Here is a 57,379-nt window from a genome sequence, read left to right on the forward strand (position 1 = left end):
CCTTGTTCTGCTGCGAAGACCCTGCTCGTCCTTTCCAATTAGGCCAAGACTGTAGATGCCCTGGTACACATCCTTGCAGGGTTCGAATTCACTTTTGAACGCATCTTGCAATCGAGCGCGGAATCCTTTGTCGTTCTTGATAATCTCAGCATGAGCAAGGCATTTTTCGATATCCAGGGCGCTTCTTTGCACCAGATCCTGCCGACCGTTCAGAACGCTAAGCTCAGAAATCATGGGTTGCTTGTTCATCGTGATGTCACGAATGCAGCTAATTGATTGACCCTCTGGCAAATCGCTGATGGATGTGAACAGGCGGCGCCTGATCTCATCTGAAGAAAGTTCCAGTATTTCTGATGGATCACTGCGAAGGTCAACGCAAAGCATTTTGCTTGGGGTTTTCGCATCATAGATGATCGGCAAAACAACCGACATGTGGCCTTGCTCTCGGGGCAGATAGCGATCAACCAAGACCAGGGGTTTGAGCTGTTCTGCCAGACGCTTGCTGAAATCTTTGGTGGTGAGCTTAAGGTAGTAGTCCCACAATCGCGGGCTCTTGTCCTTAACGAGGCGCATCAGCTCGATGGTGGCAATGACATCAAAGCGCGCATCGTGCGCGTGCTTGAGCTCAATGCCATTTGCAGCGCAAAGGTCTCCAAGCTTGAGAGAAATTTTACCCTCGGCATTTACGGGCCAGCGCATGAGCTCTGGGCGAAGGGCGTAGACCATTTGAATCAGGCGAAAAACGTCCATTCGGCCATTGCTGTTTTTCCACTCATGCTCATAGGGGTCGAGCATTGTGCGGTAGAACATGTTGCGAATGACTTCATCGTCAAAGCTTAGGCTATTGAAGCCAGTAATCATCGCATTCGGTGTTGACATGAACCAATTGCGGATATGCGAAGCCGCCTCGAACTCGGTAATCCCGCTGTCCATAAGCCTGTTGATGGAAATCCCATGGACAGCAAACGCATACGGGGAGGGCACTACATCAGGGCGTAAAGTGATATCCAGGTGAATCTCATCCCCTGGGATGTATTGCAGATCTGCATCCACTCCGATTCCAGCAAACTGGATGACTTGATCATGAAATGCCGACAGGCCGGTGGTTTCGGTGTCGTATACGCGGAAGGAGCTTGGCTTGTCTGACATGTTGCCCTCGTTTTCTTTGAAATAGTAGATGTAAGGTATGGTCAATAAACGTAATACATATAGAATACTAGGTGCGCATCATTTTTGGGGAGAGTAAAATGCAAGTAATTCCATTAAAAAACAAATATCAGCTCCAAGAGCAAGACATCGATGATCTCAGCAGACTATTGGCTGAAGGTTCATCGCTTGCACATATGGCCTTTTTCTTCAAGGACAGGCTGACCGCAGAGCAGATCTACATTGCCTCCGGGATCCTCGCCAGAGAAATGTATGACATGCCATTGGCAGAATTGTGTCCTCATCTGATTGAGGAGCGCAAGGCCATGAACGAAGGAAAAGGCTCTGTCTGGCAAAAGCAGAAGCAGGAAACAAATGTACTTTCCTTGCTCAAGGAGATCATTGAAGACTTGAGCCTTTATGAGTTTGAATTGCTGACTCGTGGAAAATAGGGCCTCCTAGGAGGCCATTACTTTCGATGCATCGATCCAGTCACCCATCTCTGGGTGATTGACTAGCCACTGCACGTAATCACGAGCGCCAAAGCAATCGTCTCCAGCGCGATTCTCTTTCCAGAATTCCATGATGCAGTGATCTTTGTGCTCACAGGAAAGGCATTCGCTGTTCATGTTGCCAGTGTACTGACGACGAATGTACCTTCTTCGCTCAGGTGATGTCAGAACCTCTTGAAAGGTTTGGTTTAAAATATTACCAAATGGCTGCATGTATTCGAGCCAGCCATCGCGGTAATCGGGTAGAACGAAATCACCGTTTGGCAGTAAGAACAAGGTTTGGCCTGCAATGTTGGCCTCTTTCTCCATTTTCAGCCGTGAAAGAATAAAACATGCCTGCCCAATCATGGGTGGCTCTTTTCCGGCCTTCTTCAATTCAAGCCATCTTTCAGTCAGCTTGATCATAAATTGAGAATACTCCCGCATTGGCGGGGCGAACTTCTCGTACTTATCGCCCTTATTCTGCTCATTAAGCATGAACGGAAGAAATGATGCCTCCTGGATGCCGAGATCTGTCAAATAATCTATTACCGCCTCTGGGCCGTCCTTGAATAGCTCGTGGTTAACTACACTTATGGTTGAAACCCGGAGGTCTTTAGAAAGGGCTTCCTTTACCCGCTTATCCCATCGCTTAACATATCCGCGTCCGCGCATAAGACCATCAAAACTCGTCTGAAACTGGCCGCGACCATAGGTCTTGAACACGTCATACCAGTGATCTTCGATTGCTACCAGACTCGTTAAAATATCATGACGAACAAAAAATCCTTTATCCTCTGGAAAGTATTGATCAATTAGTCTGAAAGCTGACAGAAAGTAGGGGAGTCCCATTTCAGTCGGCTCTCCACCATACCAGTAGAAAATAATAATTTTTGGTTTATCGGCCAAATGCTCATTAAAGTAGGTGCTCACCTTAGAGAAAGCTATCTCCATGTCAGCCATGCTCATAATGGTGCTGTTTCTGCGCTGATCAAGTGTCAGGTAACAGTGAGGGCAATTGAGCGAGCAGCGAAGCGAGGGCATCATGGTAAAAACAAAGTATCCCTGTTCAATACTGTTCTGCTCAATATGCTGTATCCCCTCAATACTTCTGCTCCAGCTCTCGCGCTCGGGAAATCGATGTATGCCGGGATTGGGGGTAAACATTAAATTACTATTCATTTAAGAACCTTCGCCTCCAGGCGCTCCTCAATTCCAATCTTTGTATCTACGGGCTCTACCTTCTGCTCCAGGCTTGCAAGCCTGCTTAGCGACCAGTTTTTAGGCCCTAGCGTGGCGATAAAGCGCAATGCAAGCTTGATCATAAGCCAGATACCTTTCCAAAACCCCGAGTTCTTCTTGAGGTGCTCATCAATAAGCTCTCTTGAATGAATTGCCATTAGCACGCTCTCCAGAATGGCCTCTCGAAATTCATCTCGGATTTAGGAGTAACGCCATGGTTCTCAACCTGGTCGCGGATGAACTTAATAAACCCTTTAAAGCCTGGGCACTCACCCTTGCCATTCCAGAATCCATGCAGAACGCCACAGGCGCTCTGGCAATTCACGAGCTCATCGCATCCCATGCAGTGCTTCTTTGGCACAATTGCCCTGGTTCGCTCGCGACGATAAGCGCGACCATTTAAAATGTTGGTGATCCCTTCATTAAATACATTGCCAAGCGAAGTCATGTCTACTTCGCCGCCCGCTTCAATACAAGTAACGGTTTCACCATCATGGTCGATATCCAGTGAGCCTGGAATGATCGGACAGACAATGTCATCCATAGGCTCTTTTCGGAAAATAGATTCGATCATGGATTCAACTGGGTTGACATACAAATCAGGTATATCAATTCGTCGCTCCAAATACCACTTGGCAGCCTCAATCATGAAGTCAGATGTGCTTTTAAAGGGAGGGAAAACGCTCTCCATGTTGACTAGCCCATCGCCAGATGGAATGAAAAAGCCTAAATGAACGTTTCTAAAGCCGTTGTCGAGAAATCGATTTAGCAAATTTTCTGCACCAAAAGCGATAACCTGCTTTGTAACTGCCGTAGTCACATTTACCTGCACACCTTCAGCCTGTAACTTTCGGACATTGTCGGCCCATAGCTTTTCAAGCCTTGGTAGCGGCCTGCCTTTGGCTGAAACAAAGCGCGTGTCAATCTCATAAGAGGTTGAAACAAAATCAAAAAGCTTGCAAATCTCCAGGGCTTCATGAGTTACGAGATTGGTCACGATAGACAGCTTTATTTGCTGCTGAGCAGACGAAAGAGCTTGTCTCGCCAAGGGAATGAGTCGATTGTAAAAATCAAACCCAAGCATCGTAGGCTCGCCGCCGATAATATGGATATCGGCAAGGGAGTATTCTTCCTTTGCAAATGGAGTGTTCAAGAACTCGGCAAATTGAGTAAACACCGATGTGAAATGAGCTTCATCCATGAATCTGGAGAGCTCTTTCTTCTCTGTCGAAATGTAGCAGTGAGTGCATCGAAGGTTGCAGTCACGCGTTGTGTTGATTTGCAGTAGAAAAGTCTTGCTCATGAATGATCGCCCTAATCGCCTCAAGAAGCTCCCGCAAACGATCACTGCCCCGATAGTACTCAAAATCTGAGAGGGGGGTTTTCGCGTCACCTAGCGCAACAGTCGGGATATCGATGCCAGTGAGCCTAGAGTATTGGCAGTAAGACGTCAATATAATCCTTTTGAAAACGGCGCGGTATTGAGGGCACTTGCCGACCTCAGTCCCGAAAATCGCCAGTTTCTCCGTATCCCAGAAGCGGAATCGGTCAACTTCCAGATCGAAAGACACCTGATCAGTCGGCTCAGCCCAAAAACCATGCAGCGACGAATCGCCTTGCTCATGCATCAGCGTCGAGCGATCAAGCTGGTGCACCAACGGATTGCCATCAGCATCAAGGCACGCTCTGATTTTTTGCGCGAGTGTATTTATCAGGGGGAGTCGTTCATCGTGCTCAATTCCTAGCGAGGCACATAGCAATGCATCCATCCCAGGATATATCATGCCAAATCTCAACTCTAGCACTGGATCCGGCGATGTATATTCATCAATTATGAGAGCGGAAAAACCTCTAGTGGCCACCAAATAAGCAGCCAAAATATTCATAAGGTGATCATTTCCCATGATGATTACATCTTTTTCCAACACCCCATACTTATCCTGCCAGCACGCATGGAATGCTGCATCAAGATAGCTAAGTAGTTTTCCCGGCACTCCGCATTTGCTGCCTTTGTTCTCTAGGTATCTCTGCTTATGTCTCAGGGCCTCGCGTACATTGAAACGATGAGCCAAATGCAAGCCGCTGTAGACTTTTCGAGTCGATCCGGTCTGGCTCATTTGTGAATAATTCCACGGTCTCGGAGGAGGCTTTCAAAGGTTACAAACTCTTTCAATTTATTCATGTAAATCATCGACTGCTGGCTTATTGCCTGCAACCCATTTCGATTAGCAATTGCCCTGATGCTGCTTGGCACACTATTGAGCAGAACGAATCGAAACAATTCATCATTTCTGTCATCGATAACAAGTCCGGAAGATGAAACAGTAGCACCAGACCCATGGTTAATATCAATAAGCTCACTGGCTGTGGTGGCTGAAATTGCATCAATGATACGTAATGAAAATATATGATCAGCATGCTGCTCAACAAAGTCCCATACAACCTCAGGCTCTAATCCTAAACAGGCATAGTTTTCACATGCTGCATTTCTAGCAATCATGAATTGATGCTTAACGCTTAACGAGCGGAGCAGGGCGTCTTCAATTTCAACACTGGCGCCTATGGAGTCATAGAACCACAAACGCTGTACGATATTGAGACCAAACGCCTTCTTTTGGTCTATGACTAGGTGATTAATACTAAAATCAATCTCAGAGATCTTTTCAAAATAAGCTTGATAGTCCAGACCAAGACTTGATTCACTAATGCCTATAGTAATTTGGTTGTAATTGGACGATTTGTTTTTACGCAGACTCTCCCGAACCCTCTGGTGGTTCAGATCAGCAACTGGGATCTTACAGTCCTTCACTCTTTCGTCCACATACTTCCAGTACTTTTTGTAACCCGGACAGTCGCCTGACGAATATTTTTCCAATTGCTCTGAAGTTAGATATTTGTAATGGTAGTAACCACCATTGCAATATCGAATATACTCACACTGATCACAGCCTTCCTGCTCAATGTCAAACTTTACATGCATCTGCGAAGCGTTTTCGAATAAGAGCTTCAGGCCCCACAATGGGTCGCTGACATGAAGGGTTCTGCTTGGCAACGGCGCCTCAGTTCCAGTCATGCTTGAGTTGAGTACAACCGTGCCGTCTGGCTCAACGGTAACATCAAAAACGTCATTACCGTTCAAGTTGAATGCGCTACCCTGTTGTAAGCAACCTCTCACCTCATCCCATGGTGATATTGTAAGATTCTCAATGGTTGAAAATGATTCTGTCATTCTTATATAGAAATCAGAAACTTCTTCGAATGTCGGCTGATGCTCATCGAAGAATGCCTTGCCTGATCCATATGGGTATAGCATGTCACAACTGATATCATTAAACTGACCATCAATAACAAACTTTCTTAGCTCATCAATTGGCATGTTTACCAATGTATTTGTAGGAATAAGATTAAGCGTTTTAGGCGCATGAACTGCTTTTACATTTTGCATATAGCGAGGGAAAAGCTTATTTCTCGATCCAAATCTTTTGGTTTCTGGCTCCCATGGAATGAATACTCCCCAATCCTTTCCGCGCGGCTGGCTGTTAAGCAGGTCAACATATCTCTCATCCTGAAAAATCATGTTGGTGCACCATGCCATGCTGTTCGGCTTACCAAGCATTTGAGCAATGTCTTCGTGCTGCCTGATGGCAAATGGAAGCATCTTTTCCCAAAACTCATACGGCATCGTGGAGATTTCGCCGCCTAGAATTTCAACATTAAGATACGTCAAGTGTTTTGACAAAGCAAACACTTCTGCCATACGTTTATACGTGAGCATAAACGTTTCTTCACTCATTCCATAAGTGCTTCGTAAAAGTTCTGGTTCTATATAGCAGTGCGTGCAGCGCAAATTACAGCCACGATTAGTGACTAGGCACATATTAAGAAAATCAACCAGACGTTTCATTTACACCTCAGAATGGAGAGCATTCAGCCTTGCAAGCAGCCTAGATTGCCCCGTAGTTTCTATAAGATCATCCATGACCCTGAATAGCATTTTCCATGCTTTGCACCACTGTGTTTTACCGTACATCCCCGTGCCGGCTTCGACGCTTTGTTGCATGCAGCCACCCTGGCAGCTGCTGAAATAAGGACACTCGAAACAACCTTTTTCGAGCATGGACTCGCGGCTTGCCAATTGGTTGTGAAGCGCATGGTCAAATTCTTTACGAATCAAATTTCCTAGCCGGTAGGATGACATATCAGCCAATTCCTGGCAAACATAAAGGTCGCCATTGGGCTCTATTGACAGCGACCTAACCGCACAGTCTCTTTGCCAAGCGCAAAAGGGGGATGGCGATTCCGAATTCAGGCGCCTCCTTAGCAGGCTTACAAAGGGCTCCACTCTTGTTCTCATGCCACGACCATTCCAGTGAGCAAAACCCTTCACGAGCGCCTCACCGAGCGCCTCAGGGGTAATCCCGCCGATTACACTCCCACCCTGGAAGACGGGCCTGATCGTAAGATCTCGACCTTCCTCGATGGCAATAGTGATCTCATCGTTGAGATACTCAAGTGTTTGGTTGTCTAGTGTTAAAACAGCAGGATGAGTCTTTCCAGCTTTACTTCGCTCATTGTTTGATGAAGTCATAAAAAAGGTTCGATACCTTCCAGCCTTCTGTGCAGGACTACCTTTGCTTCCAAGCTGGCGCTGATTTGTGAAATGGTCAACAGAAGTCCCAATCCTGCCATCGAACAATTGGCTTAAGGCATCTATTTTCCTCTGACTTCCAATAAGATTTGATTGGGCGCCGTCTCTGACAGTCATGGTCTTGCCAAAACGCTCTCTGGCCATCATGACCATGGAGCGCAATTCCGATTCTGGAACCAGGAGTATCTCGCCGCCAACGTACTCTATATTAAGAAAGCTCGGATTTATATTTGCGAGTTTCCAGAAATCTTCTACCCCATCTAGACATGCCGAGAAACTGTCAGGCTTCATTCGCTCATCTGGATCTTTTTGCCATGATGAACAATAAGTACAGCTGGCATTGCAGGCGTGTGTAAGTCTAATGTGCAGAGTGAAATGATAAGGAGCTGAATTAAGTTGGCTCATATTTTCCGATCCAGCATGGCTTCCAACTTTAGATTGTCCTCAAGGATCTCAAGATATGATTCAACATCCATGGCTGTATTTATGCCAGGTATGTGATTAAAGCCGGTGCGAGATATCCAGGCAATAAGTGAGCGGAAAACCTCTTCATTGCGGCCATCCACAATCAGCCCAGACTCAATATTGCGGACTGGCGCGATTTGCCCTTTGTGCACAAGGTACAGTCCACAAAACTCACGGCATCGATCTGCGAATAAGCCCCTATGACCAGTTATAAATCGATGCAGCTGATCATCCGTCAAGTGTATATATCGCATGTTGTGAGATAAAACGTGTTCCACAATCAGATCAATAGCCTGATCTGAAAACAGGACTTCATCTTCAATCGAAACAGCGATAGACAAATCATCATAGAACCAGAGTCTCTCAAGCAGTTTTTTGCCGAATGATATCTTTTTGTCGATAATTACCGATTTCACACATTTTATGCGTGAAAAAAAATCCTTATAGCGCAGACCTATCGCAGACTCACTTACAGTGTTAGATATATTTTCATATTTGTCGCTGTTTCGCATTAAGCGCATAACAGCTTGGCGATGCAAATGTCCGCTTCTATTGGAAACCTGAGTGCCTAGTATTTCTTTATTAAACTCCCAAAATTTCTTATACCCAGAGCAATCATGTTTCCGATATTTATCAATTACTTTGGCATCATGAATTTTGTAGTGATACCAGCCAGCATTGCAATGCATCATGAATTCGCACTGGTCGCACTCTGGATGACTAATAGATAGCTTATTGTTTTCCTCGACTTTGTTTTCAAAACAAATCTTGTAAGCCCAATCAGGATCTTCAATAACTATTCGCCTAAACCCAAGCGCGGCCTCATCTGCTGTCTGATTGGCATTGAAATGACAAACCCCATCGGGCTCAATGGACAAATCGTATTTGAAGTTACCATTGCATTGAAAACTTGTCTCTTTCATTAAGCTCGATAGCATCTCCTCTTGAGGAGTAAAGGTGACGCCCGCTGGCTTCATGCGATGCATGTCCATGAAAAACTGCGTCATTTCGTGAAATTCCGCCATATTGGGGTCAAAAAAAGCCTTCCCCGATCCATAGGGACTAATCATTTTCATGGAGAAGTCAGTTATCCCTGCGGGAATAAACATGTCTAGAATTTTCTCGGCACCCATGGCAATGACTTCTTTAGTCAAAATGATGTCAAGGATTTTCTGCTTGCTGTCGATTGACTTAAGTGTTTGGTAAAATCGGTTGAACAATTGGTTGCGCTTTCCAAATCTCTCGGTATCTGGCTCCCAGCTTGTATATAAACAAAAAGCCGGGTGGTGGCCATATTGATTCAATAGATCTGTATAGCGCTTGTCAGAATAGATTAGGTTGGTCAGGAAGTTGAGTGAGCCAGGAGTCTTTAATGTCTTGTTGAATTGTTCAATTCGTTCAAGTGTCCATGGCAATTGGCGCTCCCACCATTCAAAAGGCATCATGGTGGTTTCACCACCAATAACCTCCCACTCAATTTCATGCAAATTCCTATCTATGGACTTGAGACTCTCAACTTTGTCGAAAATTGACCTATAGACCTCTTCGGTCATTTGCGTTTTGTCTTTAAATAAGTGGGGAGCAATATAACAGTGAGTACACTGCAATGTGCATGTTCTGTTCGTAGTAATTGAGACATTTATTTGATTTATCACACGCTTCATTTGCTTGTACCTTGAAGATCGATGCGCAACTGCTTCATACCTGCACACTCACCACTTCCGTCGAAAGTGGCGGCATGCGATGGGCCTCCAGCGCATAGATCGAAAAATTGGCAATCCATGCAGCCCAGTGTTTTCCGAATTTCATGCCTGACAAACCTTGAGCGCTTTTGGCAGCTCAGAATGGCCTCAATATCTTCGTGCTTGACATTCCCAAGATAGGTTGGCCTCAAGTCTGAAAAAAGAGGATTGGTGGTTATGTTCCCGTCCGGATTAATTGTTAAGAAATCTGAACTTCTTTGGATGCCAAACATGCTACTTTTCAACCCATCTCGCATTTCTTCTATAATTGAAGATGTGATCTGAAGACCCAGTTCGCGCTTAACGATCTCCTGATCAAAATTCCTTACAAAGCTGGAAAAATTAGCATAACTTGTAGTTAACGGAAGTATTGGGTAACTGTGTAACGTATATGCGGGTTCCGCAAGAAATTGCTCGAAGTCAACAGATACGTCGAACTCCACTCGACAGTCGCCGAGTGGTGTTAAAAAGTCAACTAAAGCGGAAGCGCCAAGCTTAACAGTGTGATCATTAAGCTCAAGATTGATCGGGCAAAATAAATTAGCTTTCCTGGCCTTTATGAAGTTGTCTTTGAATTTCTTAAGAAAATTATCTCGATTCTTTGAAAGATCATATTTTCCATCTAATGATAATGTTGTTTCGATTTTGCCATTGAAATATTCATGCGACAGTTTAATGAGCCAATTCGGCAGACTAAATAAATTGCTTACCATTGTCTGTTTTGCGCCAGGGCAAATTACGCTGGCCTTTTTAACCATCTCCCGGAAATGTTCGCGCCCAGCTAATGAAGCTTCGCCACCTTCCCATATCAATGTAAGGTTGCAATCACGCGCCCAGGAAGAGGTAAGAATCGTTTCAAGGGTGGTGAATTCAAGAATTTCACCATTTTTTCGACTGGATTCAGTCAGATAGCAGCGATCACAATGCATATTGCATTGTTTGATGATGTTGATAAATAAAACGCGCTCGGTGATCATCGCTGAACCCTGTCAATAAACGACATACATAATATGAGGTTTGACAGGGTGAGGCAAGCAGGCTGTTACCCGATGAGAGCTTTTACTACCCGAAGTACTGCCGACAAGGCTTCAAGTTCACGCTCGCTGAGCTCTGCTGATTCGCTAAGCAGCTTTTTCTCGATTACCACATAATCCTTGTGCTCAATAAGCACTTCTGCTATTCCATCTGCTATGCCGTCTTGCTCGGATTCATAACCTAGATCGCATAGCAGCGCCTTCACGAAATCAGTGAGTTCCTGGGTGTTATTGCCATTGATTGCGTTACGCAGGTATTCCATACGCTCCTTCCCTTCATTCAGGACGACATCCGACAGGGCATCTGCGGTACTTTGAACCAATGATTCAAACGCTTCGTGTCCGCCGCTGCCTTCTATGATGATGACGTCAAGATCCTTTTTAAGGAGATCCATGGTCATCTCATCCATGTCTTTTTCGAAGTAATGATGCATCATTTCATCGTCTGTCAGCCCCTTTGGAGTAAAGCCAATGACTCGCATCGCCATGTACTGGACATAGGATGTAACCGGCAGAATTTCTTTTGAAAATGCTTGCACCCCAAACATCGCACGGGCGTACTGCTTTACCTGCTCTGCCCATGCAGCCCAGTTTTCTGCTGTTTTTTCCGCAGGCGGTGCAAGCAGTACGCCTGCGCCAATACTGTTACATAGGATGAGCACGTCAGAAGCCGGAAGGGGGAAGTTGAACGGAACCTCAAGGATTACGTCTGCCTTAGCCTGGCGGTACTGGATGAGCGTATCCATGACATCAAAAGAGAATTCGCCTGATTCATCCACATCCGCGATGATCGATATTCTTGTGACATCCTTTATGCGGTTAGCACAAAATTTATCCAGCACTACCCCGTAATAAGCACAAGAACCTTGCCCTTCAGCTGCAACCGCATCAGATAGGTTCTGTGGGCCAAATTTAATACCGTCTAGCATCGAATGCTCTCCTGAGTTAAAAATTTACCGCCACCCGCGAGATCCGTGGCAGTTTGAATAGCAGTTGCTGTAGCACTGCCAGGTGGTGCCTGTCCTACTTGAGCGAACCCGTATTCCGGTGGAGTCGCTGGCGCTGGCAATGAGACTTCTCACGTCCAGTGGAATTTCTGCGTAATCCTGATCCACAGAAGAAATCATTGAGTTGAACAATTCATCTGCCAGTTTTTCATCGTATTGATCAATGAACTGCTTGGCAGCGGATTTGGCCTCCGGTGTTACCTTGGACTTGTCCACGGAAATGGGATGGCTTGCATGGGCTGCCGTCGTAACGGCTGAAGCGATAGCGGCGGTGATCGCTAGTATTGTTTTCATGGTAATCACCCTAATTTAATTTAATTGATGTCATTACAATACAATTGCCGCTGTTCTGTCAATAAAAACTATCAGACTATTTCCTCAATGCCCTTGAACAGTATTGATCCACCCGAACACTCCCCAGACTCGTCCCATTTGTCCGTTGCCATGCACCCAGATGAGCAAATACTTAAATAAGGGCAACCTACACACGTATGCTGCCTTAGTTTTCTTGCAAACCGAAGATCCGCAATTTGTATTACTTGCTCTCCAGCATTTTTATTATCGACCTCACTGGTAAGAGCTGTGCAGCCTTTCTTATAACCACTGGCATCAAATGTGTGAAATCTCGTATCGCAAACGCCTGATAGGCATCCAGAGCCGCCAGAGCCTCCGAGACGCATACGCTCAATGGAGGATACAAGACCATCGAACGGGGAGAGGTGAATTGGCTTACTGTCAGGCATTCTGGGCTTGCTCAAGTAATCAATATAGCTCCTTGCAAATCTAAGCATATAACGACTATGTTCTTTATTACTAAGACCAATTTCATCCCAATATTGGCGCGCTACACCTGTTTTTGTTAGTCGCTCAATATGCCCATTCGGAATGCCCCTGGACTCCATCATTTCAAAGAAATCGTGCGGGTTTTGAAATTTTTCAAAAAACTTTCGTGTACCCGTCACAACCAAGTACGGTTCAATGCCGTCAGAAACAAGCTGCTCAACCTTGGCCCAAAACTGATTTTCAAATTCCGCGTTGGTTTCAGGCCTTCCTTTGCGAGTCAGTCTTATCTCGGGATCCCATGATATTCCGACCTGTCCATCAAAGTGTTCTTTGTATACTCTTTCCCACTCTGAGTTATATGTCAGAAGATTGGTTTGTATTCCAAATTTGAATTTATAATCTGTGTACTCCGACTTCCAGTGTTCAATCGCTTTTTCAATTACATCATGTCCAAGCATAGTGGGCTCACCGCCGTGCCATTGTACAAGTATAGTTTGGCCTGGTTGTGCAAATTTCGAAAAATCAGAAGGAAGCTTCTTAAGCTGTTCTTCTGTCATTTTCTTTGGGTTAGCCGGGATAAAGCAGTGTTGGCACGCGAGATTGCAGCCTTCAAATAGTCTTACGTAGACGAGATGGTCAAAGCCTTCAGCCCCTAAAGCGCGAGGATCGTTAGTACTCATTTACTAATACTCATATCAATGTTGCTGGCTTGCATGATCGTGTAGTCAAGCAGCAATTTTTTCTGTTCGGGATTGCGTTCTACATAGTCTGCGACATGGAGAAGGTAGCTCTTATAGCCGGAGCACTCAGCCTGACCGTTTCGGGGCCCATTGGGGGTTACAGGGCAGCCAGACTTGCAGAAGTGCCTGAATTCGCACGTGTGGCAATGGCTTTCTTTGTGCGTTACATCGTTAACTCTAATCCATTTGCGACGCTCTGGTGATTCTATGAACGCTTCCACTCCATCATTGGTGTTGGAGTAAGCAGCTTCATGTCTTGCCCTATCGGGACAGGTATTCATCGAACCATCAGGCTCTACTACAACAAACTCACCTTGGCAGCGAGTACCCCACCTATCGCCCGGAAGTCCAAGAATGACACCACGAATAGCGCCAATAACCACGTTGATTGCAGGAGCATGCCCCTGCTTTTCCAAGTCCGATACAACTTCATTAAAAAGCCCAATGAGGAATTGGCTATGCTCTTTATTGCTTGGCCAATCTATTAGTTTGCCACCAAATTTTGAATATCTTTCGACATTGAAAGCTTTAAAGCCGTTATCAACAAACCATTGATAGATTTCTTTTGATCTGGGTATCTCGAATCGAGTTGGCACCATTCCGGGGTGGACGAAGTGGCCATGGCTACGCGCAAGATTCACCTTGTCCATCCATAGATCAAGATACGCAGTACTTGAGCTTTTTACTTTACGCTGACTGAAATCAACTGAAGAGCCAATGTGATAATTAAAAACCTCGGCAACCAATCGACTCCACTCCTCACGGTAGGGGATTAGGGAGGTCTGAAGTGATTGGCTGTATTTAAAGTCGCCAAGAGCATCCTTCAATACGCTCTGGGCCTTGAAGTAATATTCAGGAGACAATACAAGTGGCTCTCCACCATGCCAAATGAAATGAACCTCATCATGGCCCTCGCGCACGGCAAGCTCCTTTGCAAGCCTTGCAGTGGCGTGTAGTGTCTGTGCAGACATTGTGTGCTTGTCGGCCCTGGTTTCTTCAGGCAGGTAGCAATGATCACAACCAACATTGCAATAGTTCGTGGGTTTAAGGTAGATACTTAGCATATTCCTGATCCCATCGAGCTAGATCAACATTGGCATGACTTGATCTTAGGCGAATACGTGTTTCGTCAGGATCGACGCCCATTGACCTCAGCATTCTGTCAGCCTCTTTGCTGAAAATACTTTCTTTCATGCGGTCAAATACCATTTTCCAGCTTCTGCAATACATGAATTTGCCCCCAATGCCTTGCTCATAAAGCACAACATCGCGAGCGCACCCGCCCTGGCACTCAGCAAAATGACGACAGCTTTGGCAGTCAAGCGGCTGAAGCACGGCGCGGCGCTTAATGGTTGTCGCAGCGTTTGACGCCAGCATTCCTGTGATCAACCCTTCGCGATCCGATTTACGATATATGTTTACGGCGCCACGATGCGGTAGATAGCTGCCATCGAATATATTGCCATATTTCCATTTCTCGGAAACATCTGAAAATTCACCGCAATTGTAGACATCGCCATTTGGCATGATGCCAAGGAAAGCCCCGCCGCATTTGCGCGTCCAAGGGCATCGCTCCCCTTCGATGCCAGCGATTTTGCCAAGCATTTGGTTGAGTGGTGTAACCATGAATCCAGGAACTTCCTTGATCCATCGGTCGTAAACCTCGATAAGTGTTCGACCATAGGTTTCTGGCTCGATTAGCAATCCACCGCCACGCTCACGCCCTACCGGTGAGCAATAGTTCAGCCTTATGTTGTATGCCCTGTCTCCTCGTGCTAACGATTTTTCGTACATGGCATGCATCAGGTTGGCTGTTGATTCAGTAAAGGTGCCTATGACTAGCGGGCTAAAACCATCTTCCATGACCTCATTGAGCTTCTGAAAGAACACCCTGGAGTACTTGACCGGATCTCCTTTGATTGTCCGCTCTTTTTCATCTGGCTCATAGCTTGTGGAGCAAGACCCTCGAAAAATATCCTTAAAAACGGATTTCCAGCGACTGCTTTTGTACAGAAGGAGGTTTGATTGAACTGAAAACCCAATTTCAGGGGTTAACTCCTTGGCAATAGAGGAGGCCATGCGATAGAAATCAGGCCCCATCAGCAAGGGCTCGCCACCGTGCCATAGGAATGTCGAGTGCGGTTCAAGGTTTCCCTTGAGCGCTGAAAAAATCTTCCTTAGCTCGTCTTCAGACCAGGACGCCTCCCCATCGGGAGGCGATGAACAGTAGCTGCAATCTGCGTTGCAGGCTTTTGTCGGTTTCGCGATGACGACGCCTATCATGGGAATTCCTTAATGATTAGGTCGTCAATTTATACCTATTGCATTGATAAATCAATACAAGCAGTACGTCATCGCTATCGCGGTTCCGCCGCCCTCAACTGACTCAACACGGACTGTCCAATAGGTGCCGTTGTCCGTTGCGTAGGCAACTATGTTCGAGTGAAGCACGACGAACTGAGAATCACTGAATGAACTGTATACGTTATCTGGCATATCCTGAGGCGTTACGATTATCTTAGGCGTTCCATTCGGGCATGATGGTTTAGGCACGCGATTTCCGTTCGCCGCGATCCATCCCCCTTTTGCAACGAAATTTGGCAGGAGTTCTGACATGGGGACGTATTTACCATTTTTCCATACGTTCCAGTTATCCACGCCAACATTGCCAACCAGGTCTGTTCTGCTGGTGCTGTTCGACCAGTAGTTTATTCTATTGGTTCGGAGATTTAGCTCTGTATTGCCTCCTACATTTCCCTGGGTATCCATGGACTCAATGGTGTTAGTTGCAACCCTGTTTTGTTTCGAGGTCTTGTCTGGGTCAAGATAAAAAGATCCATTGTCACCATCGTAATATATTTGAGCGAAGGCATTACGCTTTGCTGTAACGTCCTGGCCTGCAACAACAAATCTACCAGCATTTACATCCGCTCCAGCGTTTACATCCTCTCCGGCACGCACATTCCTGCTTGCGATTACATCTCCATTCGCGGCACGAATATCACCACTAAGCGATGTAATTGCGCCTGATGTTCTGAGTGAGCCAAGAATGCGCGCATTGGCATCAATGACAACTTTTTCGTTTGCGGCGATAAGTGAAGAACTCGGATATGTATCAGTTCCCGCGCTCGCGTTACCAATGTAAAGCGCCTGGGATGCTATATTTTGTATTCGGCTCACGCCCTTGACCTGGCGTAAGGCGGCAGTATTGTCCTCATTGAAGCGGATGTTGTTATCCATGGTGTTTCCACCATCGGTTCTTAGCCAAGAGTCTCTGGCAGCCATATTGCTTGCAATGATTGTAATTACCCCTGTCTCTGGATCTGATGTAAAGCTCGCATCAGTCGTGACCGGGGCCGGTGTGAGCATGGTCATCGAGCCAGAGGCAGCTGTAAGGGCTGATAGCCCAGCAAGGTCAGCTCTCACATTTCCATTTACGAGAGTAAATGGAGTGGTCGTGGTAGTGGCTTTAATTTCAACGCCCGTAGCTTCCGAATACGTTCTAACAACCTCAGTAGTCAAACTAATATTGGAAAACGGCATTGGGGATGTCGGCGTTGAATCAGGAAAGCTGCAAGGCAGATACCCGGCCACATTGCCCGAGGATCCTCCGCAACTATTGGGTTTTAGCCATGTAGCTCCAATGCGCGTCATCGTCAGCGGTGTTACTTCGTGATTATCCGAAATCCAATTTCGCACGGCATTGTTGTAAGCGAAAAGCTGCCCGCCAATTTGCCTGGCTCTGGTTTGATCCATTTCAAGTTGCTTTTGAGTAAAAGCAAGTATAGTCATGAATGAAATTAAGCCAATGACCAAAATCAGCTCAATGAGCGTCACGCCTTTTTGTTGTTTTTTTAGCATAGCAATGCCCTAATCAATAGGCCTAAGCTCAACAGGTATATTAAGCTTCAGGCAATTTTGCTGCATCATAATATCATTTTTTAAGCTATCCAGCGAAACGTTGCGCTGTCTAATTGTTCCAGCAGCCTGCAATGTGTCAAGTAACACACTCACCTTCAGATGGTTTTTACCATTTGGTGCCTGGACAAGATTTTGGTGAAGTGCAAGCCTGAAGCTTGAAGCAAGTAGCTCCCTGACTTCTTCCAGGGAAATGATCTTTGACGCCATCGAACACAATCTTTGAATCGATTGAACAATATTGCCAGCATGCATGGTCACCATGACCAGTCGACCATCCACAGAAGATCTCAAGGCGAGGGCGGCAGTTTCAGCATCTCTCACTTCGCCGATCATCATCATTGCTGCGGTTTTGGCAGGATATGCCCGCAGGGCGTCTCTAATGGCTCCCGAGAAGGCTTCTTCACCTAAAACACCGCGCTGTAAGCACATTCCATTACCATGATTGCCCTGGAGCGGCATTTCGATGGGATCCTCTACCGTAATGCAGATCCCTGCAAATTTTTTAAGTCTTTCAACAATAATCGACGCAAGTGTTGTGGACTTACCATTGCCTGGCAGGCCGGATACGATGATCAGTCCACCCTTGAGTAGGCGAGGGGATACCAGATGGTTAGCCACAACCACGGGCAATCCGAGCTCACGCATAGACAAGATTGTGGAGGGCATTTTCCTGAAAATGTAAAAGTCACCCATCGCCGTAGGCATGTAGTGGCACCGGAACGACACACCCTCAAAGCTCAGTGTGCAGTCACTTTGCCGCTTCTTCTTGGCCATTTCAGCTAAATAAATGGCGCCTTCGTACATCTCTGGCTTCAATGGCAACCGATCAGGGTAGGAAAACCCATTGCGCGGATTATCAATTGGAAGATAAAGGTCGGTAATGCTGTCAAAGACTTGACCCTTGAATGTCATCATGAGGCTCACATAAATAATGGGCGAAAAGAAGGGCGATGAGTGCATCGCCCTTAGGTTGTATCAGCGCTGAGTAAAGGAAATATCAGCCGTTGTAGTGTTGCCGATGCCGCATGCAGTTGTGGCTGTCGAGACGTTAGTTACGGTCGTTGACCCAACGACAACTTTCTGGAAGTGGCGATACGTTTTGGTAACCAGGTCAGTGCAGAGCTTGGCAGGAACTTTGGTGAGCGTGATCTTAAACGCATCGTTCGCGATGTTAATGGTGTCTACACCAATTGCCACAGCACCATTGGCATTATTCCATGGGTGCTTGAGATGGGTTGGTGCGCCAGATGATGCTCCGCCCGTCCGAACAAGCATGTTTTCAGGGACGTTACCAAAGCGCATAACAACATCTTGGGAGATACCCGAATAGTCCCCTTGCGTCGAGTATTGGTTGCGCACCACCGCGCTCATCGCTGTTAGCCCGGAAACCGCCTCGGACACGTTGCTCGCATCTTGCGCACTATTGAAGTAAACCAGAGCACCAACCGTAATGATCGCGATCAAAGCGACGACCATGATGATTTCGATAAGTGTTGCACCGGCCTGGCGTTGGAAGTTGAGTTTCATTGGGTATACCCTCATTATTTTTATTATGGTTCAACAGGACTGACAATAACACGCAATTGGAAAGTCGACAATAGTTTTGATTGATATAAATTTAAACTTGAGCGGCCATTGCATTGGATACCGTAAAGAAACAGTAATATACCCAGGCTACGTAGCCCGTTACGCCAAGCAATGCCAGACCATTGAGCATTCCCGAGATGGTTGAAATCTTATCAACGCTTTTTTGCACGGCTTGTTTACCAATTGCATAAATTGCAGATTGGAAGTTTGCGTTGTGGCTCATCATGTGAACGCTTACCATCATTTCAGCAGAAAGCAGCCCTGTATCAAGCGCTTCTCCAAGCGAAGATCCTTCAGACATCTTGATAATCATTTTATCAAGATGACTGCGAATATATGGTGTTGACATCTTCTTCAGCTCATAAAGCGAGTCCACAAGAGGGATGCCTGATCTCATGAGTGCTGCAAGTGATATCAGTAGATTGGCGCCATGGAATGCCTTGTAAAAGCTATAGGGTGGAAAGATATCCATGATTCGCCTAGGGCCACCTACAATCCGTGGCAGAGTCCAGACCACCAAGACAATCATGACAATCATGCCAATGAAGACAGTAAACCATTGATTTTGAACGAAGGTGGCCATCGTATACAAAGGCTGAGCAGAGTCTGGCCACCTTGAAGGATCCAAGACATCAGCAATCTTTGGAATGATAGTGGTGGAAAAGAAGTAGATCAGCATAACCAGTGCTGACAAAAGTACGCCAGGGTAAGTCAATTTCGAGAACAAGGTGCTCTTCATCACCGAGGCCGACCCAAGTGCATCAATCGTGTTCATCATTCCATTAACAGGGTCGCCACTTTTCATGCCTGCACGAATAGACATGGCTTCGTTCATTGGAATCCATACGCTTATGGCTTCCGCAAAATCAATACCTGTAGACATTTGTAGCGCAATGTCATCAAGAATTTTGGCCTGGAACATTTGGCTTTTGGCGTTAGCCTTCCGGATGGATTCCGAAAGCAACTTGACTACATCGTTGATTGGGATGCCCTGCCCAAGATAATCAACAAAACTTTGGTACATATTCTTTCGAACAGAACCCGTAAATTGTAGCCTGGTAAGGAAGCGACTCATAATACACCTTTATTGTTTTTGTTGGCATGCAGCCACCTGGCTGCATGCATTCTCTTATTCTTTTTATTCAGACGATCCTTCGTCATCCTCATCGTCTGGTTTTGCTGGAGGATTTCTGCGAGCCCTGGCTGCATCAAGACTTTGAACATTCTTGGTTGATCTAGTCTTTTTTACTTTCCCTTCCTCGTCTTCACCCCCGAGTAACCTTGACTTGAAGCGAGGTTTCTCAGCAGCATTTGGCGCTGTAGGTGTTTTTCTGACCCTTTCAAAAAGCTCGTCAGCGGTCATGCCCTCAATAGCTTTCATAACACCTTTATTGTCATGGCCCTCTTGAATTATAGTCCTTAGCTTTTCATCAAGAAGTTTGTCGTTTGACATCGCAATCAGGGAGGCTTCCGAGAGCCTTGCTGAAAGGAAGCGGGGCGTTAGCTCAAGCCCATTGCGTGCAAGTTCAACTCCAAGAGATGAAGAGACTGCCATGAGAAGATCATCAACAGCTGAAACGAGATCTGAATGTGCATCCTTGCTAATACTTACCTCATTTTGGCCTTTCTCTTCATGTTTCTCATCGGGTGTAACTGCTCTGCTTACGGCTTTTGCTTTCACGCTCTTTCTTGGAGCCCTTCTAGTTGCTGGCTTCTTTTCCTCAGCTTTTTCAGTTAGTGCTGGCTTTTCGCTTACGTCTGGCGAATTATTACTAGTGATCTTCTTTTCTGGAGATTTCTCAGGAACTTCAAGTTTCACACTGTTTTCAGACTTCTCTTCCCGACTTGTTTTTTCGAGAGACACTGCTTCTTTAGCGATATCTTGCCCAGTAAGATACGTCTGGAACGATTGAATAAATTGTTGTTTGCGCTCCATTTCCTTGCTTTCGTCAAGCACGGTGTCATTGTCACCGATGGTATTGGAGTCAATCTTGTATGCAGCGTCCGCGTAGACGTCTAGCCCCTTAAAGACCTTCACTGCCGTGTCCAGTTCTTCAAGGAGCGTGATTTGATCCAGCTTGTGCTCAACATCCCTAAGGTCGCACTGACCCTGGAGAGCTTTCAACAGGCCATGTTCAAGGGCAATTTTGCCGCCTTTGTGGCGATAATGAAGCAGAGCATTTGCATCTTGACGATCTCTAAAGCACTGAAGCATATAGGGATCGGGTAATAATACCTCTGAAGCCACGGTTCTGCCTGTTACGCCTTGCTCGCAGTGCTCGCAACCGCCTTCGTTTTTAAATTTAAGCAGTGATGCATCGCGTGGTTTCATGTATTTAAAAGCGCGCTGCAATAGCTCGAAATCTTGCTCGGAGCTTGCTTTTTTAGCAAATTCAGCTATTCCAAAACTGCAATGCTTGCAAATAACTGGCAGCAGCGTTTGGTACATTAATGATGAGAAAAAGTTCTGGCCACCCAATACATCATCAGGTATCCCATTAGAGCGCATCCTCGCAACAATATCGATGGCACTCGATGCGTGGATGGTGGTGAACACCTGATGACCAGACTGTACCGCGTGAATAAGCAGTTCTGCTGACGAATGATCTCGAACCTCGCCCACCATCAGGATGTCTGGGTCGCTTCTCATTGCGGCTCTAACAACAGACGCGAATGGGTTAACAGCACCCTCAGTCGATTTCGCTTGAGAGCGAGAACGAACCACGGGTACTTGTGTAGCGCCATCCAGCAAATACTCAGGCGGATCTTCTACGGTGATTACTTTGATGCGGCCCTTGTATATCTCAATTTTCTCGCCCAGCATTGAGTTAAGCGAGGTGGATTTACCAGAACCTGTAGTACCAGCCATGACAACGGCACCAACCGGCTTTGCAACGGCTCGCCTGAGATTTGAGAGCTGAGTTCTGTTATACCCGAGCGACTCCAGGGAGCGTCTTTTGCCTGACACACCCATTTTCAAGATGCGCATGATCATGTCGAATCCAGCTGGATAAGCCGGAATAGTGGCAAGGCGCAATCTGACACGACCTAATTGACCGAGGTCACGGTCAATAATGGCATCTTGAGGCTTTTGCTCATCGAAAGTCGTATCTTTTTCGTCGGCAATAACCTGGTAGATCACACCAGCCATTGTTCTTGCATAGCGAACTGTCCACTGTGTATGAACGTACATGTCGCCATTTGCCCTGAAACGAACCTCTGCCTGATCACGCCTGACCTGGATGTGAATATCTGATACATCACTATTGATAGCCGTTTGAATCAGATCATCGAACTCTATTTGGATTTTGGTTGCAGTCCGCTGCTGATCTTCAAGCGATTTTTGATTTTCTATGGACTCGTAGATAATGGAAATTATATCCGGCTTGGCCATCCACTTGCGGGTACGTGTATAGCCGCCGCGCTTGATTTGCTCAACAATGGTAAGCAAATCGTCATTGACGCCGCTCTTTTTGATTAGTTCGGTTGAGCAAATGATCTCAACCTCTTTCTTTTCGCGGTTGGTTAGCAAAATGGCATAGCTTTTTTGCCATTCTTCAGGCAAAGCTAAGGCGCCACCTGTATTGGATAAAACCGACACATGAAAAGGGATTTCTTCACGCCGGGATATAAGCTGAAGAGATCTATTGGGTTGTTGGTTCTGATTTCTTACAGGGGTTGTTTTGCGAGCCGCACTTGGGCTTGGTGCCCCTGCATCGGGTGCTTTAACCGCAGGCGTTTTGCTGCCAAAAATTTTCATTAACCAGCTCTCTTATTGTTATGTTGCTGGGCGCAATTTGTTTCTACAGGTGAATATACATCAGAAACTAATAAAGAAAAAGCCCTGATCGCTACATGATTCAGGGCTTAAAATACAGTGTAACTTTGATGCGACGATTTAGCGCATCATTTGATTTGGCCCAATGTTGAATGGGCGCGCCATTCCATTCTGATTCATGGCTGCGTCGTCTTCATCATCTTCATCATCTTCAGATTCGAACGTTTTGGCATAAGCATTGAAACCAGTTGTTAAGCTAACCCGCTTGGTCTCTTTCTTGTGTGCGAAAATAGCCCCGCCTTTTACAAACTTGAGCAAATGAATGCCATCGTCGATCTGATCACCAGCCTCAACCTGGGTAATCATTCCCTTATAGTACACGGTCGCTTTCAGGTCGCTATCTAAGCCGTAGATCTTTGTAATATAGATGCTGTCGAGAGGCGAAGTGGATTCCACATCTCTATCGCTTTCTAATGATTTTTGGCTTACCTGGTCGATCTCTGTCTGTTTTGGGCCATTAATAATTTCATCGCGCTCTTTTTCGGCTTTAGCTTTCTCAAGCTTCAGCTTCTCAAGCTTCGCCTCAAGCTCTAGAATCTTTTCCTGATGAGATAGTTCATTAATCTCGTTGTTGCGGGTAATAAAGCCATTAACCATTTTTTGTTGGTCGGCGGTTAGATTGCTGGTAGCGGTTTGCCTTGCCTCGGATTCAGCCATTACTGGTAATGCCAGCGAAACGGAAGCGCCTACAAGCATAGCGAGAATTGTTTTTTTCATCATCGAACCCTTATTCATATAGTTTTCCAGACAGTTCCCAGTTATAAGTGCCGTCTTGCTGGATTGTAAAATTGATTTTTTCGAGTAGGAAGTTATTTGCATCTTGCATAACGCTCATCAAATTCGCAAATGACTCAGCTTCCCCACCACTTAGCTTAAACACTCTATTTCCGACCTCAAGCTGCGGCATATTTTCAAGCGTTCTATCCTTTAGGCCTGCAATTGTTTGCTTTCTAGCCGAATTGTCACTAACCGAAGAATCAAATGAAACAGAGGCCTCAATCAATGCACTCGCAAAATCTTGGTGTTTAACGCCCCCATCTCTGATAATGGCGAGAACATCTTCAATCCCAGGCTGGCCCGGATCAATTTTAATCGACGTACTTCCTCTGTCAAAACTAGGGGTGAATCCTGTTCTACCAAAACCGCCCATGAACGACTTAAGGCTATCTGGAGATCCTCCATTTCTTTTCCATACAACCGAAAGCTGTGTCGGATTCTCTGTGGAATACTGGACACCCTCCAGGCTCCAGCCATTAAAGTAAGTTGGTGTTGCACTTACGGTCAAAAGTACATGCTTCATAACGGGTAGCAAGCTGGCTTTATTGAAGTCATCTCTTAACCAGCTGATTTCCTCTTGCCGTGCTTGCCTTAGAATATCAGCATCTGTTGGGCCTTTTTCGATTACCTTGTCAACGGTAATTTCCTTTTCAATTTCTTCGAGGTTTACAGCCTCTTCAGCCATGAGTGCTTCAAGTTCTTTTTGCTTTTGGATCTCTTGATACTTAACAAGTCCAAACAGAACGGTTCCCGCCAAGACGATCCCAACGCCCATAAAGGCCGTCTTGGGTATTCCAGCCATCTTCTTAAGACGCATGCTTTCGTCAACGCCATTTGCAAGAATAAGACTTAATGGACTTTGATCGTAAGCATCCTCGATGCCAAATACTTCTGCAACCTCTGGCGCCATGAAAAATTGCATATAGTCCAGCTGGGTATCAATCGCCAGTTCTTGCAATTTCTTTTTGACTTCCGCCTCGCTTGTTACCGCATCATAACCAGGAAGAACGCGTCCATTTTCGGTAACTGCCATCCAGTAAAGGTCGTCGTCAATACGCTCGATTCCAATCACACTGACGTGCGAGCGCGCAAGTGCTGCTGCCGCAGAGTAGACGGCACCCTTGAATTTTGTGTGCGAAAGAGCAACGCTATGACTGATCTGACTGGCTGAATCCTGACCTGGCTCATCAGCGTCATCAACCGAAACAGACCAGAGTAGCCCCATGGGGCTTTTGCGAGACTGGGAGATCTTTTTGGCCGCCTCAACAGGATTAGAACCTGTCAATTTGCTCCATTCAAGACCTATCACCAGGTTCTTGCCATTAACCTCAACAATACGCTCCATGGGTCTAACCTTATTTCGACATGATGTAAGGAGTCAGGATGATCATCGTCATCACTTTGCGTTTTCCGCCCTTTTGAGAGCCACCAAGCATCCACGAGGCCCTTCCGAACTTGGAATTGATCTGGGCATGGTTCTCGGTTCGCTCAAGGCCTGCGATCATCAACGGCTTGCCAGAGGCAACCCGTACCATTTGCTGATATTTGTTCAGTGACCTGTTAGGAAGCTGAATCTGCGCGCCCCCTTCCTCACCATAGCTATCAATGGCGTTGATCCGCGAGGAGTCTACAGCGAAGTTCATCATGACATGGCCATCAGACATGATTCTTGGCATGATCATCATTGATATCCCCTGACTGGTACGGCCTGGCGTCAACGCAACAGAGTAAGATGTTACTTCTTCTTCACCTTGACCCTGGCCCTGGCCCTGGCCCCTGGTTGGAATTTCAACCGCTGCAAGGTAGCCTACTTCGTCAAGCTGTTGGAACGGTGTTGGCTGGCCATTCATTGCATACATAATAGAGGATGTCTTTAAGCTGACATTCTTGTTTTGGCGTAGTAGATCAAGGCTTGCAGATGAGCTGTCAGACCATTTGTTTTCCATGTTGGTGTTGCCGTTACGGTCACTTCCAACGCCAAAGCTGATTTTTTGAGTGCTATCAACGGAGAGATTCAGATCCCCTTTCCAGTCGAAAGCGCCCATGATTCCAGTATCAAAATTTCCGTTTTCATCCGAAGATATTTCAAGTACTTCAGTTTTGATGGCGATCTGCTTGCTTGAGATGGCGTTAAGGCGCTTGATGTATTCCGCAACCCGGCGCTGAACCTGTGGCGTGTCAGTAACAGTCAGCGTACCCACTTGCTCGGCAATCGCCATCTTGCCGCCCTTGGAAAGCATTGACTCGATAGCCGACGTCATTGCTTCCCAGTTGCTCTTGGGCTTATTAGTTGATTTCACTTGGTGATACGAATCGGAACTGCCGAGCGCACCATCTTCACCGGAGCTGATGCTTGAAAGATCTGACTTCATGGTGCTTTGGAATTCAACGCTGCCCGGTGTCACGTCAACCAGATAGGACTTCGTTTCGTACCGTCGCATGATAATTTCGCCATGCTCATACTTCCAGAACAAGCCAGACTTAACCGCAACGATATCCAGCAAGCCTGAAACACTGCCGCTGTAATCAAGGGTAAATCGAATATTGGCCGCTGGGGAAACAGAGACTTGGCTGCTAAAGTCCATAGGCGACTGACCACCCATTGGGATTGCCATGTTTTCATCTTCGCCACCCTGAGCCTGATTGCTCTCGTTCTCGCTAACCCCTTCTGTATGCTCAATGGCATCCTGGGTTAGCACAATACGAACACCAAGATCGCGGCTGAGATCACCAATCAGGTCTGATGCCGAGATGGGCTCAAGTTGTTGAATCTTGACGTTACGCTTGAGCAGGGAAGGAGCGTTAAGCTCTTCAGAGACGCGAAATGCTTCACCGCCTAGCCATATTCCATCAACTTCTTCGATGGCAGTTGGCTTCAGCTGCTCGTTACGATTGACCTCGCGCTTAGTAGACCCAAGATCCGTGCGAACCTGGTCATAGGAGGTGTCAACGATAGTGCAACCTGCACCGGCTGCCGCAGTGGCTACGGCCACCACGAGCTTCGAAACTGTATTTATGCGGGTCATCTTGTTTCCTCGAAATTAGTACGATTCGCTATCGATAACAGGGGTCACAGGAACTTCTGGCTTGTAACCGGCTTCCTGAAGAACAACCACCTTGTTGCCGTGGTAAAACTTTGCGGTAAGAGGCGTTTCTCGGCCCTGTGTGGCACTCAACAAGCGATCCACAACACCTCCACGTCCAGCAAATTTGCCAACAAGTGTGGCGCTATGATCGATTGGGTAATCAATCTGGGTATCGCCTCTACTGATCGTCCAGCCAGCCTTCTTGGCCCATGTTTCAAGATTCACGCGAAGGCTCTTGTCTGTTTCCAGAACCCATACATCTTGACCTGGCTGAGCTAGCTGCTTTGCCATGTTCGCGGTTCTGGCCACAGAAATACGTTTGGAGGGTTCGTTGATAGCAATCACGAGACCGTGATTTTTTGAGATCTGGGTTACTGCATCACGCCAGTCGGTTGCGCCTTTCCAGGAGACCGAAACATTTTCTGTGCCGGGCTGAAATACAAAAGTCCAGGACTTAGCGTTTGGAACAAGATTTTCCATGGCAACAAACAGCGGAACGTTCTTACCAAATAGAGAGCCTTCTTTTGGTTTTGCCTTCATCTCAAAGGCGCCATGGACAGAGGAGTTGCCTTTGATGACGGCTCCTGTATTAGCAGGCTTAACCGCGACCGGTGCTGCCTTTGTTACGGCGGATGGTGCGGCTGGCTTGGCTGGAGTGGCGTCGGCTTGACTGTAGGTCACAGTGTCACGCAGCACTGGTGAAATGTAGAGCTCGGCCAGCGCTGTATGTGAGACGGTAAGTCCCATGATTGCGGCGGCCATGATTGATAGGCGGCGGGGCATTGTGATGTCCTCTTTTTAAGGTAGATAAATAGTAATAGGTTAATTGACAACTGTGAAGCCTTTTTTAAAGAGAAATATGCTTTCTCCAGGGTGATCTTATTTCACGCCTATTGCCGATGACCCAGCGTCTCAATATTCGCATCATCATCATCAGGTTTACGCCCTTCTTCGTGAGATACCACATGGTGATGACCACGACGAATAGGACACCTGTACTCCATGGTCTAATATGAAGCATCCAGACCAGTAGCGGGTAAACAACCTGAGCATCGATGGGGCCAAATCTGGCGCGCCGAGTGATGTAGTGTGAAGTTAAAAAATTCATTTGAGTGAGTCCTGAAGGGCTGCATAGTTGGCCTTGATCCGGTTGTACCATTGTTCGGAAATAATCCCATCACGGTACTTTTCTGTAGCATCCTCAATCATTGGACGGCCTTCGTTATGCACAATTTTGAAAGCTGTAGCGGCAAAATTGCCGTTTTCAAGCATCATTTCTTTGTGCTTTTGCTCAAAAACCATATATTCACGAATTGCCGTCCTTCCGCCATCAACGGTTGGAATAAGGCGTTGAGCGACAATCATTTTCATTGGCTGAAGAATATCGATCTTGGCCTGATTCTGCATATCCTCTGGAAATACATAAACCAGGCGCTGAAACGTTTCAGGCACATTATTTGCGTGAACGGTTGAGAATACCCCGTGTCCCGTCATTGATGCCTCAAGTGATGCCTGAGTGGTTTCAAGGTCTCGCGTCTCGCCTACGAGAATCACATTCGGCGCCATGCGAAGCGAGTTAACAACGCCATCATGAAAGCTGCCAACATCTGTTCCAACTTGCATCTGGGTAACGAAAGAGGTTGGCTTATCAATATCGTCATACACGAACTCAATGGGTTTTTCGATAGTGACAAGATTGGTGTGACTATCAACTGTCTCGATACGATCCCTAAGGATCGATGCAAGCAAGGTTGATTTTCCGTTTCCTGTTGCTCCTACTACAAGGATCAGGCCCTGATCCAGGTTGCGAGAAGTCTCCATGATCAGTGGCTCAATGCCTAGCTTTTGCCAGTGAGGCGGCTCAGATGGAATTGAGCGCATAGTGATGGTTAGGCTTTTTCTTCCTCCACGTAGGCAACCAATTGCGTTTACTCGAAATCTGAATCGCTGACGATCATGATTGAACCCATCGCCTGTTTCGCGATAGAACTCGTGAGACGTATCGATGGGCTGTCCAGCGCCCAGCATTGAAGGCGCATTCTGGTTATAGATGACTGAAATGAGGTTTTTTACTTCAGAATCACTCAATCTTCGATTGGTTATCTTAACTTTCCGCCCATAGCGAGAAACCCAAACTTCACCAGATCCCAAAAGGAACAGATCAGACCCTCCAATATTGACCATGTGCTCAAGGAGTTGGTTGACCACATTGATATTGTCAGCTCTGGGTGGAATGTTTGTGATGAACTCAGTTGTCATGCCTGTGCCTTATTATTTTTGTTTTCGCGGCTTTACGGCTATTCAGCTATTGAGGCGCTCTTTTATTCAGCGCCGGTTAATTTCACGAATCTCATCAGGCGTTCTGTAACTTCCACGCGGATCAAGATTCAAGGGAAGCCACTGATCAGAATTTCCATTGAACGCGGCCTTGCCTGTAATGGCGAACGTTCTCTGGTCAACATGCATGCTATTGCCTTGATTCACGCTACCCCTGTACTGAGAGGCAACATAAGAAGGCGTGACCTTGCCTTCTTTGACCAATCGCAAATACTTAACCATGCCAATAAAATCAGATCCAAGATTTCTCACCCTGGCGCTCATTTCAGCATTTGCTTGCAGCACGCCAGTCTCCCATCCTTCTGCTACCCAATCTGACCACAGCGCTTGCTCGGCAGGTGTTTTGGGGAGTAGGGCGCCAACTGGCTGTGAGACATCAACTGGAATATCAATTAACAAATATTCGCGCCAGTCAGGCGGGTTTGTTACCAAACGCTCCTTTTTAATGATCTGGTAGTACTTGCCGGATACTAAAATACGATTATTATCGGGCGAATGGGCTGTCACTTCGTTTGATTCATGAATAACAGCCGGAAGAAAGTAAAGTGATTTCTCTCCGGGTGTCGCGATCCTCATCAGATCTTTGAATGCAAAAAAACCATCGAGCGTGACGGCTTCAGCATTAATGTCCTTTCGTAGCCTGTTCATCTCAGAAACGTAACCATTCTGAGCGCCTACTGATAGCGCAGCATCTCGCATTGCCTGGTTTCGCTTCTCAGCAAGATCATTATCACCCGAGAGCGTCATGCCCTTGAGGTACTGAAGCTCTTGTAGCTCCTGAAGGGACTTGTTGTCATATTGAACGCCGGGCGTAAGCTCTGCGTGCGCATGCGCACATGCTACGGACAAGGCGATTAGGCTAACCCAACGCTTAAGCATGGTCGAGCTCCATTAGTTCTTGTAAACCAAAACCATCAGCTGGTTATGAATTTCAACGCGCATGGCGGATCCTGTTTGAACACCCAGCTCTTTGAGCGCCTCATTCAGGGGTTGATTGTCGATGTTGATGGAAACCCAGGGTTCATTTGGCATTACCTTGCCATGTGTCTTGAATTTGTACCCCGCAACCTTGGCAATCGCTTCAGCAGCCTTTGATGCCTTTCCCGTATAAGAGAATTTCGCATTACGCTCAAAACCTTTAGGCACAAAGGTGGCCTGGAACGCTTTCTGTGCATGCTGATCTTTGGTGAGAGTGGGCGCTGCCTGAGCGTCGGCGATCTTGGCAAGCAAGCGCAGCTCATCTCTCGCCTCAACCGCAACACTTCTAAGCTCATTCAACGGGTGCGATGGGGGTGTAACCATTACATTCGTGGATCTGGCGGTATGCTGCGAGGCACACCCACCCAGGCTCACGGCTGTAGCGAGTACCGATAGAGCAATGAGTCGCTTCATATGAAATCACCTTGTGAGGGCCTCACGGCCCTTGTCAATAAAAAGTATATTAATTTAAGAACTTTCTGCCTGCAACCTATATCTTGCTGTGATCGATGAGATCCATGTGTTCCTTCATCAGCCTGTCGACAATAAAGTCGAATAGGTTTTGGTTCGACTCAAGTTCTTCAACAGGAACCGAGTTGTCGGCAAGAATCTTCTGAATGTCCGCCTTTGCTGATCCATTCGGATACGCTTTGGCAAGAACCCTTAGCGCATTACCAAAACCTACTCGGTCGGAGAGTCTCTTCCTCAGAGACACGTCTTCAGGTGTGGTGGAATAAGCCCAAATCTCGATTGGGCCGAGAGTAAGCCTCAAGACCTGCTCGATCCTTGGTGCCGTCTCAGCTTTGAGTTGCCCAATATAGAGCATGCTCGAACCCTCTTTTCCGGGGCCGGTTAGCCACCGGTTCATCTGACGAACGGCATCAGGTGAAGGATTGAACTTTTCCTTAATTTCATTGAGGGACATTTCGGAAACGCCTTTCGACAAGATGATTACGTTGTTAACCATCTTGATCATCGTTTCATCAAAGTCCTCAAGCAGCTGAGAGAGTAATGTCACATGAACGCCATACTTACGGCCTTCACGAATATCGACAATCGCTTGTTTTCTTACGCTTGGAACCGCCGAAGTTCTGTGAAATTCATCCATGCAAAATTTCTTTGGAATAGCCTCATCCTTCTCCATCATTTTGCGATGGTAGGCTTGGAATTCCTGAGGGATCTCTGGAAGTGTCTGGTCAGCCTTTCGGTAGAACTCGCGGCAGATGATTTGCCTTCCGAGCAAATACATGACAGCTGTTTTCTTTTCGGCCTGCGCTGAGCCTTCGCGCGCCACACTCATCAGGTCGATTGAAACGATTCGTGCATCACCGATGCTGAAAACGGTTGGCATGCTGAGAATCGGGTAGTCATTGACCGCCGAGATAATCATGGTCTTCAAGTAGTCAATCAGCGTTTCGTTGCCCTGGCCTGTCGCAGACGTGCCGTACACATCCCTCAGTGATGAAGACTGAGAAAGCACGGTGGTGGCATCATTAAGCGTAGGAACCGCAAAACGCTGGGCTTGAATGGCTGCGTGGCTGTATCCGGCATTATGGAGCAATCTTACGATCTTCCACCAGGAGATCCCATTCTTGGCGCCAGAGAATCCGTTTTCTTCGAGAACTTTGTCAATCTCAGTATCCATGCCTGGTTCATACATGTTGGGGTTCTGTTCTTCAGAGAAGTACAGGTACATTGCATCAACAAGGTTCGATACAAGCTCAGCCAGGCGAGGAAGTGGCTCACTGGCGCCAGCAGGCGTGCAGATAAGCGTCATCATATTTACAACGAATTCACGGTCTACCTTAAGCGGAAATTGGCAGCCCAATGGCGTATCAAAGAAGTTGACAGCATACCGTGCATCCATCTCAAGCTTGAATGACTGAGCATAGTGCTTTAAATGATTGGGCAGGCTGTCCTTGACCATTTGCACGAACATGGCCGATGAAAAGCCGATATCAAGAATACCAATGCGGGGAAGCACTTCATTACCGGGCCTGGTAATCAGGCCCATGTTAGCGGCAGCAAGGTAAAACGACTTACCAAAACCAGGGGGTGCAAAAACGAGTTCCATTTGAGCGTTCTGAAGATCAGAGCCTGGCATGTAAGGGAATGCTTTCTCATCAATTGTTCGATAGAGCATTGTCCCCTCTGACCATGGAGATACTGGTCGAGTAATTGGGCTCATTGTGAGTGCTTCACTCATGATCATTGGAATTGGGGTTGCAAGGTGTTTTGCAGAGAATCCCGGAAGCGTATTGAACCAGGCCTCGACAGCATCCCCGCGCTCTTCTACCACCTGGAGTTGCCCCCAGGCTTCCACGGCTGTTTTTAATTTGGACTTATTGCGGCGCGCTGATTCTAGGTCACGGCCCCAGGTCGAGAAGCTGATTTGAGCTGATACCATTGTATTGTTGATTGCGGCAGCCAATAACTCTTCACCAGCATCTCTAATGAGCTTGTTTTCACTTGATATGAATGCAATAAAGGACGCAAACCCCTTTTTCCTTGAAATCAGCTGAGTGACTCGGTCATGACCGGAGTCGATAACCAGGGACATCTGCCACGGAACATTGCGGTCGATGGATGAGAACAAATAGCCGAATGAGCGAACCTCCTGTGGTCTCTGATCAACCAAAATTGGAGCAATTTTCCAATCTCCAATATCAACGATGGTTGTGTCGGTCTCCTCGGTCTTGGGCTCTCTCGAAAAAAGCTGCTGAGCAATGCTTGGCCAGAGCAAATGAGAGATGTCATTGCTTCGTGGAACCTCTTCAACAAGCCTGGCGGGAACCCTGTCACCTGGAAGATAGGGTCTCCATTGCTCACTGGAATCATATTGAGTGATTTGCCTACGCAGTACGTTTAAATACTCGTGGGCTGTCAGCTTCCTGATGGAAAGCGTTTCTTGTAGGCGAGAAACAACCTGGGACACAAATCCTGAGTGGATCATGTCAATACCTGGTATTTCCATTGCTGGCGATTGCGACATATCGCCAGGACGAAGCCCTCCTGACTTAACGGATTTTTCTGCCCGCTCTTTCATTGCAGAGCTCAAGATGTCAGGGTGTACGGCTCGCGTCCCCGTAGAGATGATCATATAGCATGATTCAAGAACGGTCTTGTTTTGAAGCAAATTGCCCCGCTCATTGATCATATCCACCAAATCAATATTCAAGTGGTTGAGTGTGCGAATTGCGCCATTGATAGAACGCTTAAGCGCATCCTTTGAGTTGAGTGGATCTCGCCTGAATACCAGTTGTACCCGATGACCCGGCCTGCGGAATGCGGATGACAGGCTGTCTGTCAGGGACTCAATCATTGGCCCGAAAGAGTGGTCACCAACTACGCCAAAAGTACCCTTGATCTCGAAAGCGGTGAGAATGCCGCCCTCTGTTGTAACAAGGTCAAATTCATTATTCGCAGTTTCCAGCTGGCTGTAATAATGCACATTGGTCTTGAAAACCTTGTTAATCATGCTGGAAATGGAGTAGCTGATGCTCATGAATCACCTTTATTTTTATTGTTCTACCAGGATTTCTTGGACTTGACTAACAAACTTTGTGAAGTGCTCATCAGAGGACTGCTCTGATAATATCTGGTCACAATCAAGCAGAGCGAATTGATCGCATATCCTGAAGATGCGGATCAATTTATCATGGGATATTGTTTCATTCAAGTCGTCTTTACCCATTGCCTCTTTAAACCTCTGTATTGTGAAGGCAATGGCGGGGTTTTGGGCGGTACTCAATCTGTTAAATAGACTTTCCACCTCAGGAAGGTATGACTCATATGATGGAATTGACATTTTTACTCCTAGATAAATGGAACAAGACCAAAGCTTACGGCAACCTTTTGAACATGCACTCTTTGACTTTCGTCTGCCATCAATACAATTCTACCCATGCTGTACGACCCAACACGAATCCCGGCCTGGTAGAATTTTTCAGCCGCAACAAGACATGCTGCCCTGTCGTATGCTCTCAGATAAGCGCCGACAGCCGTTTCCTTCTTGTTAACCGGGCTCATTACGGCTGCGGCTAGATTCTCCATAAAAAGCCCGTGCGACACGGAAATGTCTTTGATATTTGAAAGATCATCAATTAGCTCAATGTGATCTGAAACCTTGCCAGCGGGCAACTCATATATCTCATGGATTTTAACCATGGCATACCGGGATAATGACATGAGCTCGGGTAGCGTCACCCAGCTCCTGCTTTCTGACTTTCCAACGCCAAAAGCGCCAAATGTTGCATATTCCTTATTTTGCGAAAGGACAGTAATTCTAAAGAATGGCAACGAATTGTTTTTTATGGAAATCCTGTGTAGGCCCATAAGCATTTTTTCGTTACTGATCTGACCGCCTTTGTATCCAACAATTTTTCCGTCATCGAAGGTTCTCAGATGCGTCCAGTCCATCGAGCTCGGAACGCGCTGGCTAAGCAGCCATCTAAAGTAGGTGAGTCTGGGGAAATAGCAATGCATCGTTGTAGTCTTGACACCACGGGAACCCATCATTCCTTGATTTTGCTGAGTTGCATTTTCAATTATGAAATCTGAAAGCGCTTCCGGCATTCCGCGAGGAGATTGCTTCCAGATGGGCAGGCTAATGTTGTTTGCAATCAACTGTGAGTATCTATAGTTATTGCGAGAGATTACTGGATTTATGCCAAGAAAATTAAGCCCAGTAATGCCTGTAAGATTAAAATGATTGGCAAGAAATTCTGATGCAGCCTTATTCCCACCCTGCTTGAAGCCATAATCAGTAAGAAAGAAGTCAAGTGACTGCCTGAAGTACTGCGACTGGCAGATATGCTTGAGATGAGAAAGGTTGTTTGCCATGAACGCGTTGTATTCCAGGTTTGTCACCCAGCATATGTCGTTAGCTAAATCATGCACACCGGTTATTCTTTCGGGTGCTTCATCTGGTCTGCAAGACCAACCCTCGCCAGGGATCTTTTTGTCATCAAAAATGCAAACACCAAATAAAGCCTTCATCAAACTACGCCTCCCCACTCACCAAACTTTGCCTTTGCTGTTTCAACCCAGTCCTCAGGCACAAAGTTGCGTGACTCTTCTGCCCACATTTTTATATAGGGTGCATAAGCGTCCTTTCGGGGCAGTAGATAAAGACCCTTTAATGCGGATTCGCGCTTAGCGTATTCATCATCAGAAAGAGAGGAAAGATGGTCTCCAAATATTGAGGCACTGGATGTGCCAATAATGGCGTTCGCGTGAATATCTGCCTTGTCTAAGCGTGCCAATAATTGACTTGCTGTATTTTTTAGATCACCCGTGCCAATAACTTCAGCAATCCATAGGTGTCGGCACAGTTGATTGATTCCAGCCTGAGTGATAGATGTTTCTGGCAAGTAGATCAATTTGCCTCTGTTCTGAATTCCGGCAAAGGAAACATGGAAACACATATGACAGAGGACGCATGCGGTCACAAGATTTGTAAGCGAGTGATCCTCGTGATCATCATTGATATGATGCACTTCATTTTTTGTGCTTCTGTGGCCGCAAAATTGACAGGTATGGTTATCCCTTTGAAACACTTGTTTTCTAGCGCCCTGATAAACCTTATCTGCTGCGCTTGGATTGGGTGAGTCAGCCCTGAATGCCTTGCGCTTGACTGACAGTACAATGGGTGTGTATTTCATATTTAACCGCTCAATAAAAAAGGGGGCCAAGCCCCCTTTATTGTATGTCAATTGACATGAATATCAATCACATGGTCACTGCGGGCTTATTAAACAGAGCCAGCCGTAACCGTAGTGGCCTGGGTGCCCTGCCCCTGTGCAACGGACTCGGTGAACAGGGCGAGCAACCACGGGATGCACATCAGGCCAGTACCGACAAACAGGGCAATAACACCCGTTTTAACGTGGCCTTGACCCGGCTGCTTATTGTCCTTATAGAAATAAAACAACCCGCCAGCGAACATGAAGAAACCAATGAGGCCAAGAACCAGCTTGGCGAGACCGAGCATGGCCGCAATTTGCAATTTCCACTTTCCAGCGGTGTCTGCGATTGATGGTGCGGTTTGGGCAAATGTATCAGTAGAGAAAGCCCCTACTAGTAATGCAACGCCAAGAATTGGAGCGACGCGTTTGATAGTGGAAAGATGCATGGAACAACCCTCTTTTTTGTTTTGGTTATGCCATTAACATAAACCAAAACATTACACCTGGCAATAGATATGTATCAAAAATATCTAGAAAGTGCACAGAGGCCGATGGCCGTCAAAATCGATCAATGGTTGTTGGTTGACTTGTCTCTATTGGGCTCGGCTTAGTATTGTTTAAGCCCGCGTAAATAAGTAAGAGCGTTACAATAAGCATTGAGCACATTAGAAGCGCGAGCTTAAATAAACGATCAGCGCTAGCCGCATCGTCGAGCCTCATGTAGTCAATAAAATACGCCAAAAAAGCACCAATTACATATAGATGTAGAGGGAGTAAGGCAATGGATATGAGTATCAGCATAAGCGAGGCACCAAATAAAATGGGCCCATTCAGGCCCATTATTACCAACTACTTGTCAATAGATCGACTTGATTACGTAATCTCCAACACGGAGATTACCATCCTTATCCAGACCCTTGACGCGAGCCCCACCCAGCTCTGGAACTGACTGTCCAACCTTGTACGACTTGAAGTTACCGCTCGAATCAACGACTCCAAATGAACTGTCAGAATCATACACCGCATTAAGGGTGAAGTTATCGGCGTCCTTCACCACTGACCTTTTTACGGCTTTTTGAGTGTTGACTGAGGGGGTGCTGCGATTAGCTGGCTTAGCTGCTACAGGCTTGGGAGCCAGGGTCTTGTCGATATAAAGCTTGTCCCCAACAAGAACCAGGTTGCCCTTATCCTCAACTGAAGAGACAGTTAGGCGCTTTCCGCCTATGATGAGAACCTCCCCCTTGAAAACAGTGAAAACACGGCCTGATGATTCCTTCTTGATGATTGCCATTTCACCTGATGCTGAGGAGTCAATCACCCTGAAGTCGCCAATGCGAGTTCTGCCAGAAGCTAGGGTATTTTCGATATTGACCACTGGCACGGCCTGGGTTGAATTTTTATCACCCATAGATGCAGTCTCAATCACCGAGGTTGCTTTTACTTCAGTCGTTTTGACACCGCTCTTGATAGCCTTGCGAATCTTATCAAGATCTTTTCTGATCTCGATCTGCTCAAGCGTCACCTTCTCGGCGTTTTCTTTCAGCTCCTCAAGCTCACTGGCTATAACCGTTACAACTTCCTTTACCTCTTTGAGGTCTTCTCTCTGACCCTTGATCTCATCCAGGACTTGAGTCAATACATCTGTTTCTCCAGCGCTTACCTGAGGCAAGGCAATTGGGCTGCTTGCACCAGGAATGGTAGCAGTCTGGGTTGCAACCTCAGGAGTAAGAGGTGCCTGCAACACCTGATTTTGAGCAGCAGGGGCCTGAGCGGCAGCACTTTCCACGCCCTGCATTTGCATCTGAAGCGGCGATTGTGGAGCTTGTTCGTTAAATGACCCGGCCACAGGTGTCTGGGAAAAATCAGGCTCCGACGCTGGTGCAATGATTTCTTGCGCCAGCGGTTGATTCATGACTGGATCATCACCGCCCACAATTGAGGTATAGCCAACGGTGCCAACCACGCCAACGGCCACGACAGCCAATCCCGCTGAAACCATTCCAATAGGTGTTTTAAGGAAAGGTTTTGGGCCTTGCTGAGGCTGTGGATTCGATGGTGCGGGGGCTGGGTTGCTCGGAACGCCTTGTGTCGGATTGCTTTCGAACTCATCATCCTCAGGAGATGCCTCGGGAAGATCATCCGGCAAACCATCTTCAATCTCTGGAAAAGACTCGTCGAGGCCATCCAGGTTATCAAATTGGTCAAAAGGATCGTTGAAGTCCTGTTGGTTACTCATACAAATCTCCGGGTTGTCAATTAAGTGGATACTAAAATGAGAATGAAAAGAAAGCAAGCGAAACCTGGCTTGCTTTCCTTTAGAGCTGTCAATTAACCTTTTTCAACTTAAGCTCTTCCATGAACATCAGAACAACTGTCTTGTTGGGCTCGACGGTAACAGTTGGCGGTCTATCAAATTCTCTTTGAAAAATTGGGGCGAATCTTTCGCCAACCTTGCCAAGGCCAACCAGCGCCTGATCGCTCGCATTAGGTAGTGCGTCTACTATCGTTGATGAGCTTCCATCTGTGTTCGTTGTGGTCTGGCCCCCGGTAAGACTGCTTGCAAAACCCTCAATAAAAGAGGCCGCAAAAAGCTTGCTGTAGCGCTCAGCGGTATGACGATCAACACCATCCGCAATGCCTGTCCTCATTGAATCTGGATCCAGTGCGATGGCGTTTACCGTGTACGACTCACCTTTTATGCTGAGGCGATCAAATGCAAGAACAGCCTTTTCACCAACTCTACTTGGCTTCCCAACGAGCAGTCCGCCCTCAAGAGGCCCCTTTTCAACGATCACAAGTCTTATCGGGCTAATTTCATCTGTATTAACCCCAATTTGCAACACGGAGTAAAATGCCTCACCAGGAAGGATTTTGGCCGCCACCACATCTTTCGACTGAGTCATGGCAGCAAGGCGTTCACTAGGGTAATCATATGAGGCAAATTCCTGCTCATCCTCTTGGTAATCTTCTTCGACATACTCCTGAGTGGGTTGGCTGGATTGATCAATTTGCGAACCTGCACGCGCCTTGCTCTGGGTTGCTTCGGCCAGGTAGCGCTGATAACCAGAAGGTGCTGCTACCTGCTGTTGTCCATTTTTAGCGCCATTGTTGTTCGAGCCTTCATTTGAAGAATCGACTAAAGGCTTCGCTACCCGCAGATTTTGCATTTTTAGGTCATCAATGGCTTGGCTATAGGCAGAAACGTAGTTTTTCGCAAAGTTTTTTTCCTGGTCGATGTACATCTGCCAGGGGTTGTTTTGAACCACGGCCTGATTTTGCGCAACGCTCGCCTGTTGCTCAACTCGTCGGCTTTCCTGCTGAGCCCTGCGCTCTTCAAGAAGCTTTTGCAGATCGGTTTTTACAGGCTCGACAGGCTCAGGATCTTCCTTGGTCTTTTCTTCAGCTTCAAGCCTAATCCTGAGTGCGTCAAGATGGCTTTTTCCGCTGTTCGGGGCGGAGGCTTCCTCGGCTGCTTTTTTCTCCTGATCCCGATAAATTTTACCAACCTCAGACTCATCCGAATAAAGTGGTTTATCCAGAGGGCTATCTTTGCCTATTTCCATTGAATTAGGGGGGAGGGCAATGTCAGCCCCCCCTTCAGAAATGACCTCCTTGTCACCAGTGATTCTGGATATGGAAACAAATGCCGCTGACAAAACGATCACAAGGGTCAAAACAATCATAAGCCTGGCTTTGACTGGGATATTTCCCGAAATGTTGCTGATAACACTAGCCATTTTTATTTAGCCTCTTCAAAAACAGTTTTAGCCCGACGAATTTCGGTCTGGTAAAGACCTTCAATGGTGCCAGAGCGTCTTTCTCCATTGAGGCTTATCGAGATATAGGTTGCTGGAGCGGTTTTATATAAAAACCGACCTGTTGGCGATACAGAGCTATTCTGAGGTGGTGGCAAAAGAAGTCTGCCGGGTAAAGACAGATACAATGATTCACCGTCATACCAGGCTTCTGCATTCTCAATGCCGGCTACCCTAAGCGGCTTTGAGCCCACTGGAGCATCCCCGCCTTGCAGCTTTACCAGCTCAGGTGAGACGTTTTCTATTTCATGGGTAAAAATAGGCTGGATATCAGCATTCGGCCCCATCTTTGGGATCGTAACAGAAACTCTTCCATCAACTGTGGAGTCTGAGCCTTTCAGTAATATTGGAATTGAAGACGATAGGCCATCAAGCACAACTGCGGCATTGGACTGGCGGTATCGACTTGAAAGAGAGAAGGAGCTGATGTGCCTTTGCTCTCCCATTACTTTTTTGCTAAAACTTTCGGCGTCGCCTACAACACCATCCTTGCGGATAGACCATGGTTTTCCGCTTGCGTCATAAAATTCCACCTGAGCTGCAAAACCGTCTGCAACATAAATAACCAGCGGTTTATTAGAGTCTGGCTGGTAGGTAACATTGCGGATTCTAAAATCGATCCCACCAAGCGGTTCATTTTGGGCTTTTTCGATCTCGGATAGTTTTTTGCGAAGAGAAGTAATCTCGGAAGGCTGCAACGGAAGCCGGATTCTTTCTTCCTCTTGTTTTCTAGCCTTGATTTCACCCTCTGACAGCATCTTGCGAAGCTCTCTCAGCTGGTCTTCTTCGTAGAGAGCCCCTGCAATTGCCCCTTTACGGGCTTGCGTGACATTCCTGTCGTAGTCGTTGACGTGTTCTTCATATCCATTGCCCTGAGCGCCTGTCGGCTCAGCGCTGGCTACCTGGCTTTCTTCGATCATTTGTTGATCAAAGGATTCTGCTGCCCATGCTTGTGTGCCAAGCAGGGCAAGAGAAAGCGCTAGGGCTATAGGCGATCTGCGCATTGTTATCTCCGGTGCGTTAAATACTGTCAATATAAACCAATTAGGATGGAATGCAAAGTTTAGCGTCTTTGCATGATCACTTTTGTGATGCCAAGACCCTCTGCATTGTCCATAATGCTACGCCTGTCGACCTTCACCATGAACTTGACCTTATTGGTCAGCTCTTGTGTCTGTGTTCTATAGGTAAGAATCGCATTTGCCTGGAACGTCCAGCTGTATACGCCGTTATCATTAGGGCCTTGAGCAACCAAAATCGGCGTGTGCTCAAGCGTGAGGGACACGATCATCTTTCTTTCTTTGATTGCCTGGATAACGCCGACTGAATCCAATGCCTGGAGAAGACCCTCGCCACCCTCCTTGGTAAACCATTCCATTGTTGTCTTGTTTAGACGATCAAAGTAATTTGTGTAGTTGAAGGAAAAAGTGTCAACCAGAGCAGTTTGCACCCATTGAGCAACAACGGCATCTTTTTGATTTGGCTGCCCCAGCGCAACAAGCTGAATAAGTGAGCCATTTTTGTCAGTGGCAAAATAAACCCTCTCGCTTTTTGCCGTAAACACGCTGAAAGCGATGGCTGACTGCAAGCCAAGACCAACCAGGGAGACAATCGCGGCAATAAACAGCTTCTTGTTGCCGTGGTTGTAATAGCTGTTTCGATGCTCAACCTTGGAAAGACCTTCCTCTGCTTTCGCATGTGCACCAGCAAGCTGACGTCTAGCATTAGTGCCTGGGTTCTTGGTTTGCTTCTTGTTGCTTGTAGGTGTGGTCATATAATGCCTTCTTATTTTTCTATTCGGGCTGGCTCAAGCGAATACAATTTCCCATCCTGCGTGGAAACGTATGAATGTGGCCTTGGTAGTGTGGTGTAGTATGCTGCGCAGACCGCTAATACAAGCGTCGCAACGATGCTACAAATCATGATAATGGTGCATGAAAAATCATATCTATCTTGGACGTCACTTATAGGCACGGCGGGCTCACCCCAGGCAATGGCCTTCTCGTCCATGTCCTTTAGCACCTGTTCTATTGCCTTCTTTCGTTCTTCGGGGTCTTCGATTGCAAGAATGTCTGGTTTCTTATTTTTGTTCATGGTCATTCTTTTCTATCAGGGTAACGAATGCGCTCAAAGAATATACCACCGCAAATCTGAACGATCAATAAATGCCTATCAAATATAAAGAAATATGCAGAAAACCTTAAAATCACGCGTCTACTTGTTGCACGATCATTTTGCGGACACCGCTCCCACGTCTTGCGGAATCAGCAGTCACTCCATTTTTGCAGCAGGCGTTGAGTGCGGTTTGAGGCGGATGTCGCAAGGCATGAGTGCGGTAAAATAATTCAAAAAACGCGCTCCGCTGAGCGATAGTGCGGATAATTCGACACACGCGGGCCTTTTTTTAAAGGCGAAATGATGAAAAATCGACACCCTAACTTAAATATGTCGACATCAGATTCAGCCAAAAAGAAGTAAATTCGAAAATGAAATTGGGCAAACATTTGCTCAAATTTTCCAGCTTTAATCACTAAATGTAGTGGTCAACCCATCCCGGACAGTGGGTTAAGTTTTTCTTCGGCCACCGCAGGCGGCAGCCCGTCGTTGAATTGATGCGGTCTGATCCAGTTGTAGCGATGCATCAGGTAATGGCTGATGTCTCGCTGAGCCTCCAAGGCTGTCAGATATCCAGTTGCTGGGATCCATTCCGACTTCAGGCTGCGGAACAGGCGCTCCATCGGCGAGTTGTCCCAGCAATTTCCTCGGCGGCTCATGCTCTGCTGCATCCGGTAGCGCCATAGCCGTTGCCGGAAGAGGCGGCTGGCGTACTGGCTGCCCTGATCCGAATGGAATAGCACCTGTTGTGGCTGGCCGCGTTGTTCGTAAGCCATGTCGAGAGCCTTAATCACTAGCTCAGCATCCGGCTTCGTGGAAAACGCCCAGCCAATCGTCCGTCGTGTGTACAGATCCAGCACTGCGGCCAGGTAATGCCAGCGACCTTGTGCCCAGACGTAGGTAATGTCGCCGCACCACACCTGGTTCGGGCGCTGGACTGCGAACTTGCGGTTTAACCGATTCGGGATATCCGGGCGCTCAACTGTGGCCTGCTTGTAAGCGTGCGAGCCCGGCTGCTTGCTGACGAGGCCCAGCTCACGCATCAACCGACGCACACGGAAACGGCCAATCGTCACGCCGTCCACGCGCAACATGCCCAGGATGCTTCGGCTGCCAGCCGAGCCTCGACTTTGGCTAAACAACTCGTTGACCCGGCTACGTAGCGCAACGCGACGAGCATCGACACGGCGACGTCGAAGGCGATGGGCGTAGTAGCACGACCGCGCCACATCGAAAGCTGAACAGACCACTTCTACCGGCTCCTGCTCACTCAACTGGTCTATCAGCGCGTACGATCGAGTTCGTCCGACATCAAGAGAGCGGTAGCCTTTTTTAATATCGCTTTCTCCCGTTCCAGCCGGTTGATCCGGGCTTCTAGCTCCTGAATCTTCTGCTGCTCGGGTGTCAGCGCCTTGCTCTTCGGCGTGACGCCCTGACGCTCGTCCTGAAGCTGTTTCACCCAGCGGCGCAATGCCGAATCCACGATGCCCAGCGAACGGCAGGCCTCGATATGGCTATAGCCTTGATCCAGAACCAAGGCAGCAGCCTCGCGTTTGAACTCGGCGGAAAACGTACGTCGTTGCTTGCTCATCGAACACCTCTTGATGGCGAGGATTTTCGCCTAAATCGGTGTCCGGGATCAGTAGACCACTACAAAAGTCCCATGCGAAATTTTTAGATTCCGCATTAAACCTAAGCGAAAATTCTGATTTTCGCACTATCGCATTGCCCAAAAAGACACTCATAGTGTCTTGAGTGGCATCATTAGTGCCAATTTTGACCATGAATAAGCCCAAAATGGCACGCGATGAAATCGAAAATCAGAAAGTGTTTGTCTAGGTCTTTGGAGGCGGTGGCTTGGGCCTTATTTTAAATACAATTCTATAATTATATAAAATTACAATGATTATAGAATAATCAAAGTTAGCCAATCGTCAAGCGTTTGGCATCATGCTTTTCCGCTTATCCGTTGCTTGTTTAATCGCCTCATCAAGACCGAGTAATTTAATTGAATATCGTGTTCGGACAGGCTTGTCATTTTCTTGATGGCTTACCACTACATACCGCAGCAAACCCTTGTGAAAGCCATATGAAATTCCAGGCATGAGATATGGAAGTAGCTCTCCTGTCTCAGGGTTGACGTGTTGCCTTCTGTTCTTCCTGGGGGCGATGTGGATTACATTCTTGGGAACCTCCATGCCAAACAGTTCTAGATGCTTTTCGTCACGCCACTTGATAGCAGCCTGAAGAGCATCAGCAAAACTATTGTAATGTCTGATCTTGAAATGCCCGATAAGAATTGTTTCTCCACGCTCAAGCTTTACCCTGATGCTTCCCTCACAAACGCGAATGTACTTCTCATAAACCTTTTCATTCGAGAGAATAGAAGGCATCACTTCACGTCCCCGATGACTAACTTGAGCGCAACAACCGGGAAATCGATGTAGGTTACTGCGCCACCAAGTGTAATGGAGGATGTTCCATTCACCAGCATGGCTGGAACTCCTTGGATCTTTGAGGCTTCAGCTACTTTTGAACCTTCACTCATTTTTCGATTCACGTAAGAGGAATCTAGCTCAGAAAGGATGTCTTTAGTTGTTGATTTGAATTTCTCATTGCGAGCCTTTTCATCAGCAATGACACGATCAATGACTTTTGGCAGATCCTTTTCCTTGTTTGCCCCCATGTCTTGAATTAGCTGCATGACCTGACCGTGCCCCTCCGATGAAAGCCCGGCTTTATCCAGGGCATAGAACAACTTTGCGTGCAAAGCCCAAGTCTCATTAGCCGCTACCGGAATTTTTCTTAGCTTTTTGCCACTTGCCGCAAGGCTTTCCTCGAAGCCAGTAAACTCCATGACTTCATAGGCCTTTTTACAATGTGGACAGCCATACCAAAAAAATAAAACCACATCATCTTTGACAAGAGGTTCTTCGGAAACATTGGTGTAATGGGTTCCTTGAATAGGACTGGAGATATCGGAACTCGAAGGTGTGCCGGGCAGGAGGGATAAACCGAATAAGGCAATCGCGCCAAGTACGCCAGCAATTAGCAGTTTGTCAATTTTTTTCATGGGAAGCCTCGTTATCAATTGCAAAAATAATATAATCCAATAAACACAAATTGACAAGTGAATAGGTTGCACGATCTCAAGCTTTCCTTTGAGCATGGGCTGGCGGTTACCGATTCGGCGCGATAGCGCGGCTAGCTTTGATTCACAGCGAAGCTGTGGCTTTGCTTTTCGACCCGAAGGGGCGTTCGGCGCGAAGCGCGGCTAAGCAATAAGGCCGAGGATGAGGCAGGGGAGAGCGGTGAGAGAAACGAGGTCTGGTAGGGAAGGTGGGAGTGACACAGCAAAAACACAATATAAGGGTATTGACTTTGAAGCTAAGCCCAACATGTTGGGTTTTTTGCCAAAAAAAATGAGCGTTGCATAGTTTATTTGTTTTCAAATCTTAAGCCGCAGCCTATCGGCTGCAAAGAAAGCGATCTCTAGGGCAGGGGGGAGGCGGCAGCTCATCCATTCCCTCTATTCACGATAAATGTAGATCACCGAATCCTCAGCAAATGTGTTTTCATTTCACCGAATGAGGGGGTATGCACTTCACTCGCTTTTTATTGTTCTCAAATATAAAGATCCGTCGCGCGAATTTTTTTTCAACCCCCACCCCTTTCAAAAGCCGACGAACGGTCACTATTGACAAATTGTAAATGCGTGGTCATCATGTGATAATCCTGCTAGAACCCGCGCCAGGCGTGGGCTCAGCCTTTTTCAACGAAGGATTTCTGATTTATGCCTATTTTTCGTATGACTGTGCGAGATGGCGACCCGGAATGTGATCTCTGGGGGCAGGTCGACATCGAGGCGGACTCGCCCGAGCTCGCTGATGAAAAGCTGCGAGGCTATCTCAAGGAGATGGTCGATGAGGGGTCGACGGATCTTGATTTGTCATCTGTTCAGATCGAAACCTCGTGCATCGAGCCATAGGGCTGACCCAGAGGTATTGATGTGATTTAGCGGTTGCTCCTGAAGGCGAACCGATGTTTTTGTTCTGTTGCAAACTCAACGACCAGGTCGATGAGTGTGAGGTCAATTGAATGTCTATGGATCCTGCCTACGTAGCCAGGCGACTGAGCGCATGTCGCGAGCACCTGACGGTGAGAAGCCTTGTCTACGACAAACCGGTGCTTCAGGGTGAAGATCCTGATGATGAGGCTGTATTTTCAATGCGCCTTACGGGTAAACTGGATATCTTCGATATTGCCTTATTGAACAATGGCATGACGGCGCTTCGACAGATCGATCCTGACGATGAGACTCGCCAGGTGATTTTCCAGCAAGCCATTCCAGAGTTCATTGTCGATATCGCCAAAGATCTGGAGCTCGGATATTCATGCAGTCATCTCTAAAAACACCTTCACCGTCAGACATAAACACATTGCTGTTAGACGATTTCGCCGTCAGAACAGCACACGCCGCCAATTTCCTTGGGCTTGATGATCCGGACGAGCAGCTGTTGTGGCGTTATCTGGCGCTTCGCAAGAAAGATGCAGAACCTTCCGTTATCGCGTGCCTCAAGGAACACGCCGAACTGACGGCTTTTGAGATCAAAAGGGCGAAGGCAGACGTTTCCATCGCGGCGCAGTGGGTCAAGCCATCTGGACTGTTCAGTGCTCAGAAGCCACTCATGGCCAAGCTTAATTTTGACAGCCTTATCAATCAGGTCGACTTCCGCTCAAGAGAAGAAATCCTCAAGGCCGCGACAGATGAAGCCTGCGACACGGCATTCAAGCTGTGGTACGAAAAGCTTTCGTCTCGCCAAATCAATGGCAAGCTCGTGGAGGTTTCCGCTTCTGACATCATCGTGGAGCTCGATCTGGAGATTGTGGAGCTCAGGCAGTTGCTTGAGTCATTTTAACGACCACCAGTCCGCTTCAGCTTGTTCCAAGATTTCGAATTGGTATTATTGCCGCTCCAGGCCTAAACTAGATGTACGGGCGTTTTGCGCCGTCAATTTTTATAGAGGTGTTTTTGATGTTGAATTGGGATCATGACGACACAGCCCGCCAGGGTGATGTGGATGCAGTTGAGAAGGCCAGGGCCAGGCTCAAAGCGATGGACGTCAGCGCGGGCCAGGACGAGATTGAAGGAATGGCCAAGAGCCGTGTTCAGGTCGGGCAAAAGCAGATGATCAACGCTCGCGCTGACCTTAACCAGCTGGTGCCTTTCAAGTACGACTGGGCTTGGCAGAAGTATCTAGATGGTTGCGCCAACCACTGGATGCCACAAGAAGTGAACATGAACGCCGACATCGCGCTCTGGAAAAGTCGTGACGGCCTCTCGGAAGATGAGCGGCGGATCATCAAGCGCAACCTGGGCTACTTCTCCTCGGCGGATTCACTCGTGGCCAATAATCTGGTGCTGGCGATCTACCGACTGATCACCAACCCGGAGTGCCGTCAGTACATTCTGCGACAAGCCTTTGAAGAGGCCATCCATACGCATGCGTATCAGTATTGCGTTGAGTCCCTTGGGCTTGATGAGGGTGAGATCTTCAATATGTACCATGAGGTGGAGTCTGTTGCTCGCAAAGCCGCCTGGAGCATTGCCCATACTCACCATATCAGTGACCCGACGTTCAACACAGGCACGCGCGAGACGGATCAGCGCCTCCTGGAGAACCTCATTGGCTTCTATGTGGTCACCGAAGGCATCTTCTTCTACTGTGGATTCACTCAGATCTTGTCCATGGGTCGTCGCAACAAGATGATGGGTGTTTCCGAGCAGTTCCAATACATCCTTCGAGATGAATCGATGCACCTGAACTTCGGGATCGACATGATCAACCAGATCAAGTTCGAAAATCCCGAGCTCTGGAGCCCGGAATTTCAAGAAAAGGCTCGCGGAATGGTCATTGAGGGCACCCTGCTCGAAATCGACTACGCGAAAGACACCATGCCACGCGGCGTGCTGGGCATGAATGCAGAGATGATGGAGGAGTACCTCAAGTTCATTGCAAACCGACGTCTCACCCAGATCGGTCTGAAGGAGGCGTTCCCAGGTGCTGAAAATCCGTTCCCCTGGATGAGTGAAGTGATGGATCTCAAAAAGGAGAAGAATTTCTTCGAGACTCGTGTGATCGAGTACCAAACTGGCGGGGCCCTGAGCTGGGATTGATTTAAACCAGGGTATGGCATTACAAAAGGCGATCCGAGAGGGTCGCTTTTTTATTTGGTGTAAATGACCCACCTACTTGGATTGACAGTTTGTCAATATAATCCAATAATATGAATATTACTGGAGAGGTTGATATGTCTGGAATCCAAACAGAAGTGCTTTCTCGCGGAAAGGCCCGCTTTGACATGGTGGGCCAAAAGCTGCCCTATCAGCTCACCACTGTCGATGAGTGCATCTCAGCAGGCCTAGCCAAGCGATTGGTCAGGTACGCCCTTGAGCGGCTTGATGACGCAGGATTCAAAGCCATGGTGAATGGCTGGAGCACGCTGGTCTACACCTGCGATGCTGAAGATTCACCCGCTGACCGGTCGTATTGCGTGCGCTGGAAAAATGAGCAGGGTGGCTATATTGAGTTAATCGGCATTCTGACTCGCAAGGGGTGGCCTTCACTGGATCATGGGTATGAGATCGGTCATGAATAAGAAGATGCTGATGCGCTGGGCCCTCTGGCCCTCCATGGGTGTGCTGATGATTGGTCTCAGCCAGCTTTTGTACGGCAGTGATTACATGACGGAGCGAACCTGGGACGCTGAAGTGATGGGTAAATACATCACATACTCAAAGCATGGGCGGGAGCGATACCATGTGAAGTACAAGCTCCTTGAGGGTCATGGGCTCATCGAGAAAGGGCATCGATTCGATCTCATCAGCAGCGAGGGTGCCTACCGAACAAGCCATAATGGCCAGGTCAATTCGGTCGAGCGCAGGCAGATGGACATCAAGCAAACGGGAAATCAGAACCTGTTGTTCTTTTTTCTGCCTGCATTGTGTGGCTCGATTGGCTTCACACTCTTGCTGGTGCCATTTATTTCCGCTTTCTTCAGGATTTCGGATCCTGAATATGATCTGGATCTGCCGGGTGTTAAAAGAAAAGCACGCTAAGGCGTGCTTTTTAACGAGTGAAGTATGGCGAGAGCTTTGCTCCGCAGCCGGGTGAGTGATCGTCATGGCGCCAGATTGCGGAGATCGTCTTCGAGCACTCAGGGCAAGTCACAGGGCCTTCTTCCAGGCGGCCATCCGATGGAACCAGGCGAGTGATCCCATGGCCGTAATGATCAAATGTCCTCACCTGTCTAACCATGCCTTTTTTGATCAGGCGCTGGATGAGCGGGTGGCGGGTGTTCCAGCAGTGGCGTCGGTTAACTGGAACCCCATCGGCTGAATAGGGGCGCCTGATGAACTGAAGCAAGAGATGGCGTTGTGCGGTGGCGTTTCTCATGGGGATGCCTTGTTCGAAATCGACCGACTACATTAGTGACGAGATCCGAATGGTCTCGCCGCAGCTCAATGACCTTCTGGTAATCAGAAGTCATCTCTGTTGCGATGCTTGGAATTGCGCGTATATTGCTTTGCGCTCTTGACAACCCGTACGCGAAACAGGGGTGTCATGACCATGGACTTTGCCTGGCTTTTGTCCTTGGGTGCCTTCATATCAGCCTCCAGATAAAACGAAAGGGCCCTAAAGCCCTTTGTGCGAAACCGGATGGAAACCCGATTTTATTTTTCATTATATAGGCATGCAGAAACTTGTCAATATCAAAGATTCAATTCCGACCCTAGTTTTGACAAGATCCCGTTTTCAATTTTCTGATTTGGAATAATGTCGCAGAGCACCATTTCACCAAAAGTGTCGAGCTCCATCAGTAGCGAGATTGTCTGATCGCCCGACCTTGCTGGCGACACCTTCAATGTGACAAGTGCCTGATTGGATCCTTCAAGGCCTTTGGTGGTTGTTCCCACAAGCTGAAGCTGTGCGCTGGGTCTTGATAACAGGGATCCAAAAGTACGCTCAAGCCTAGAGCCAACGACGGCTTCAGTTTCTGCCCTGGCTCGTTCAAACCCGGTGTCCTGAAGACCGACCAGGCTTCGATAACCGCAAAATGAATCCAGTGTTTTAGGGGCGTGATCACGCAAAACCTGGCTCCATGTATTTCCGGCTGTGCGCGCTTCAATCCACTTTCCGATGACATCTCTGGCAGAGGACTGCGCATGCCGCTCTAGCGCAGCGCTGAAGTCACTGGCGTGAACAAATAGGCAGGTCGATGAAATAAGACCACCCATGATGAATTTTAAAAAAGTGTTCATAAGTGTTCCGATTGACAATATGTGCTCATCAATTTATACTCACCCACACGATAATTCAACCTTTAGGGGTTTGCCATGCGTATTTCTCTTGCAGCTGGACTCATGTCTGCCGTCGCACTCCTTTCTGGGTGTGTTCAGGGCGGGGGTGCCTATCAGCAGCCTACTCGAATTGACACTGGCCGAATCATCAGCGTTCAACAGGTGACCAACAATGGTGGGTGGGGAGCTGGCGCTGCAATTGGTGGTGCGGCAGGTGTTCTGACTGGTGGCGGACACTCGACAGAATCGAAGCTGATTCGGGGTGCACTGGGCGCGCTTGCAGGTGCTGCCGTGCAGAAGGGTCTGACCACAGGTGGCCAGGACACTTACGTTACCGTACAGACTCGCTACGGACAGGCCTATAACGTCAAGCATTCCTCGCGAGACCTGGTTCCAGGCGACTGCGTTCAGGTAGAAACGCGCTACAATGGTGATATTCGCCTTTATCGCACCAGCAACACGCAGTGCAATTTTTAACCGGATAACAAGTCATGACATCAACCCTTCACTGTAAAATCATACCTAACGACGCGATCCCCGCTGATTGCGAGGCTGTTTTCGATACGACCGGTCGCTTGCTGGTGGCGATGACCGCCCCTGGCTTCAAGCTTCCAGAAACGTTCGAGGTCGAGGCGGAAGACGGTGTGGTGTTCACTGTGGTCAGTGAAGGTGAGGGTCATGCGATCCATGAGGATGACATGGATATCTTCGTTCCCATGGTATTTGGATAACCCAATGAATAAAGACCTGTCCATGCATGTTTCAGAGCTTGCGCAAAACCTGATGTTGATCGGTTTTGAGACATCGAGTTCGCGCGTTTCGGCGCATGACAATGTCCTGACCTACAAGGGTTTTTCAGGGCAAATTGAATATTTCACAGAGGCTGGTTCAATCCGACTAACGGTTGATGGCACTGTCGTTTATGACAGTACGATCCATGCCTCGACTAAGCACCCCGATGATGTAGTTGAGGTCGCAAAACGCCTCAACGCTGAAATGCTGCGCGTATATGAGCATCACGTGCTGGCTGGAGACTGAGCAATGCGGGTTTTTCTGTCTATCATTGCAATCGGATCAGTTCTGTTCTGTGTACTGAATACTGACGCCAGGGAGTTTGTTGGCAGGTACGCTAAAATGGGAATTTCTGGCGTATCGGCAATGGTGGACATGGCCAAGGGCGTTGCTGCTTCAGATATCGAGCGTTGCCAGTCAGGCAATGAAGGTGAGCGCCGCGAGTGCCTGAAGGCTCATGAGGCTCCGCTGGACAAATTCGATAGCCGAATGGACACCGCAGGCCAACAAGACGCCCTATACAGGGCTATGAAATAAGGGTGAATCGAAATGAGCAGCATGAGTCGCCATCACGCAAGCATCATTCGTAGTCAGCTCATTGACTCCTTTACTGAGATCTCGTGCGCCAGCGCCCCTCTCGCCAATGAGCTTCTTGTCTCTTTTCCTCAATACCGTGAGGCCAAGAGCGATCCTGACCATGCCTTTTGGTCTTCGGTATCCGCTCGGCAGATGCTCAGGCAATCTCGCGAGATCGAGCATAGCCTGGCACCAGCCATGGTTTTCTTGCCTCACTGTGCCTAAGTCAATTTAAAAAGCAATTTGCCAACAAAAAAGGGGTTGTCATGATTTTTCGGGCACTGATTGCCGGGTTTCTGGCATTGGTAAGTATTTCTGCATCGGCGGATTACCCGCCAAGCTTCGACGCGGCCAAGCGACAGGTATGGCAGATCTACAAGGACAACAGGTTTGATCAGTACTGCGGTTGCGCACTTGGCTCACGAAATGCCCCAGATCTTGCTAGTTGTGGGTACACACCCCGCAAGAACGCCAAGCGAGCCAGTCGCACAGAGATCGAGCACGTCGTGCCAGCCGAAAACCTTGGTCGGCAATTCGCGTGCTGGAGGCAAGGGGGGCGAGATCATTGCAACGCCACGGATCCGGCCTTCAGAGATGCCCACAACGATCTGGTTAACCTGATCCCGGTAGTTGGCGAGGTCAATGGTGATCGATCAAATTTCAGATTCGATGAATTGCCTGGTGGGTATGGGCAGTACGGGCAATGCCAATTCAAGGTTGATTTTGCTACGCGCCGAGCAGAACCGCCACCAAGCATGAAGGGCGACATTGCGCGCATTCATTTCTATATGCGAGACCGGCACGGGCTCAAGCTTTCCTCGCAGCAGGAGCGCCTGTTGTCGATCTGGGATCGCCAGGATCCAGTCAGCGAGTGGGAGAAAATTCGGGATTCCCGAATTTACAAGCTACAAGGGTTCAGCAATAACTATGTCTCCGGAAGGCGTGCTGAGCAGGTGTTTCATAACTCATCCCCTGAGCAACCTGCTTTTTCCGCAGGCCCTGTGGTCGCTCAGGGCTCGGGCGATTTCAGCTGCGAGCGAAAAACCTGCAAGGCAATGACTACATGCGCTGAGGCCAGGCATCAGCTTCAGGTGTGTGGCAATCGATCACTGGATCGAGACGGTGATGGAACGCCTTGTGAGGCGCTTTGCCGCTAAATTGAGGCCAGCCGCGTTCGATTTAACGTGGTTATAAAGCGCATATATTGACACCATAACCTCAATATGGTGTCATGCTTAGTCAGGACACTCTTTTTGGCGCGCCAGTCGTGCCGACCAAACATGAGGACTGCCATGTGCAATTGTTGTCATTCGCGAAAAAAACGCTGCCATTAGCGATTCTGGCGGTTGCATTTGCTGGGTGCGTAGGTACTACCGAGCACCAGCAATACAGTCAGGCCGTACAGGACTCGGCGACTGAGCCGCATAAAACCGCAGGGCAGGCTGTTAGCGCAATCGAAGCAAGCTTGAAGGTTGGCTACATGGAGCGACTATCTAGGGAGATCAGGCGGATCGTTGACATTGGAAGCCGGTCTACAGAGCCTGAGGCCACCCAGGCGCCAGCACAGATAGCCAAAAAGCACATCCCCCTAGGCGCTGCGATCTCTGCGGCAATCGGCCATGATAGAAAGAAAATCCAACCAGTCGTAAGCGAGATCAAGAAAAGTGCCGTTGATCACGGTGTCCCCGCAACACTCTTGGCGGCACTGATCCAGAGAGAGTCGAGCTTCAGTCAAAGCGCAGTATCAAAGAGCGGGGCAATTGGCCTATCTCAAATCATGCCCAAGATCTGGGGCAGACATTGCAAGAGCATTACAACCATCTCAGGAAATGTCGACTGCGGTGCCAAGGTCTTGTCGATTTACTACCAAGAAACGGGGAGCTGGGAAAAGGCGCTAGCCTTTTACAATGTGGGGCCAGGCAACTACAACAAATCGCAGAGGATGAGAAGCATTGGTTATCGGTATGCCAATGACATCCTGAAGAGTCAGAAGGGGATCGAACGAGAGCTTGCGCTCCTTACCGAGTAGGTGGGGGCATTGCCATCCTTGGCAAAAAAGAGGTTTTAGTCTTTTTTCATGATGTCCGGGATGGCTCTCAAGCGCACCACTTTGCCAGAGGTCTGGGAAAGTTCGGCTTGCTGCTTGATCATGGCATTGCTGCGCTGCTTGTTGATAGCAACCTTGCGCTCATAGAGGGCTTCAGCAAGATCAATCATGGGGCGTACGTGAGCCTGCAAGCAGTTTCCTGCCTCAACGATCACGATCATGGCCTGCTGAAGCAGGTCGACAACCGACCGGTAGTCATTGGCATCAACGACACGGCTGGCAAGCTCTTTGCTGAGACCGACATGGTTGTACCCTGGATCGCGAAGCAATTCGGAGATCGGAATCTTGCACAGAATCTCCTCATCGTTCTCGTATGCAAGGAAGATGTCTTGCTCGATTTCGTCGCATTCGTGCTCAAGGCGAACATTTTCAAGCGTTTTGCACATGCGCTCGGCGCAGCTAAGCATGCCTTCGGCAAATTCAAAACCGCTCGTCGTTGAGCTGCAAACGAATTGCAAAACCTTGAGCACGTGAGAGAGTGAGTCGGGGTTGATGACCAGGCTGATTTGCCCGGATTCTGTCATCTCAAGGCCCTGGAATAGGGGGCCCATGATTTTTTCGAGGGATTTGATGTTGTCTTTCTGGACGGCCAGAGGGTCGTCACTTTCTTTGGCATTGCGGCTGTTGCGCTGCATGAATTCAACGTGGTGCGTGAGATCTTCAGCCATTCGCCCGATTTGCTGACAGTGAATGCTCACTTCAGCCGTCTGGAATTTCCAAGTCTGCTCAGCGATCAGGGCGTTATCAGAGTACCCTTTGGCGCTGTTGTTGGCAGCCCACATGGATTCGACTTGCTCGTAGTCGATGTGGTATTTGTATCCGTGTCCGTAATCCATTTGCTCTCCCCTGGCACTACATCTGTTCAGCGCCAACGGAAGAAATATACGGCGACAAAATGAAGGCGTCAAGGTTCCGTTTGTCGCATCAAAAAAAATGTATGGATAGCATTCAGAAAGTTTGCAGAAGATAAACTTGTCAATTGGCTCCATTCAATGCGATCATGAGGTGATTCAACATTCTAATGCGAGAGCACTGCACATGACCAACAAGCTTGAAATCGCCGTTTCTGGCAATACTTTCCAAATCGAAATCCGCGCCAATGAGGGCAGCTACCGCGCCTTCATCAAGGAAACTGTGGATGGCGTCGCCCTACCGGTGCGCATGGGCTTCATTGACTTCGTTGGCAATGAGGGTAATCAGTTCATGGTGCTCAAGGCACCGATTCGCCAGAAAGACGCTGATGGCCAGTTCTTGACGCGTGCACGCCAGAAGGATGGCAAGTTCGTCGATGGCAATGGCAAGGAAGTCGCAACCGAATCCGAAGCTGCCCGCGAGTTCGTGTACCTCACTCAGCGAAATGACGAATCCAAGCTGGTCTACGCCCAGATCGGAACACTGAACGTCAAGAACACCAAGGCCGACAACACGCCGACCGCCATGACGCTGATCAGCGCCAAGATCTACAGCGACGACGAAGCGCTGAGCGCTGAACGCATCAGCTATAAGATGTCGGCTGCTGGCAAGGATCATCCGGACTACGCCAAGCTGGCTGCCGAGATCAAAGAGGTTCGCCGCAGCACTGGCACCTGGCACAATTTCTTCATCAACTCAGGCGCAGAGATTCTTCGCGAAAAAGGCTTTGAGGTGCGAGTGAAGGAGCGCAACGACTCGCCGTCGCCACAGGCGTGATCGCCTGGAATGTGGAAAGGCCCGCGTAAGCGGGCTTTTTTGTGTGCAAACAATGGAAAACAAGGCTCTGCAAGACCCAGTGTTTAAGAAAACCCTTCAGAATCAACGGGTTGGGCATTCAGGAAAAACTTTTTTAAGTATTTAAATAAAAGTAATTGACACGGGAGTATAGGATCCTTATACTGTGACACATGGAGAGGGCAATGACCCTTCCAGATGTAAACCGAATCCAACGCGAGGAAATACCTGTATGAACCGTCAAATCGCTCAAGGCAATCTGGTCTCTGCCGCTTCCGTCACCACTGGCAAAAATGGTCGCGATATGCTGGCCCTCACCATCGCCTGCAACCAGGGCAAAACCGCAGCTGGCGATGATATCGTCGAATACTTCCCGGTCTTCGTGCACGGCAAGAAAGGCTTTGCCGACAACATGAAGGAATACCTGGGCAAGGGCGCTGCTGTCACCGCCATCGGCAAGCTGAAGCTGAGCCGTAGCGAGAAGGACGTCAACGTCTACACCAACAGCCGCATCGAAGTGCAAAAGCTGTCCGACGTGCGCCTGTCCGGCTCCAAGACCACCACTCCGGCTGCTGCCGCTGCTGCTGGCCAAGTCGATCAGTCGGTGCACGAAGCTGCTGCCGCTGCAACGGATGCCGCCGCGAGCGCTGATCCGCTGCCGACTCCGGACTACGACAGCTTCGACGATGACATTCCGTTCTAACGAATGATAATCATTCTCATCATTGGTGGGGGTGACGGGATAGAAAGGGCCTTCGGGCCCTTTTTTTGTGCGTGATGATTAATTCCAATCACGAACTATTGACAGAATGTCAAAGCTGAGTAAACTGGCTGGCATTCGACACGGAGTTCAGCATGAGCCAGACCAAAAGTTTTACGTTCTCCCTTTCTCGCGCCATGAAGGTGAGCGAGCGCCTTATTCGCGAAGCCGACAAGCATGCCTCCGAGGCTTCTCGCATGGCTGTGCCGCTGGCCATTAGTCTGCCTGAGCAGGTTAGCCAGGTTGAGCGCCAATCCGAGCAGCTCAAGTCGGCATTGAGCCGGATCGCTGTTTGCGAGCAGGCAATCACGGATATCCGTATTGCGATTGCAAAGGAAAATGACAATATCGGCATCCATCCGCTGCTGACTCGGCACAAATTGATGATTCGAGAGCGCCAGCGCTTGGAAGGCGTGCTCAATTTCGTTGAGTCAAGTCGCAACCGCGCATCACTCACAGCTGATCAGGCCGTGGCAGTGCTTGGTCGCGCTGCTGGTGGCGATGCTGTTGAAAGTGTTTCGGTCAATATCGCGCCGGATGTGTTGCGCGATGAACTCAAAGCCAAGATCGACAGTCTGAGCGCGCAAATCGATGCGCTGCTTGATCAGCAGAACGATCTGAATACCAAGGCGCGAGTCACTGTAGAGCTGGATACCGATCTGGCCGCTGCGGTAGGCTTGGTCTAAAGGCTTGTCCACCTGGGGTGATCCGAAAGCCCGATAAGGGTCATCCCGCCCTCGCGGGGGTGGACAGTGGAGACGGGCGGTTGCCTTACTAACTGGCGCTCGCAAGAGCATCTTAAAGCTGTTTTACGACCCAAAAACCCAAAGCCTAGTATGGCTGTCGTCAGTTATGGGGTCGAAACGCAACCATATCTGTTTTTGGTCTTGAGTGATTTGTCAATACTAAAGGCACCAGCCGCCCTCGGGCGGCTTCTTCATTTATGAGTTATGGTTTTTCCTCTTATCAAAACAAAAACATGGCAAACAAAAGATTTTAAGTAAATCGAAAAATAGTTATTGACACGAGAGTATAGGATCCATATACTGTGACACATGGAGAGGGCAATGACCCTTCCAGATACGAACCGAATCCAACGCGAGGAAACACCTGATGAACAAGACTCTCCTGACCGGCAACCTGACCGCCGCTGCCCGTATCAACGCGGTAAACGAAAAGCTGGACGCCGTGAGCTTCACCGTGGCCTGCAACGATGGCTACATGGGCGCTGACAACAACTGGGTTGACCAGGTCGAATACGTCGACTGCACCCGCTTCGTCGAGTCCGGCAAGGGCCAGAAGCTGGCTGACCTGCTGACCAAGGGCCGTGAAGTCGAAGTCGAGGGCGCTCTGCAATCGGCCAAGCCTCGCACTGGCACCGATGGCAAGGTGTACCACAACAAGTTCGTCCGCGTCGAAGAAGTCAAGCTGGGCCGCAAGCCTGCGCCGAAGGAAGCGCCCGCTGCCGAGTAATCGCAACGGTGTGAACAAGAAGGGGTGACTTAGGTCGCCCCTTTTTATGGGACAAGGGAAAGGATTTGAAAATGGGTCAAAAGCAAATCAATCAACTGGCCACAGAGTGGCTTGAAGGTGACAAGGACAAGCGCACCAGCATTCAGCATAAGCTGCGTGGCTC

At 48.0% G+C, this 57,379-nt stretch carries 60 protein-coding genes (2 of these 60 cut by a window edge); 18 read left to right on the top strand and 42 right to left on the bottom strand.

The window, feature by feature from the left end:
- Positions 1–1,149: the 5' portion of an exodeoxyribonuclease I gene (gene sbcB, locus P5704_026155; GenBank protein WOF81381.1), read on the bottom strand. It extends 507 nt beyond the left edge of the window; 1,149 of the gene's 1,656 nt are visible here — the first part of the coding sequence; its start codon is at positions 1,147–1,149; the stop codon falls past the left edge of the window.
- A 98-nt stretch (positions 1,150–1,247) separates the two neighbouring features.
- On the opposite strand from sbcB, the gene P5704_026160 reads away from it, so the two are divergent.
- On the top strand, positions 1,248–1,598 hold the full coding sequence (locus P5704_026160; GenBank protein WOF81382.1) for a hypothetical protein: 351 nt from the start codon (positions 1,248–1,250) through the stop codon (positions 1,596–1,598).
- 6 nt (positions 1,599–1,604) lie between these two features.
- Here P5704_026160 and P5704_026165 read toward each other — a convergent pair whose 3' ends face one another.
- The 39 genes from P5704_026165 to P5704_026355 all read right to left on the bottom strand — a co-directional run bounded on the left by P5704_026165 (position 1,605) and on the right by P5704_026355 (position 44,512).
- Entirely contained in the window at positions 1,605–2,819 is a 1,215-nt protein-coding gene (locus P5704_026165; protein ID WOF81383.1) for a radical SAM protein, read from the bottom strand.
- On the bottom strand, positions 2,816–3,037 hold the full coding sequence (locus P5704_026170) for a hypothetical protein (protein WOF81384.1): 222 nt from the start codon (positions 3,035–3,037) through the stop codon (positions 2,816–2,818). The genes P5704_026165 and P5704_026170 overlap by 4 nt, the downstream gene beginning before the upstream one ends.
- Positions 3,037–4,182 (bottom strand): SPASM domain-containing protein, encoded by a 1,146-nt coding sequence (locus P5704_026175; protein WOF81385.1) that lies wholly within the window; start codon positions 4,180–4,182, stop codon positions 3,037–3,039. Before P5704_026175 ends, P5704_026170 begins: the two co-directional genes overlap by 1 nt.
- Positions 4,142–4,996 carry a hypothetical protein gene (locus P5704_026180; GenBank protein WOF81386.1) on the bottom strand — a complete coding sequence of 285 codons (855 nt, stop codon included), beginning with the start codon at positions 4,994–4,996 and terminating at the stop codon, positions 4,142–4,144. The genes P5704_026175 and P5704_026180 overlap by 41 nt, the downstream gene beginning before the upstream one ends.
- Positions 4,993–6,783, bottom strand: coding sequence for a radical SAM protein (locus P5704_026185; GenBank protein WOF81387.1), 1,791 nt, complete (start codon positions 6,781–6,783; stop codon positions 4,993–4,995). The genes P5704_026180 and P5704_026185 overlap by 4 nt, the downstream gene beginning before the upstream one ends.
- On the bottom strand, positions 6,784–7,932 hold the full coding sequence (locus P5704_026190; protein WOF81388.1) for an SPASM domain-containing protein: 1,149 nt from the start codon (positions 7,930–7,932) through the stop codon (positions 6,784–6,786). It lies immediately after the preceding gene.
- Positions 7,929–9,545, bottom strand: a complete 1,617-nt coding sequence (locus tag P5704_026195) for a radical SAM protein (GenBank protein WOF81389.1) — start codon at positions 9,543–9,545, stop codon at positions 7,929–7,931. The genes P5704_026190 and P5704_026195 overlap by 4 nt, the downstream gene beginning before the upstream one ends.
- A gap of 107 nt (positions 9,546–9,652) precedes the next feature.
- Positions 9,653–10,711, bottom strand: coding sequence for an SPASM domain-containing protein (locus P5704_026200; GenBank protein ID WOF81390.1), 1,059 nt, complete (start codon positions 10,709–10,711; stop codon positions 9,653–9,655).
- 65 nt (positions 10,712–10,776) lie between these two features.
- Entirely contained in the window at positions 10,777–11,697 is a 921-nt protein-coding gene (locus P5704_026205; protein ID WOF81391.1) for a hypothetical protein, read from the bottom strand.
- A 24-nt stretch (positions 11,698–11,721) separates the two neighbouring features.
- Positions 11,722–12,069, bottom strand: coding sequence for a hypothetical protein (locus P5704_026210; protein WOF81392.1), 348 nt, complete (start codon positions 12,067–12,069; stop codon positions 11,722–11,724).
- A gap of 71 nt (positions 12,070–12,140) precedes the next feature.
- Positions 12,141–13,238: a radical SAM protein gene (locus P5704_026215; GenBank protein ID WOF81393.1), complete on the bottom strand. Its 1,098-nt coding sequence runs from the start codon at positions 13,236–13,238 to the stop codon at positions 12,141–12,143.
- Positions 13,235–14,362: an SPASM domain-containing protein gene (locus P5704_026220; protein WOF81394.1), complete on the bottom strand. Its 1,128-nt coding sequence runs from the start codon at positions 14,360–14,362 to the stop codon at positions 13,235–13,237. The genes P5704_026215 and P5704_026220 overlap by 4 nt, the downstream gene beginning before the upstream one ends.
- Complete coding sequence (locus P5704_026225; GenBank protein ID WOF81395.1) at positions 14,343–15,581, bottom strand: SPASM domain-containing protein; 1,239 nt, start codon at positions 15,579–15,581, stop codon at positions 14,343–14,345. Before P5704_026225 ends, P5704_026220 begins: the two co-directional genes overlap by 20 nt.
- Before the next feature lie 51 nt (positions 15,582–15,632).
- Positions 15,633–17,159, bottom strand: coding sequence for a hypothetical protein (locus tag P5704_026230; protein ID WOF81396.1), 1,527 nt, complete (start codon positions 17,157–17,159; stop codon positions 15,633–15,635).
- 9 nt (positions 17,160–17,168) lie between these two features.
- Positions 17,169–18,134 (bottom strand): ATPase, T2SS/T4P/T4SS family, encoded by a 966-nt coding sequence (locus P5704_026235; protein ID WOF81397.1) that lies wholly within the window; start codon positions 18,132–18,134, stop codon positions 17,169–17,171.
- Between the two features lie 60 nt (positions 18,135–18,194).
- Positions 18,195–18,746, bottom strand: a complete 552-nt coding sequence (locus tag P5704_026240) for a type 4 pilus major pilin (protein WOF81398.1) — start codon at positions 18,744–18,746, stop codon at positions 18,195–18,197.
- Positions 18,747–18,837: 91 nt separating this feature from the next.
- A complete protein-coding gene (locus P5704_026245) occupies positions 18,838–19,881 on the bottom strand; it encodes a type II secretion system F family protein (protein ID WOF81399.1) in 1,044 nt (347 codons plus the stop codon).
- A 63-nt stretch (positions 19,882–19,944) separates the two neighbouring features.
- Complete coding sequence (locus P5704_026250) at positions 19,945–22,566, bottom strand: ATPase, T2SS/T4P/T4SS family (protein WOF81400.1); 2,622 nt, start codon at positions 22,564–22,566, stop codon at positions 19,945–19,947.
- Positions 22,567–22,704: 138 nt separating this feature from the next.
- Positions 22,705–23,379, bottom strand: a complete 675-nt coding sequence (locus P5704_026255; protein ID WOF81401.1) for a hypothetical protein — start codon at positions 23,377–23,379, stop codon at positions 22,705–22,707.
- Positions 23,372–24,766: a type 4b pilus protein PilO2 gene (gene pilO2, locus P5704_026260; protein WOF81402.1), complete on the bottom strand. Its 1,395-nt coding sequence runs from the start codon at positions 24,764–24,766 to the stop codon at positions 23,372–23,374. The genes P5704_026255 and pilO2 overlap by 8 nt, the downstream gene beginning before the upstream one ends.
- Before the next feature lie 10 nt (positions 24,767–24,776).
- Positions 24,777–26,447, bottom strand: a complete 1,671-nt coding sequence (locus P5704_026265) for a hypothetical protein (protein ID WOF81403.1) — start codon at positions 26,445–26,447, stop codon at positions 24,777–24,779.
- Positions 26,448–26,462: 15 nt separating this feature from the next.
- Positions 26,463–27,290 (bottom strand): TcpQ domain-containing protein, encoded by an 828-nt coding sequence (locus P5704_026270; GenBank protein ID WOF81404.1) that lies wholly within the window; start codon positions 27,288–27,290, stop codon positions 26,463–26,465.
- Positions 27,291–27,354: 64 nt separating this feature from the next.
- Positions 27,355–27,666: an IcmT/TraK family protein gene (icmT, locus tag P5704_026275; protein WOF81405.1), complete on the bottom strand. Its 312-nt coding sequence runs from the start codon at positions 27,664–27,666 to the stop codon at positions 27,355–27,357.
- The gene (locus P5704_026280) at positions 27,612–28,766 is read right to left on the bottom strand and encodes an ATPase, T2SS/T4P/T4SS family (protein ID WOF81406.1); all 1,155 of its coding nucleotides are present in this window, start codon (positions 28,764–28,766) and stop codon (positions 27,612–27,614) included. Before P5704_026280 ends, icmT begins: the two co-directional genes overlap by 55 nt.
- A gap of 66 nt (positions 28,767–28,832) precedes the next feature.
- A complete protein-coding gene (locus P5704_026285) occupies positions 28,833–29,723 on the bottom strand; it encodes a type IV secretory system conjugative DNA transfer family protein (protein ID WOF81407.1) in 891 nt (296 codons plus the stop codon).
- Between the two features lie 12 nt (positions 29,724–29,735).
- Entirely contained in the window at positions 29,736–30,236 is a 501-nt protein-coding gene (locus tag P5704_026290; protein WOF81408.1) for a DotD/TraH family lipoprotein, read from the bottom strand.
- A gap of 76 nt (positions 30,237–30,312) precedes the next feature.
- Positions 30,313–33,327: an ATP-binding protein gene (locus tag P5704_026295; protein WOF81409.1), complete on the bottom strand. Its 3,015-nt coding sequence runs from the start codon at positions 33,325–33,327 to the stop codon at positions 30,313–30,315.
- A gap of 15 nt (positions 33,328–33,342) precedes the next feature.
- On the bottom strand, positions 33,343–33,630 hold the full coding sequence (locus tag P5704_026300; protein WOF81410.1) for a hypothetical protein: 288 nt from the start codon (positions 33,628–33,630) through the stop codon (positions 33,343–33,345).
- 8 nt (positions 33,631–33,638) lie between these two features.
- Positions 33,639–34,820, bottom strand: a complete 1,182-nt coding sequence (locus P5704_026305; protein WOF81411.1) for a hypothetical protein — start codon at positions 34,818–34,820, stop codon at positions 33,639–33,641.
- Entirely contained in the window at positions 34,820–35,485 is a 666-nt protein-coding gene (locus P5704_026310; protein ID WOF81412.1) for an HNH endonuclease, read from the bottom strand. Before P5704_026310 ends, P5704_026305 begins: the two co-directional genes overlap by 1 nt.
- An 89-nt stretch (positions 35,486–35,574) precedes the next feature.
- The gene (locus P5704_026315) at positions 35,575–35,955 is read right to left on the bottom strand and encodes a hypothetical protein (GenBank protein ID WOF81413.1); all 381 of its coding nucleotides are present in this window, start codon (positions 35,953–35,955) and stop codon (positions 35,575–35,577) included.
- A 410-nt stretch (positions 35,956–36,365) separates the two neighbouring features.
- Positions 36,366–37,745 (bottom strand): hypothetical protein, encoded by a 1,380-nt coding sequence (locus tag P5704_026320; GenBank protein ID WOF81414.1) that lies wholly within the window; start codon positions 37,743–37,745, stop codon positions 36,366–36,368.
- An 88-nt stretch (positions 37,746–37,833) separates the two neighbouring features.
- A complete protein-coding gene (locus P5704_026325) occupies positions 37,834–39,246 on the bottom strand; it encodes a DotG/IcmE/VirB10 family protein (protein WOF81415.1) in 1,413 nt (470 codons plus the stop codon).
- Between the two features lie 2 nt (positions 39,247–39,248).
- Positions 39,249–40,328, bottom strand: coding sequence for a DotH/IcmK family type IV secretion protein (locus P5704_026330; protein ID WOF81416.1), 1,080 nt, complete (start codon positions 40,326–40,328; stop codon positions 39,249–39,251).
- Positions 40,329–40,387: 59 nt separating this feature from the next.
- Complete coding sequence (locus tag P5704_026335; GenBank protein ID WOF81417.1) at positions 40,388–41,098, bottom strand: DotI/IcmL family type IV secretion protein; 711 nt, start codon at positions 41,096–41,098, stop codon at positions 40,388–40,390.
- An 11-nt stretch (positions 41,099–41,109) separates the two neighbouring features.
- Positions 41,110–41,418 carry a hypothetical protein gene (locus P5704_026340; protein ID WOF81418.1) on the bottom strand — a complete coding sequence of 103 codons (309 nt, stop codon included), beginning with the start codon at positions 41,416–41,418 and terminating at the stop codon, positions 41,110–41,112.
- Between the two features lie 449 nt (positions 41,419–41,867).
- Positions 41,868–43,030, bottom strand: a protein-coding gene (locus P5704_026345) for an IS3 family transposase (protein ID WOF81419.1) whose coding sequence is annotated in 2 segments (ribosomal slippage) — positions 41,868–42,775 and positions 42,775–43,030 — 1,164 coding nt in all. Because the reading frame shifts where the segments join, the coding sequence is not laid out codon by codon here.
- Positions 43,031–43,373: 343 nt separating this feature from the next.
- Positions 43,374–43,832 (bottom strand): hypothetical protein, encoded by a 459-nt coding sequence (locus tag P5704_026350; protein ID WOF81420.1) that lies wholly within the window; start codon positions 43,830–43,832, stop codon positions 43,374–43,376.
- Positions 43,832–44,512 carry a thioredoxin domain-containing protein gene (locus tag P5704_026355; protein WOF81421.1) on the bottom strand — a complete coding sequence of 227 codons (681 nt, stop codon included), beginning with the start codon at positions 44,510–44,512 and terminating at the stop codon, positions 43,832–43,834. Before P5704_026355 ends, P5704_026350 begins: the two co-directional genes overlap by 1 nt.
- Positions 44,513–45,232: 720 nt before the next feature.
- Between P5704_026355 and P5704_026360 the strand changes: the two genes are divergently transcribed.
- From P5704_026360 to P5704_026385, 6 genes are all read left to right on the top strand, one after another.
- Positions 45,233–45,427, top strand: coding sequence for a hypothetical protein (locus tag P5704_026360; GenBank protein ID WOF81422.1), 195 nt, complete (start codon positions 45,233–45,235; stop codon positions 45,425–45,427).
- 110 nt (positions 45,428–45,537) lie between these two features.
- Complete coding sequence (locus P5704_026365; protein WOF81423.1) at positions 45,538–45,849, top strand: hypothetical protein; 312 nt, start codon at positions 45,538–45,540, stop codon at positions 45,847–45,849.
- Positions 45,834–46,358 (top strand): hypothetical protein, encoded by a 525-nt coding sequence (locus P5704_026370; GenBank protein WOF81424.1) that lies wholly within the window; start codon positions 45,834–45,836, stop codon positions 46,356–46,358. The genes P5704_026365 and P5704_026370 overlap by 16 nt, the downstream gene beginning before the upstream one ends.
- A gap of 116 nt (positions 46,359–46,474) precedes the next feature.
- A complete protein-coding gene (locus P5704_026375; GenBank protein WOF81425.1) occupies positions 46,475–47,617 on the top strand; it encodes a ribonucleotide-diphosphate reductase subunit beta in 1,143 nt (380 codons plus the stop codon).
- Between the two features lie 134 nt (positions 47,618–47,751).
- Positions 47,752–48,099 carry a hypothetical protein gene (locus tag P5704_026380; GenBank protein WOF81426.1) on the top strand — a complete coding sequence of 116 codons (348 nt, stop codon included), beginning with the start codon at positions 47,752–47,754 and terminating at the stop codon, positions 48,097–48,099.
- The gene (locus P5704_026385) at positions 48,092–48,559 is read left to right on the top strand and encodes a hypothetical protein (GenBank protein ID WOF81427.1); all 468 of its coding nucleotides are present in this window, start codon (positions 48,092–48,094) and stop codon (positions 48,557–48,559) included. Before P5704_026380 ends, P5704_026385 begins: the two co-directional genes overlap by 8 nt.
- 654 nt (positions 48,560–49,213) lie before the next feature.
- Here the strand turns inward: P5704_026385 and P5704_026390 are convergent.
- On the bottom strand, positions 49,214–49,762 hold the full coding sequence (locus P5704_026390) for a hypothetical protein (GenBank protein ID WOF81428.1): 549 nt from the start codon (positions 49,760–49,762) through the stop codon (positions 49,214–49,216).
- A 75-nt stretch (positions 49,763–49,837) separates the two neighbouring features.
- On the opposite strand from P5704_026390, the gene P5704_026395 reads away from it, so the two are divergent.
- The 6 genes from P5704_026395 to P5704_026420 all read left to right on the top strand — a co-directional run bounded on the left by P5704_026395 (position 49,838) and on the right by P5704_026420 (position 53,198).
- Positions 49,838–50,278: a hypothetical protein gene (locus P5704_026395; GenBank protein WOF81429.1), complete on the top strand. Its 441-nt coding sequence runs from the start codon at positions 49,838–49,840 to the stop codon at positions 50,276–50,278.
- Positions 50,279–50,292: 14 nt separating this feature from the next.
- Positions 50,293–50,532: a hypothetical protein gene (locus tag P5704_026400; GenBank protein ID WOF81430.1), complete on the top strand. Its 240-nt coding sequence runs from the start codon at positions 50,293–50,295 to the stop codon at positions 50,530–50,532.
- Between the two features lie 4 nt (positions 50,533–50,536).
- The gene (locus P5704_026405) at positions 50,537–50,839 is read left to right on the top strand and encodes a hypothetical protein (protein WOF81431.1); all 303 of its coding nucleotides are present in this window, start codon (positions 50,537–50,539) and stop codon (positions 50,837–50,839) included.
- Positions 50,840–50,842: 3 nt separating this feature from the next.
- Positions 50,843–51,130 carry a hypothetical protein gene (locus P5704_026410; GenBank protein WOF81432.1) on the top strand — a complete coding sequence of 96 codons (288 nt, stop codon included), beginning with the start codon at positions 50,843–50,845 and terminating at the stop codon, positions 51,128–51,130.
- A 305-nt stretch (positions 51,131–51,435) separates the two neighbouring features.
- Positions 51,436–52,326 carry an endonuclease gene (locus P5704_026415; protein WOF81433.1) on the top strand — a complete coding sequence of 297 codons (891 nt, stop codon included), beginning with the start codon at positions 51,436–51,438 and terminating at the stop codon, positions 52,324–52,326.
- 74 nt (positions 52,327–52,400) lie between these two features.
- The gene (locus P5704_026420; GenBank protein WOF81434.1) at positions 52,401–53,198 is read left to right on the top strand and encodes a lytic transglycosylase domain-containing protein; all 798 of its coding nucleotides are present in this window, start codon (positions 52,401–52,403) and stop codon (positions 53,196–53,198) included.
- Positions 53,199–53,233: 35 nt separating this feature from the next.
- On the opposite strand, the gene P5704_026425 is transcribed toward P5704_026420, so the two are convergent.
- Positions 53,234–54,112, bottom strand: coding sequence for a hypothetical protein (locus P5704_026425; protein WOF81435.1), 879 nt, complete (start codon positions 54,110–54,112; stop codon positions 53,234–53,236).
- Between the two features lie 136 nt (positions 54,113–54,248).
- Here P5704_026425 and P5704_026430 point away from each other — a divergent pair, with 136 nt between their 5' ends.
- The 5 genes from P5704_026430 to P5704_026450 form a co-directional block, all read left to right on the top strand.
- Positions 54,249–54,965: a hypothetical protein gene (locus P5704_026430; GenBank protein ID WOF81436.1), complete on the top strand. Its 717-nt coding sequence runs from the start codon at positions 54,249–54,251 to the stop codon at positions 54,963–54,965.
- 250 nt (positions 54,966–55,215) lie between these two features.
- The gene (locus P5704_026435) at positions 55,216–55,686 is read left to right on the top strand and encodes a single-stranded DNA-binding protein (GenBank protein WOF81437.1); all 471 of its coding nucleotides are present in this window, start codon (positions 55,216–55,218) and stop codon (positions 55,684–55,686) included.
- A 152-nt stretch (positions 55,687–55,838) separates the two neighbouring features.
- Entirely contained in the window at positions 55,839–56,429 is a 591-nt protein-coding gene (locus tag P5704_026440) for a hypothetical protein (protein ID WOF81438.1), read from the top strand.
- 427 nt (positions 56,430–56,856) lie between these two features.
- The gene (locus P5704_026445; protein WOF81439.1) at positions 56,857–57,216 is read left to right on the top strand and encodes a single-stranded DNA-binding protein; all 360 of its coding nucleotides are present in this window, start codon (positions 56,857–56,859) and stop codon (positions 57,214–57,216) included.
- 71 nt (positions 57,217–57,287) lie between these two features.
- A protein-coding gene (locus P5704_026450; GenBank protein ID WOF81440.1) for a hypothetical protein crosses the window boundary here: on the top strand, positions 57,288–57,379 show its 5' portion. Its footprint extends 58 nt past the window's final position; the window shows 92 of its 150 coding nt (coding positions 1–92); it begins with the start codon at positions 57,288–57,290; the stop codon falls past the right edge of the window.

This window comes from Pseudomonas sp. FeN3W (assembly GCA_030263805.2).
GTDB lineage: Bacteria > Pseudomonadota > Gammaproteobacteria > Pseudomonadales > Pseudomonadaceae > Stutzerimonas > Stutzerimonas stutzeri_G.

What these genes read in the sequence shown, in the direction of transcription:
- P5704_026160 (WOF81382.1), top strand. Translation starts at nt 1,248, where the DNA reads ATGCAAGTAATTCCATTAAAAAACAAATATCAGCTCCAAGAGCAAGAC.
- P5704_026165 (WOF81383.1), bottom strand. Translation starts at nt 2,819, where the DNA reads ATGAATAGTAATTTAATGTTTACCCCCAATCCCGGCATACATCGATTT.
- P5704_026170 (WOF81384.1), bottom strand. Translation starts at nt 3,037, where the DNA reads ATGGCAATTCATTCAAGAGAGCTTATTGATGAGCACCTCAAGAAGAAC.
- P5704_026175 (WOF81385.1), bottom strand. Translation starts at nt 4,182, where the DNA reads ATGAGCAAGACTTTTCTACTGCAAATCAACACAACGCGTGACTGCAAC.
- P5704_026180 (WOF81386.1), bottom strand. Translation starts at nt 4,996, where the DNA reads ATGAGCCAGACCGGATCGACTCGAAAAGTCTACAGCGGCTTGCATTTG.
- P5704_026185 (WOF81387.1), bottom strand. Translation starts at nt 6,783, where the DNA reads ATGAAACGTCTGGTTGATTTTCTTAATATGTGCCTAGTCACTAATCGT.
- P5704_026190 (WOF81388.1), bottom strand. Translation starts at nt 7,932, where the DNA reads ATGAGCCAACTTAATTCAGCTCCTTATCATTTCACTCTGCACATTAGA.
- P5704_026195 (WOF81389.1), bottom strand. Translation starts at nt 9,545, where the DNA reads ATGACCGAAGAGGTCTATAGGTCAATTTTCGACAAAGTTGAGAGTCTC.
- P5704_026200 (WOF81390.1), bottom strand. Translation starts at nt 10,711, where the DNA reads ATGATCACCGAGCGCGTTTTATTTATCAACATCATCAAACAATGCAAT.
- P5704_026205 (WOF81391.1), bottom strand. Translation starts at nt 11,697, where the DNA reads ATGCTAGACGGTATTAAATTTGGCCCACAGAACCTATCTGATGCGGTT.
- P5704_026210 (WOF81392.1), bottom strand. Translation starts at nt 12,069, where the DNA reads ATGAAAACAATACTAGCGATCACCGCCGCTATCGCTTCAGCCGTTACG.
- P5704_026215 (WOF81393.1), bottom strand. Translation starts at nt 13,238, where the DNA reads ATGAGTACTAACGATCCTCGCGCTTTAGGGGCTGAAGGCTTTGACCAT.
- P5704_026220 (WOF81394.1), bottom strand. Translation starts at nt 14,362, where the DNA reads ATGCTAAGTATCTACCTTAAACCCACGAACTATTGCAATGTTGGTTGT.
- P5704_026225 (WOF81395.1), bottom strand. Translation starts at nt 15,581, where the DNA reads ATGATAGGCGTCGTCATCGCGAAACCGACAAAAGCCTGCAACGCAGAT.
- P5704_026230 (WOF81396.1), bottom strand. Translation starts at nt 17,159, where the DNA reads ATGCTAAAAAAACAACAAAAAGGCGTGACGCTCATTGAGCTGATTTTG.
- P5704_026235 (WOF81397.1), bottom strand. Translation starts at nt 18,134, where the DNA reads ATGATGACATTCAAGGGTCAAGTCTTTGACAGCATTACCGACCTTTAT.
- P5704_026240 (WOF81398.1), bottom strand. Translation starts at nt 18,746, where the DNA reads ATGAAACTCAACTTCCAACGCCAGGCCGGTGCAACACTTATCGAAATC.
- P5704_026245 (WOF81399.1), bottom strand. Translation starts at nt 19,881, where the DNA reads ATGAGTCGCTTCCTTACCAGGCTACAATTTACGGGTTCTGTTCGAAAG.
- P5704_026250 (WOF81400.1), bottom strand. Translation starts at nt 22,566, where the DNA reads ATGAAAATTTTTGGCAGCAAAACGCCTGCGGTTAAAGCACCCGATGCA.
- P5704_026255 (WOF81401.1), bottom strand. Translation starts at nt 23,379, where the DNA reads ATGAATAAGGGTTCGATGATGAAAAAAACAATTCTCGCTATGCTTGTA.
- pilO2 (WOF81402.1), bottom strand. Translation starts at nt 24,766, where the DNA reads ATGGAGCGTATTGTTGAGGTTAATGGCAAGAACCTGGTGATAGGTCTT.
- P5704_026265 (WOF81403.1), bottom strand. Translation starts at nt 26,447, where the DNA reads ATGACCCGCATAAATACAGTTTCGAAGCTCGTGGTGGCCGTAGCCACT.
- P5704_026270 (WOF81404.1), bottom strand. Translation starts at nt 27,290, where the DNA reads ATGCCCCGCCGCCTATCAATCATGGCCGCCGCAATCATGGGACTTACC.
- icmT (WOF81405.1), bottom strand. Translation starts at nt 27,666, where the DNA reads ATGGTACAACCGGATCAAGGCCAACTATGCAGCCCTTCAGGACTCACT.
- P5704_026280 (WOF81406.1), bottom strand. Translation starts at nt 28,766, where the DNA reads ATGACAACTGAGTTCATCACAAACATTCCACCCAGAGCTGACAATATC.
- P5704_026285 (WOF81407.1), bottom strand. Translation starts at nt 29,723, where the DNA reads ATGCTTAAGCGTTGGGTTAGCCTAATCGCCTTGTCCGTAGCATGTGCG.
- P5704_026290 (WOF81408.1), bottom strand. Translation starts at nt 30,236, where the DNA reads ATGAAGCGACTCATTGCTCTATCGGTACTCGCTACAGCCGTGAGCCTG.
- P5704_026295 (WOF81409.1), bottom strand. Translation starts at nt 33,327, where the DNA reads ATGAGCATCAGCTACTCCATTTCCAGCATGATTAACAAGGTTTTCAAG.
- P5704_026300 (WOF81410.1), bottom strand. Translation starts at nt 33,630, where the DNA reads ATGTCAATTCCATCATATGAGTCATACCTTCCTGAGGTGGAAAGTCTA.
- P5704_026305 (WOF81411.1), bottom strand. Translation starts at nt 34,820, where the DNA reads ATGAAGGCTTTATTTGGTGTTTGCATTTTTGATGACAAAAAGATCCCT.
- P5704_026310 (WOF81412.1), bottom strand. Translation starts at nt 35,485, where the DNA reads ATGAAATACACACCCATTGTACTGTCAGTCAAGCGCAAGGCATTCAGG.
- P5704_026315 (WOF81413.1), bottom strand. Translation starts at nt 35,955, where the DNA reads ATGCATCTTTCCACTATCAAACGCGTCGCTCCAATTCTTGGCGTTGCA.
- P5704_026320 (WOF81414.1), bottom strand. Translation starts at nt 37,745, where the DNA reads ATGAGTAACCAACAGGACTTCAACGATCCTTTTGACCAATTTGATAAC.
- P5704_026325 (WOF81415.1), bottom strand. Translation starts at nt 39,246, where the DNA reads ATGGCTAGTGTTATCAGCAACATTTCGGGAAATATCCCAGTCAAAGCC.
- P5704_026330 (WOF81416.1), bottom strand. Translation starts at nt 40,328, where the DNA reads ATGCGCAGATCGCCTATAGCCCTAGCGCTTTCTCTTGCCCTGCTTGGC.
- P5704_026335 (WOF81417.1), bottom strand. Translation starts at nt 41,098, where the DNA reads ATGACCACACCTACAAGCAACAAGAAGCAAACCAAGAACCCAGGCACT.
- P5704_026340 (WOF81418.1), bottom strand. Translation starts at nt 41,418, where the DNA reads ATGAACAAAAATAAGAAACCAGACATTCTTGCAATCGAAGACCCCGAA.
- P5704_026350 (WOF81420.1), bottom strand. Translation starts at nt 43,832, where the DNA reads ATGCCTTCTATTCTCTCGAATGAAAAGGTTTATGAGAAGTACATTCGC.
- P5704_026355 (WOF81421.1), bottom strand. Translation starts at nt 44,512, where the DNA reads ATGAAAAAAATTGACAAACTGCTAATTGCTGGCGTACTTGGCGCGATT.
- P5704_026360 (WOF81422.1), top strand. Translation starts at nt 45,233, where the DNA reads ATGCCTATTTTTCGTATGACTGTGCGAGATGGCGACCCGGAATGTGAT.
- P5704_026365 (WOF81423.1), top strand. Translation starts at nt 45,538, where the DNA reads ATGTCTATGGATCCTGCCTACGTAGCCAGGCGACTGAGCGCATGTCGC.
- P5704_026370 (WOF81424.1), top strand. Translation starts at nt 45,834, where the DNA reads ATGCAGTCATCTCTAAAAACACCTTCACCGTCAGACATAAACACATTG.
- P5704_026375 (WOF81425.1), top strand. Translation starts at nt 46,475, where the DNA reads ATGTTGAATTGGGATCATGACGACACAGCCCGCCAGGGTGATGTGGAT.
- P5704_026380 (WOF81426.1), top strand. Translation starts at nt 47,752, where the DNA reads ATGTCTGGAATCCAAACAGAAGTGCTTTCTCGCGGAAAGGCCCGCTTT.
- P5704_026385 (WOF81427.1), top strand. Translation starts at nt 48,092, where the DNA reads ATGAATAAGAAGATGCTGATGCGCTGGGCCCTCTGGCCCTCCATGGGT.
- P5704_026390 (WOF81428.1), bottom strand. Translation starts at nt 49,762, where the DNA reads ATGAACACTTTTTTAAAATTCATCATGGGTGGTCTTATTTCATCGACC.
- P5704_026395 (WOF81429.1), top strand. Translation starts at nt 49,838, where the DNA reads ATGCGTATTTCTCTTGCAGCTGGACTCATGTCTGCCGTCGCACTCCTT.
- P5704_026400 (WOF81430.1), top strand. Translation starts at nt 50,293, where the DNA reads ATGACATCAACCCTTCACTGTAAAATCATACCTAACGACGCGATCCCC.
- P5704_026405 (WOF81431.1), top strand. Translation starts at nt 50,537, where the DNA reads ATGAATAAAGACCTGTCCATGCATGTTTCAGAGCTTGCGCAAAACCTG.
- P5704_026410 (WOF81432.1), top strand. Translation starts at nt 50,843, where the DNA reads ATGCGGGTTTTTCTGTCTATCATTGCAATCGGATCAGTTCTGTTCTGT.
- P5704_026415 (WOF81433.1), top strand. Translation starts at nt 51,436, where the DNA reads ATGATTTTTCGGGCACTGATTGCCGGGTTTCTGGCATTGGTAAGTATT.
- P5704_026420 (WOF81434.1), top strand. Translation starts at nt 52,401, where the DNA reads ATGCTTAGTCAGGACACTCTTTTTGGCGCGCCAGTCGTGCCGACCAAA.
- P5704_026425 (WOF81435.1), bottom strand. Translation starts at nt 54,112, where the DNA reads ATGGATTACGGACACGGATACAAATACCACATCGACTACGAGCAAGTC.
- P5704_026435 (WOF81437.1), top strand. Translation starts at nt 55,216, where the DNA reads ATGAACCGTCAAATCGCTCAAGGCAATCTGGTCTCTGCCGCTTCCGTC.
- P5704_026440 (WOF81438.1), top strand. Translation starts at nt 55,839, where the DNA reads ATGAGCCAGACCAAAAGTTTTACGTTCTCCCTTTCTCGCGCCATGAAG.
- P5704_026445 (WOF81439.1), top strand. Translation starts at nt 56,857, where the DNA reads ATGAACAAGACTCTCCTGACCGGCAACCTGACCGCCGCTGCCCGTATC.